50 protein-coding genes, 1 tRNA gene, 1 pseudogene and 1 riboswitch (1 of these 53 running past the window's edge) are annotated in these 54,259 nt (G+C 65.4%); of the genes and pseudogenes, 33 read left to right on the top strand and 19 right to left on the bottom strand.

Going from position 1 to position 54,259, the window contains the following annotated elements:
- The first annotated feature begins 154 nt into the window (after positions 1 to 154).
- The gene (locus tag AC07YR_RS18325; RefSeq protein WP_055802951.1) at positions 155 to 646 is read left to right on the top strand and encodes an SRPBCC domain-containing protein; all 492 of its coding nucleotides are present in this window, start codon (positions 155 to 157) and stop codon (positions 644 to 646) included.
- Positions 647 to 656: 10 nt separating this feature from the next.
- Positions 657 to 1,157 (top strand): GNAT family N-acetyltransferase, encoded by a 501-nt coding sequence (locus AC07YR_RS18320; protein ID WP_494734766.1) that lies wholly within the window; start codon positions 657 to 659, stop codon positions 1,155 to 1,157.
- A gap of 10 nt (positions 1,158 to 1,167) precedes the next feature.
- On the opposite strand, the gene AC07YR_RS18315 is transcribed toward AC07YR_RS18320, so the two are convergent.
- Both AC07YR_RS18315 and AC07YR_RS18310 read right to left on the bottom strand, forming a co-directional pair.
- On the bottom strand, positions 1,168 to 2,199 hold the full coding sequence (locus AC07YR_RS18315; protein ID WP_494734765.1) for a LacI family DNA-binding transcriptional regulator: 1,032 nt from the start codon (positions 2,197 to 2,199) through the stop codon (positions 1,168 to 1,170).
- A 45-nt stretch (positions 2,200 to 2,244) separates the two neighbouring features.
- Positions 2,245 to 3,999 (bottom strand): glycoside hydrolase family 13 protein, encoded by a 1,755-nt coding sequence (locus tag AC07YR_RS18310; protein ID WP_494734764.1) that lies wholly within the window; start codon positions 3,997 to 3,999, stop codon positions 2,245 to 2,247.
- 306 nt (positions 4,000 to 4,305) lie between these two features.
- On the opposite strand from AC07YR_RS18310, the gene AC07YR_RS18305 reads away from it, so the two are divergent.
- From AC07YR_RS18305 to AC07YR_RS18285, 5 genes are all read left to right on the top strand, one after another.
- Complete coding sequence (locus AC07YR_RS18305) at positions 4,306 to 5,604, top strand: sugar ABC transporter substrate-binding protein (protein ID WP_494734770.1); 1,299 nt, start codon at positions 4,306 to 4,308, stop codon at positions 5,602 to 5,604.
- A gap of 143 nt (positions 5,605 to 5,747) precedes the next feature.
- Complete coding sequence (locus AC07YR_RS18300; protein ID WP_494734763.1) at positions 5,748 to 7,403, top strand: ABC transporter permease subunit; 1,656 nt, start codon at positions 5,748 to 5,750, stop codon at positions 7,401 to 7,403.
- Positions 7,400 to 8,380: a sugar ABC transporter permease gene (locus AC07YR_RS18295; protein WP_436056710.1), complete on the top strand. Its 981-nt coding sequence runs from the start codon at positions 7,400 to 7,402 to the stop codon at positions 8,378 to 8,380. Before AC07YR_RS18300 ends, AC07YR_RS18295 begins: the two co-directional genes overlap by 4 nt.
- Positions 8,381 to 8,382: 2 nt before the next feature.
- Positions 8,383 to 10,428: a glycoside hydrolase family 13 protein gene (locus tag AC07YR_RS18290; RefSeq protein WP_494734762.1), complete on the top strand. Its 2,046-nt coding sequence runs from the start codon at positions 8,383 to 8,385 to the stop codon at positions 10,426 to 10,428.
- Positions 10,429 to 10,462: 34 nt separating this feature from the next.
- Positions 10,463 to 11,833 (top strand): FAD-binding oxidoreductase, encoded by a 1,371-nt coding sequence (locus AC07YR_RS18285; RefSeq protein WP_494734761.1) that lies wholly within the window; start codon positions 10,463 to 10,465, stop codon positions 11,831 to 11,833.
- Positions 11,834 to 11,846: 13 nt separating this feature from the next.
- Here AC07YR_RS18285 and AC07YR_RS18280 read toward each other — a convergent pair whose 3' ends face one another.
- The 4 genes from AC07YR_RS18280 to AC07YR_RS18265 form a co-directional block, all read right to left on the bottom strand.
- Positions 11,847 to 13,262: a DUF4032 domain-containing protein gene (locus AC07YR_RS18280; protein ID WP_055802922.1), complete on the bottom strand. Its 1,416-nt coding sequence runs from the start codon at positions 13,260 to 13,262 to the stop codon at positions 11,847 to 11,849.
- Positions 13,263 to 13,379: 117 nt separating this feature from the next.
- Positions 13,380 to 14,462, bottom strand: coding sequence for an ABC transporter ATP-binding protein (locus AC07YR_RS18275; protein ID WP_028271384.1), 1,083 nt, complete (start codon positions 14,460 to 14,462; stop codon positions 13,380 to 13,382).
- A gap of 257 nt (positions 14,463 to 14,719) precedes the next feature.
- A complete protein-coding gene (otsB, locus tag AC07YR_RS18270) occupies positions 14,720 to 15,538 on the bottom strand; it encodes a trehalose-phosphatase (RefSeq protein ID WP_055802924.1) in 819 nt (272 codons plus the stop codon).
- Positions 15,528 to 17,030 carry an alpha,alpha-trehalose-phosphate synthase (UDP-forming) gene (locus AC07YR_RS18265; RefSeq protein WP_436056713.1) on the bottom strand — a complete coding sequence of 501 codons (1,503 nt, stop codon included), beginning with the start codon at positions 17,028 to 17,030 and terminating at the stop codon, positions 15,528 to 15,530. The genes otsB and AC07YR_RS18265 overlap by 11 nt, the downstream gene beginning before the upstream one ends.
- A 180-nt stretch (positions 17,031 to 17,210) precedes the next feature.
- Between AC07YR_RS18265 and AC07YR_RS18260 the strand changes: the two genes are divergently transcribed.
- Both AC07YR_RS18260 and AC07YR_RS18255 read left to right on the top strand, forming a co-directional pair.
- Positions 17,211 to 18,101: a DsbA family protein gene (locus tag AC07YR_RS18260; RefSeq protein ID WP_494734760.1), complete on the top strand. Its 891-nt coding sequence runs from the start codon at positions 17,211 to 17,213 to the stop codon at positions 18,099 to 18,101.
- Between the two features lie 157 nt (positions 18,102 to 18,258).
- Positions 18,259 to 18,335: transfer RNA gene (locus tag AC07YR_RS18255), tRNA-Thr, on the top strand.
- A 214-nt stretch (positions 18,336 to 18,549) separates the two neighbouring features.
- Here the strand turns inward: AC07YR_RS18255 and AC07YR_RS18250 are convergent.
- Positions 18,550 to 18,984, bottom strand: a complete 435-nt coding sequence (locus AC07YR_RS18250; protein ID WP_494734759.1) for a hypothetical protein — start codon at positions 18,982 to 18,984, stop codon at positions 18,550 to 18,552.
- Between the two features lie 152 nt (positions 18,985 to 19,136).
- Between AC07YR_RS18250 and AC07YR_RS18245 the strand changes: the two genes are divergently transcribed.
- The 3 genes and pseudogenes from AC07YR_RS18245 (at position 19,137) to AC07YR_RS18235 (ending at position 21,159) form a co-directional block, all read left to right on the top strand.
- The gene (locus AC07YR_RS18245; protein ID WP_494734758.1) at positions 19,137 to 19,829 is read left to right on the top strand and encodes an ArsR/SmtB family transcription factor; all 693 of its coding nucleotides are present in this window, start codon (positions 19,137 to 19,139) and stop codon (positions 19,827 to 19,829) included.
- Positions 19,802 to 19,983: pseudogene (locus AC07YR_RS18240) on the top strand (integrase core domain-containing protein); the annotation flags it as partial. The gene AC07YR_RS18245 and the pseudogene AC07YR_RS18240, both read left to right, overlap by 28 nt.
- A gap of 705 nt (positions 19,984 to 20,688) precedes the next feature.
- Positions 20,689 to 21,159 carry a GyrI-like domain-containing protein gene (locus AC07YR_RS18235; RefSeq protein ID WP_494734757.1) on the top strand — a complete coding sequence of 157 codons (471 nt, stop codon included), beginning with the start codon at positions 20,689 to 20,691 and terminating at the stop codon, positions 21,157 to 21,159.
- Between the two features lie 37 nt (positions 21,160 to 21,196).
- On the opposite strand, the gene AC07YR_RS18230 is transcribed toward AC07YR_RS18235, so the two are convergent.
- A complete protein-coding gene (locus AC07YR_RS18230) occupies positions 21,197 to 21,547 on the bottom strand; it encodes a hypothetical protein (protein ID WP_494734769.1) in 351 nt (116 codons plus the stop codon).
- A 153-nt stretch (positions 21,548 to 21,700) separates the two neighbouring features.
- On the opposite strand from AC07YR_RS18230, the gene AC07YR_RS18225 reads away from it, so the two are divergent.
- From AC07YR_RS18225 to AC07YR_RS18215, 3 genes are all read left to right on the top strand, one after another.
- Positions 21,701 to 21,934, top strand: coding sequence for a hypothetical protein (locus AC07YR_RS18225; protein WP_494734756.1), 234 nt, complete (start codon positions 21,701 to 21,703; stop codon positions 21,932 to 21,934).
- Positions 21,935 to 22,090: 156 nt separating this feature from the next.
- Positions 22,091 to 22,393 carry a DUF4193 domain-containing protein gene (locus tag AC07YR_RS18220; protein WP_011690622.1) on the top strand — a complete coding sequence of 101 codons (303 nt, stop codon included), beginning with the start codon at positions 22,091 to 22,093 and terminating at the stop codon, positions 22,391 to 22,393.
- Positions 22,394 to 22,697: 304 nt separating this feature from the next.
- The gene (locus AC07YR_RS18215) at positions 22,698 to 23,240 is read left to right on the top strand and encodes an AMIN-like domain-containing (lipo)protein (protein ID WP_494734755.1); all 543 of its coding nucleotides are present in this window, start codon (positions 22,698 to 22,700) and stop codon (positions 23,238 to 23,240) included.
- Positions 23,241 to 23,303: 63 nt separating this feature from the next.
- On the opposite strand, the gene AC07YR_RS18210 is transcribed toward AC07YR_RS18215, so the two are convergent.
- Genes AC07YR_RS18210 through AC07YR_RS18200 form a run of 3 tightly spaced genes read right to left on the bottom strand, consistent with a single transcriptional unit; the run spans position 23,304 to position 26,979 of the window.
- The gene (locus AC07YR_RS18210; protein ID WP_494734754.1) at positions 23,304 to 24,893 is read right to left on the bottom strand and encodes an APC family permease; all 1,590 of its coding nucleotides are present in this window, start codon (positions 24,891 to 24,893) and stop codon (positions 23,304 to 23,306) included.
- A gap of 11 nt (positions 24,894 to 24,904) precedes the next feature.
- A complete protein-coding gene (locus tag AC07YR_RS18205; protein WP_494734753.1) occupies positions 24,905 to 25,948 on the bottom strand; it encodes an agmatine deiminase family protein in 1,044 nt (347 codons plus the stop codon).
- A complete protein-coding gene (locus AC07YR_RS18200; protein ID WP_494734752.1) occupies positions 25,945 to 26,979 on the bottom strand; it encodes a nitrilase-related carbon-nitrogen hydrolase in 1,035 nt (344 codons plus the stop codon). Before AC07YR_RS18200 ends, AC07YR_RS18205 begins: the two co-directional genes overlap by 4 nt.
- Before the next feature lie 192 nt (positions 26,980 to 27,171).
- On the opposite strand from AC07YR_RS18200, the gene AC07YR_RS18195 reads away from it, so the two are divergent.
- On the top strand, positions 27,172 to 27,651 hold the full coding sequence (locus AC07YR_RS18195) for a Dps family protein (protein ID WP_055802939.1): 480 nt from the start codon (positions 27,172 to 27,174) through the stop codon (positions 27,649 to 27,651).
- Between the two features lie 104 nt (positions 27,652 to 27,755).
- On the opposite strand, the gene AC07YR_RS18190 is transcribed toward AC07YR_RS18195, so the two are convergent.
- On the bottom strand, positions 27,756 to 29,366 hold the full coding sequence (locus tag AC07YR_RS18190; RefSeq protein ID WP_494734751.1) for an MFS transporter: 1,611 nt from the start codon (positions 29,364 to 29,366) through the stop codon (positions 27,756 to 27,758).
- Positions 29,367 to 29,435: 69 nt separating this feature from the next.
- On the opposite strand from AC07YR_RS18190, the gene AC07YR_RS18185 reads away from it, so the two are divergent.
- From AC07YR_RS18185 to AC07YR_RS18160, 6 genes are all read left to right on the top strand, one after another.
- On the top strand, positions 29,436 to 29,975 hold the full coding sequence (locus AC07YR_RS18185) for a TetR/AcrR family transcriptional regulator (RefSeq protein ID WP_055802942.1): 540 nt from the start codon (positions 29,436 to 29,438) through the stop codon (positions 29,973 to 29,975).
- Positions 29,976 to 30,123: 148 nt separating this feature from the next.
- A riboswitch (glycine riboswitch) is annotated at positions 30,124 to 30,222 on the top strand.
- A 204-nt stretch (positions 30,223 to 30,426) separates the two neighbouring features.
- A complete protein-coding gene (gcvP, locus tag AC07YR_RS18180; protein WP_494734750.1) occupies positions 30,427 to 33,285 on the top strand; it encodes an aminomethyl-transferring glycine dehydrogenase in 2,859 nt (952 codons plus the stop codon).
- Between the two features lie 11 nt (positions 33,286 to 33,296).
- A complete protein-coding gene (gene gcvT, locus AC07YR_RS18175; protein WP_494734749.1) occupies positions 33,297 to 34,457 on the top strand; it encodes a glycine cleavage system aminomethyltransferase GcvT in 1,161 nt (386 codons plus the stop codon).
- A gap of 282 nt (positions 34,458 to 34,739) precedes the next feature.
- On the top strand, positions 34,740 to 35,123 hold the full coding sequence (gene gcvH / locus AC07YR_RS18170; RefSeq protein ID WP_028271334.1) for a glycine cleavage system protein GcvH: 384 nt from the start codon (positions 34,740 to 34,742) through the stop codon (positions 35,121 to 35,123).
- Positions 35,120 to 36,451, top strand: a complete 1,332-nt coding sequence (glyA, locus tag AC07YR_RS18165) for a serine hydroxymethyltransferase (protein WP_436056726.1) — start codon at positions 35,120 to 35,122, stop codon at positions 36,449 to 36,451. Before gcvH ends, glyA begins: the two co-directional genes overlap by 4 nt.
- A gap of 159 nt (positions 36,452 to 36,610) precedes the next feature.
- Positions 36,611 to 38,023, top strand: a complete 1,413-nt coding sequence (locus AC07YR_RS18160; RefSeq protein WP_494734748.1) for an L-serine ammonia-lyase — start codon at positions 36,611 to 36,613, stop codon at positions 38,021 to 38,023.
- A gap of 32 nt (positions 38,024 to 38,055) precedes the next feature.
- Here the strand turns inward: AC07YR_RS18160 and AC07YR_RS18155 are convergent, their stop codons facing one another.
- Entirely contained in the window at positions 38,056 to 38,613 is a 558-nt protein-coding gene (locus AC07YR_RS18155; RefSeq protein WP_494734747.1) for a TspO/MBR family protein, read from the bottom strand.
- A 77-nt stretch (positions 38,614 to 38,690) separates the two neighbouring features.
- Here AC07YR_RS18155 and AC07YR_RS18150 point away from each other — a divergent pair, with 77 nt between their 5' ends.
- From AC07YR_RS18150 to AC07YR_RS18140, 3 genes are all read left to right on the top strand, one after another.
- A complete protein-coding gene (locus tag AC07YR_RS18150) occupies positions 38,691 to 39,512 on the top strand; it encodes a DNA/RNA non-specific endonuclease (RefSeq protein ID WP_494734746.1) in 822 nt (273 codons plus the stop codon).
- 119 nt (positions 39,513 to 39,631) lie between these two features.
- On the top strand, positions 39,632 to 40,705 hold the full coding sequence (locus AC07YR_RS18145; RefSeq protein WP_494734745.1) for a lipid II:glycine glycyltransferase FemX: 1,074 nt from the start codon (positions 39,632 to 39,634) through the stop codon (positions 40,703 to 40,705).
- A gap of 28 nt (positions 40,706 to 40,733) precedes the next feature.
- Positions 40,734 to 42,230 (top strand): threonine/serine exporter family protein, encoded by a 1,497-nt coding sequence (locus AC07YR_RS18140; RefSeq protein ID WP_055797576.1) that lies wholly within the window; start codon positions 40,734 to 40,736, stop codon positions 42,228 to 42,230.
- Positions 42,231 to 42,245: 15 nt separating this feature from the next.
- On the opposite strand, the gene AC07YR_RS18135 is transcribed toward AC07YR_RS18140, so the two are convergent.
- Both AC07YR_RS18135 and AC07YR_RS18130 read right to left on the bottom strand, forming a co-directional pair.
- Entirely contained in the window at positions 42,246 to 43,085 is an 840-nt protein-coding gene (locus AC07YR_RS18135) for a siderophore-interacting protein (protein WP_055797580.1), read from the bottom strand.
- 15 nt (positions 43,086 to 43,100) lie between these two features.
- Positions 43,101 to 43,868, bottom strand: coding sequence for a uracil-DNA glycosylase (locus AC07YR_RS18130; RefSeq protein WP_494734744.1), 768 nt, complete (start codon positions 43,866 to 43,868; stop codon positions 43,101 to 43,103).
- A gap of 316 nt (positions 43,869 to 44,184) precedes the next feature.
- Between AC07YR_RS18130 and AC07YR_RS18125 the strand changes: the two genes are divergently transcribed.
- The 6 genes from AC07YR_RS18125 (at position 44,185) to AC07YR_RS18100 (ending at position 49,870) form a co-directional block, all read left to right on the top strand.
- A complete protein-coding gene (locus AC07YR_RS18125) occupies positions 44,185 to 44,457 on the top strand; it encodes a DUF3263 domain-containing protein (protein WP_436059252.1) in 273 nt (90 codons plus the stop codon).
- A 47-nt stretch (positions 44,458 to 44,504) separates the two neighbouring features.
- On the top strand, positions 44,505 to 45,155 hold the full coding sequence (locus AC07YR_RS18120; RefSeq protein ID WP_494734743.1) for a LytR C-terminal domain-containing protein: 651 nt from the start codon (positions 44,505 to 44,507) through the stop codon (positions 45,153 to 45,155).
- 165 nt (positions 45,156 to 45,320) lie between these two features.
- Positions 45,321 to 45,524 carry a cold-shock protein gene (locus tag AC07YR_RS18115; protein WP_156037126.1) on the top strand — a complete coding sequence of 68 codons (204 nt, stop codon included), beginning with the start codon at positions 45,321 to 45,323 and terminating at the stop codon, positions 45,522 to 45,524.
- On the top strand, positions 45,524 to 46,819 hold the full coding sequence (locus AC07YR_RS18110) for an ABC transporter substrate-binding protein (RefSeq protein ID WP_494734742.1): 1,296 nt from the start codon (positions 45,524 to 45,526) through the stop codon (positions 46,817 to 46,819). Before AC07YR_RS18115 ends, AC07YR_RS18110 begins: the two co-directional genes overlap by 1 nt.
- 293 nt (positions 46,820 to 47,112) lie before the next feature.
- Complete coding sequence (gene groL / locus AC07YR_RS18105) at positions 47,113 to 48,741, top strand: chaperonin GroEL (RefSeq protein ID WP_028271321.1); 1,629 nt, start codon at positions 47,113 to 47,115, stop codon at positions 48,739 to 48,741.
- Between the two features lie 154 nt (positions 48,742 to 48,895).
- Entirely contained in the window at positions 48,896 to 49,870 is a 975-nt protein-coding gene (locus AC07YR_RS18100) for an RNase H family protein (RefSeq protein WP_494734741.1), read from the top strand.
- A gap of 40 nt (positions 49,871 to 49,910) precedes the next feature.
- Here the strand turns inward: AC07YR_RS18100 and AC07YR_RS18095 are convergent, their stop codons facing one another.
- The 3 genes from AC07YR_RS18095 to AC07YR_RS18085 all read right to left on the bottom strand — a co-directional run bounded on the left by AC07YR_RS18095 (position 49,911) and on the right by AC07YR_RS18085 (position 52,518).
- The gene (locus AC07YR_RS18095; RefSeq protein WP_436056733.1) at positions 49,911 to 50,198 is read right to left on the bottom strand and encodes a WXG100 family type VII secretion target; all 288 of its coding nucleotides are present in this window, start codon (positions 50,196 to 50,198) and stop codon (positions 49,911 to 49,913) included.
- Positions 50,199 to 50,314: 116 nt separating this feature from the next.
- Positions 50,315 to 51,805 carry a sensor histidine kinase gene (locus AC07YR_RS18090; protein ID WP_436056734.1) on the bottom strand — a complete coding sequence of 497 codons (1,491 nt, stop codon included), beginning with the start codon at positions 51,803 to 51,805 and terminating at the stop codon, positions 50,315 to 50,317.
- A 2-nt stretch (positions 51,806 to 51,807) separates the two neighbouring features.
- Positions 51,808 to 52,518: a response regulator transcription factor gene (locus AC07YR_RS18085; RefSeq protein WP_028271318.1), complete on the bottom strand. Its 711-nt coding sequence runs from the start codon at positions 52,516 to 52,518 to the stop codon at positions 51,808 to 51,810.
- Between the two features lie 243 nt (positions 52,519 to 52,761).
- Here AC07YR_RS18085 and AC07YR_RS18080 point away from each other — a divergent pair, with 243 nt between their 5' ends.
- Both AC07YR_RS18080 and AC07YR_RS18075 read left to right on the top strand, forming a co-directional pair.
- Positions 52,762 to 53,019 carry a hypothetical protein gene (locus AC07YR_RS18080; protein ID WP_055797594.1) on the top strand — a complete coding sequence of 86 codons (258 nt, stop codon included), beginning with the start codon at positions 52,762 to 52,764 and terminating at the stop codon, positions 53,017 to 53,019.
- 7 nt (positions 53,020 to 53,026) lie between these two features.
- The gene (locus AC07YR_RS18075) at positions 53,027 to 53,893 is read left to right on the top strand and encodes an FHA domain-containing protein (protein ID WP_494734740.1); all 867 of its coding nucleotides are present in this window, start codon (positions 53,027 to 53,029) and stop codon (positions 53,891 to 53,893) included.
- Between the two features lie 75 nt (positions 53,894 to 53,968).
- On the opposite strand, the gene AC07YR_RS18070 is transcribed toward AC07YR_RS18075, so the two are convergent.
- Positions 53,969 to 54,259 carry the 3' portion of a DNA repair helicase XPB gene (locus AC07YR_RS18070; protein WP_494734739.1) on the bottom strand. It continues 1,365 nt past the right edge of the window, so the window shows 291 of its 1,656 coding nt (coding positions 1,366-1,656); its start codon lies off the right edge, out of view; its stop codon occupies positions 53,969 to 53,971.

Genomic DNA, 54,259 nt, shown 5'->3' with positions numbered 1-54,259 from the left:
GCCCCAACCACACGGTTGGGGCTCTCCCGCATTTAAACCACCAAAACCCGCCTTCTGGCAGAGGCCGACAGGCTCCCGACCCGGAACCACAGCCCTCCCCCGGGCCCCTCCCGCAGAACCTGGGTGGGACAGGGTCCGGGTAAAGTTGTTGACCATGGACAACCTCTTTAGCCACGCTTCCCCGGCCGACGAAGCATCGGATCCCGTGGATGCCCTCGGCGCCATCGTGCACACCGTGGTGGTGCCCGGGCCGGTCTCCAAAGTGTTCATCGGGTTCACCGAACACACCCACCTATGGTGGCCCCTCGAGGATCACAGCGTGTTCGGCGCGGGCTCCTACGTTGAATTCGAAGAGAACCTGGTGTTGGAAACCGCCGACGATGGCCGCACCGCGGTCTGGGGCACCATAGACGACTGGCAGCCACCGCTGTCTTTCCACGCCAGCTGGCACCCCGGGACCACGGCGTTGTGGTCCACTGAGCTTCGCGTTGCGTTTAGGGCCGTGGAAGGGGGCACCGAGCTCCGGCTGGTGCACGACGGTTGGGAAGGCGCCGAAGACCCAGCCAGGGCTCGGGCGGAATACGATGCAGGTTGGCCGGGCGTACTTGCCCGCTTTGTTCGGTTCATGGGTGGTGCCGTTGGTTAGGGTCCGCCGCATGACCGAGGGCGAATGGCAGTCGCTACGGGCCGTACGGCTGGAGATGCTGTCAGACACGCCCACTGCGTATGTCGAATCGCTGGTGTCGGCCCAGGCGCAGACTGAAGGTCAATGGCGGAGCCGCGCCGCTGCGATGACTGCCCCGGGCAGTGTGACGTTCGTGGCTGGGGACGACTCAGGGGCCAACGGTTTTTGCGCGCTGATGCGTGTGGTGGTCAAACATCCCCAAGACATCGACCGGCCGCGTCAGGCCATGCTGATCAGTGTCTATGTGGCTGCGGCATACCGAGGCAGCGGGCTTGCCGACAAGCTTCTGCGCCATTCGGTTGAAGCTGCAGCTAGCGAGCTGGGTGCCGGGCTGTTGCAGCTCGGGGTGCACGAGGACAACACCCGTGCCCTTCGCTTCTATACACGCCACGGCTTTCATGACACTGGCCGCAGGGAAGCCTACGCACTGGATCCTGCCAAGAAGGAATTCGTCATGGAGCGGGAGTTGTAGGAGGAAGAACTTAGCGCTGTGGCGCTACATCTGCCGGTGGTACGGAGGTACTGGACCTGACCACGAACTTGGTGGGGAACTCAGTGTCCGTTGCGCCGCCGTCGGCAGCGTTCTCAAGCCCGGCGAGCAGCAGCCGGACCGCCAATGCCCCTTGGCCACGGGCGTCCTGGTCGATAGTGGTCAGCCCGAACACCTCACCAAGCTCATGGCCATCAATACCGATGACGGACAAGTCGTACGGAATCCGCAGGCCGAAGTCACGTGCGGCCAGGATGGTTCCGATGGCCATCTCATCCGACGCCGCGAACACCGCCGTGGGCCGTTCGGAAGCTCCGCCAAGCAGTTGCCGGGCACTCGCATAGGCCCCCTGGATGGTGAAGTCGGCGGAGACCTGCCATTCAGGGCGGACTGCAACGCCGGCAGACGCCATGGCTTTTTCAAAGCCGCCCTGTCGCGTGCCGGGGAGCCGGAAGTCCTGCTGATAGGAGGCGTCGCCGGTCATATGGGCGATCCGGGTGTGTCCCAGCCGGAGGAGGTGGTTGGTTGCGGCCTCGGCAATGCCGGAGTCGTTGATCCGAATGGTGGAGGCACCAGGCAACGGTCCGCCGATTCCCACGATCGGGCGATGGATGGCGAGCAGCTGCTGTATTTCAGCTTCACTGAGTTCGAGCGACACGGCGATGACCGCATCCACCCGCTTTCGCAGGAGAAAATCGTTCAGCACACTGTGCCGGCGGTCGGGCCCTTCACTGACGTTGTACAAGGTCAGGTCGTAGCCGGCATCGAGCAGTGTCGCGGACACTCCCTCCACCACCGAGGAGAAAAACCAGCGGTGGACCGAAGGAACAACCACTCCCACATTGTGGTTCCGGCCTGAAGCCAGGCTGGAGGCATGGTAGGACAACACGAAACCGAGCTCCGCCGCCGCTGTCTGCGCGCGTTCGCGGCTGCGGGGCGAGACGTTGCCTTTGCCGCTCAGCGCCCGCGACACGGTGGCGATGGATAGGCCCGCACGCTCAGCTACGTCCTTGATGCCGGGCATGTTCAGTTCTCCGTGTTCCTCACTGCTAATTCAACGACAGCCGGATCACCCAATTGGAAGGTTCAACCAGACCGTCTCACCCGAGCCTAGCTGATGACCGCCGTCGTACGTTTCCGGTGACGCCGAATGCTCAGCTGACTCCGGGGAGCTGCGCAGCAGCACACGCCCCGGCGGGAGGTCCATAGGGTCCCGTCCCGCGTTCATTACCACTAGCGTGGTGCCGTTGACGTAGGCAAGCGACGTATCGCTGCACCACCTTTCCAGCCAGGCCAGCGAGCCCCGGCCCAGGTCCAGCTGCCTCCGCATCGCCAACATCCGGCGGTAGAGGTTCAGATGCGACGTCGGCTGTGCAGTCTGCACGTCGCGTGCCAGTTCGGCGAAGCTTGCCGGCTGCGGCAGCCAAGGGTCCTGGCCGGACCCGAAACCGGTGTGCAGCTCCGCGGCGCGCCACGGAAGTGGCACCCTGCAGCCGTCGCGGCCCAGCCGCTCTCCACCGGTGCGCGCGAAGGTGGGGTCCTGGCGCTGGCTGTCCGGGATGTCGATGCCGTCCGGAAGGCCAAGTTCCTCGCCCTGATAGAGGTACGCCCCGCCGGGAAGCCCCAGCATGAACATGGAGGCAGCCGCCGCCCGCTTCCGGCCCAGCGCAAAGTCGGGCTGACGGTCAAAGGTGCCGATCCCGTCGCCGTCGCGCGGTGCCTGGCCGTCGTAGCCGAAACGGGTGGCGTGGCGGACGACGTCGTGGTTGGAGAGTACCCACGTGCTGGGAGCACCGACGGCGTCCAGCGCCACCAGCGAGTCCGTGATCACGCCGCGCAGACGGTGGACGTCAAGACCCGCATGGAGGTAGGGAAAATTGAACGCCTGATGCATTTCGTCCGGGCGGACCCAGTCGGCCAGACGTGGCAGCGGGTCCACGTTGGCTTCGGCGCACAGGATGCGGTCCGGACCGTACTCCGCCAGGATGCGGCGCCATGCCCGGTAGATGTCATGCAGGGCAGGCTGGCCGAACATTGGGGCATCGTGGCCAGGGTATCCGTCACAGCTGTTGCCATCTGCCCGGCCACCCCATTCGGGCAGCCCGGGAGCCTTCACCAGGGCATGTGCAACGTCCACGCGGAATCCGGCGACACCACGGTCCAGCCAGAAACGCAGCACCCGTTCGAACTCATCGTGGACTGCCTGGTTGTCCCAGTTGAAGTCCGGCTGGGAGGTGTCGAAGAGGTGCAGATACCACTGCCCGGGCCGGCCGTCCGGTTCAGCGATACGTGTCCAGGCCGGTCCGCCAAAGTGGGATTCCCAGTTGTTGGGAGGCTCTTCGCCAGAGGGTCCGCGGCCGTCCCGGAAGATGAACATGTCCCGCTCCGGACTGCCCGCGGGGGCGCCGAGGGCGGCTTGGAAAGCGGCGTGCTGGTCCGAACAGTGATTGGGAACGAGGTCCACGATCACGCGCAGGTTCAGGCGGGTTGCCTGCGCCATCATGGCGTCGAAGTCGGCCAGAGTGCCGAAGAGCGGATCCACGTCGCAGTAATCGCTGACGTCGTATCCGGCATCCTTCTGCGGTGAGCGGTAGAACGGCGACAGCCAGACGGCATCCACATCAAGCCGGGCCAGCTGGGGGAGTTCGGCGGTGATGCCAGCCAGATCGCCGATTCCGTCCCCGTTCAGGTCCCGGAAAGACCGCGGATAAACCTGATAAATCACCGCGGAGCGCCACCAGCCGGCAGCTTCATCTGCAGTGTGGACCAGGGTCAGCGGCCCGGCCGCTACGGCGGGGGCTTTGAGCATTGAGTCAACGGACATGCCGGTAATCGTAGAACGGAACAGCGCCAAATTGAAAACGCTTCCAATTGTGACGTGCGCCTCACTAGGCTTGGGAGTTCTTCCGCTTCAGTCCTTAATTGTTGGCGTGTTGGCGCGCCAGCTTGGGACCGCGGCTGGCGGCGCTCCATTTTGCCCAAACGGCTACTGCCGAGTAGGGTGACTTTCCAACATGGGTCATTCCGTGTACTTTGGAAGCGCTTGCAGCTGTGAGCCACATCACCGACGATGCCACAGGGCCCCAGGGGCCGACGCGTGGATGCAGGATTTTTTATGAAAGGGACACCAATGAAGGTGCAGAACACCCTCACGAGCGGGACCAGCCGCCGCGTCTTTACGGCAGGCGCGCTCTCCGTCGTGGCAGCCCTGGCGCTCAGCGCCTGCGGGGGCGCGGCCGCCACGTCGCCGGCCACCACCGCCGCCAAGCCGGATCTGAAATCCGCCGGCGCCGGCACCATCACCATGTGGGTCGACGCCGAACGGTCACCGGCACTCAAGGACATCACCGCCAAGTTCCAGGCCGATACCGGCATCGAAGTGAAGCTGGTTGTCAAAGACTTCGCCGCTGTCCGCGATGACTTCATCACCCAGGTCCCCACGGGCAAGGGTCCGGACCTGATCGTGGGCCCGCACGACTGGGTGGGCAAGTTCGTCCAGAACGGCGTGATCGCTCCGATCGAACTCGGCGACAAGTCCTCGGCCTTCCAGGACTCCTCCGTCAAAGCCATGACGTTCAACGGTTCCGTCTATGGCGTCCCGTACGCCATCGAGAACATTGCCCTGCTGCGCAACACCGACCTCGTGGCCGAGAGCGCGGCAACCCTGGATGAAGTGGTGGCGAACGGCAAGAAGGCCGTGGCGGACGGCAAAGCCAAGTTCCCGTTCCTCGTGGGCATGGATCCCAAACAGGGTGACCCGTACCACCTCTACCCGCTGCAGGCCTCCATGGGTTCGCAGGTCTTCGGCCAGGCAGCCGACGGCGGCTACGACCCCAAGCAGCTCCTGATCGGCGACGCGGCCGGCGTCGAGTTCGCCAAGAAGCTTGTGGCCTGGGGCGATACCGGTGAGAAGATCATCAACTCCAACATCACCGGAGACATCGCCAAGGAGAAATTCCTGGCCGGCGAATCACCGTACTTCCTGACAGGCCCCTGGAATGTTCCGGACGTCCAGAAGAAGGGCATCAAGTTTGCCGTGGACGCCCTGCCGACCGCCGGCGACAAGCCTGCCCAGCCGTTTATCGGCGTCAATGGCTTCTTCATCAGCGCCAAGAGCGCCAACGCCCTGGCCACCAACGAGTTCGTGACCAACTACCTCACCTCGGAAGCGGCCCAGGACTCCATGTACAAGGCCGGCGGCCGCCCGCCGGCCCTGAAGGCGTCCTTCGAGAAGGCTGCCAGCGACCCCGTCGTGGAAGCGTTCGGCAAGATCGGTGCCACCGGTGTTCCCATGCCGGCCATCCCGGAAATGAGTGCGGTCTGGGCCGACTGGGGAGCCACCGAACTGGCCCTCATCAAGGGCCAGGGCGATCCTGCTGCCGACTGGGCCAAGATGTCGGCCAGCATCAAGGCGAAAATCGCCGGCTGACCCCTTTCTGGTCTACTCCCGACAGCACCGGCCGGGCAGCTTCATGCTGCCCGGCCGGCTGCTGCAGCCCCCGCTTTGCTGCAGTGCCCTCGCTGCGCCCGCAATTTCCACGGCCCCGCTTCTCCCAAGGACCATAGACAGCCATGCCCAAAACCGATCTTTTCCAGGATTCCCCGCAGCCCCCGTCGCCAGCAGCTTCGCCAACCTGGGAGGGCAACACGCCAGACCAGCCGGGCGGGGCCCGTAGCAGCCGCTCCCGCCAGGATTCCACCAGGGGAATCGTGGCCAAGATCGTGCTCCTGGGCCTGGTGGACGCCCTGGCCGTCTATGTCCTGATGATGCTTTTCCTCAGCCAGTCCTGGGGTGCGCTGGCGGTCTCTTCCGCCGTCGTACTGGCCATTAACTGGATCTACCTCCGCAAGGGGGGACTGCCCGCCAAATACCTGGCGCCGGGCGTGCTGTTCCTGCTGGTGTTCCAGGTCTTCGTGGTGCTCTTCAGCGGCTACATCGCCTTCACCAACTACGGCGACGGGCACAACAGCACCAAGGATGACGCCATCTCGGCCATCCAGCTCACCGCCCAGAAACGCGTTCCGGACTCGCCGGCCTACAAGGCGGCGGTGCTCACCAAGGGCAACGACTTCTACCTGTTGTTCACCGATCCGGATGGCAAGGCCACGATCGGCAGCACCGGCACGCCCCTGCAGGAAGTGCCCGACGCCGGTACCGATTCCACGGGTAAGGCCAACTCCGTCGACGGCTACCAGACGCTGACCTTCCAGGAAATCGTCGCCAACCAGCAGGAGATCCTGGCCATCACCGTGCCCGTCTCGGACAATCCCGCTGACGGCACCCTGCGCACGGCAGACGGAAGCAACGCCTACGAGTTCAAGCCGGCGCTGACGTATGACGCCGCGGCCGATACCTTCACCGACACCGATACGGGGGCCGTCTACCGCGACAACGGCAGGGGCGCCTTCGCCGACGGCAGCGGCCAAACCCTCACCACGGGCTGGAAGATCGACGTCGGCATGGAAAACTTCGCCCGTGCCTTCACCGATCCCAGCCTCCGAGGACCTTTGCTGGGCGTCATCCTGTGGACGTTCACCTTCGCCGTCACGTCGGTGGCACTGACTTTTGCGCTGGGACTGTTCCTGGCCGTCACGTTCAACCGCGAGGACCTGCGCGGCAAGAAGGTGTACCGGATCCTGATGATCCTGCCCTATGCGTTCCCCGCGTTCCTGTCCGGCCTGGTCTGGTCCGGCATCCTCAACCCGCAGTTCGGCTGGCTCAACCAGACGCTTCTGGGCGGGGCCACGATCGGCTGGCTCACCGACCCTTTGCTTGCCAAGGTCAGTGTCCTGGTGGTCAACCTGTGGCTCGGATTCCCGTACATGTTCCTGGTCTGCACCGGTGCACTCCAGTCGCTGCCCACCGAACTCGACGAAGCTGCCCGGATGGACGGAGCCGGCCCGTGGCGGGTGTTCCGGTCCATCAAGCTGCCGCTCTTGCTGGTCTCCATTGCACCGCTGCTGATTTCCTCTTTCGCCTTCAATTTCAACAACTTCAATGTGATCTACATGCTCACCGGTGGCGGGCCGCGCTTCGCCGACACCGACCGGGACATTGGAGCCACTGACATCCTGATCACCCTCGTGTACAAGGTTGCCTTCGGGCAGGGCACCGGCCGTGACTACGGCCTCGCCAGCGCCCTGGCGATCATCATCTTCATCATCGTGGCCACTGTTTCGGCCATCAGCTTCAAGCAGACCAAAGCACTCGAGGACGTGAACTCATGAACGGGTCAACGGCACGCACCCGCACGACGGCGGCTCCCGCCCCAGGCTCCACCCTCACCGCAGCGGGCACCGCAGCCGGGACCACCGATGTCGATCAGCTGAGGCTGTTGCACCGGCGGCGCACGTTCGGTGTCTGGTTCAAGGACAAAGGGTGGCGTCATCTCGTAGGAATCGCAGTGACCATCTTCGCGATCTTCCCGCTGCTCTATGTACTGTCTGCCGCGTTCAACTCCACCGGTACCCTCGTGGGCTCGAATGCGCTTTTCAGCAAACTCGACCTCGGCAACTTCACCGCCTTGTTCAACGACCCGTCCCGGCCCTTCGGCCGCTGGTTCGTGAACACCATGGTGGTGGGTGTGGTGACTTCCGCGGCGACGGTGTTCCTGGGCGCCATGGCCGCCTACGCATTTTCCCGCATGCGCTTCAAGGGGCGCCGGATCGGGCTACTGAGCCTGCTGCTGCTCCAGATGTTCCCGCAACTGTTGGCCGTGGTGGCCATCTTCCTGTTGCTCAGCGGGATCTCCGAGGTCATTCCGGCCCTGGGCCTGGGCAGCCAGCTCGGCCTGATCATGGTGTACCTCGGCGGCGCCCTCGGGGTGAACACCTACCTCATGTACGGCTTCTTCAACACCGTTCCGCAGTCCCTGGACGAGGCGGCAAAGATTGACGGCGCCAGCCACGTGCAGATCTTCTTCGGCATCATCCTGCGCCTGGTCACGCCGATCCTCGCCGTGGTGGGGCTGCTTGCCTTCATCGGCATCTCCAGCGAATTCGTGATCGCCAGCGTAGTGCTGACGGACCCGGACAGCCAGACGCTCGCCGTCGGACTCTACTCCTTTGTCGCCCAGCAGCGCTCGGAGAACTGGGGGGTCTTCGCCGCCGGCGCCGTGCTCGCCGCCGTCCCGGTGATGGCACTGTTCCTGTTCCTGCAGCGCTACATCGTCAGCGGCCTCACCCAGGGCTCGGTCAAGGGCTGAGCATGGCGGCATTCCTCCAGCCCGGTCCGGTCCCACCCGGGCCCCTCCCGCACCACGACGGTTCGCCGCTGCATGCGCCCCGGCGCACTGCACTGGGCGATACTGCCCGGCTCCGCATGAGGGTCCCCGCAGCGTGGGGGCATGCCGCCCGGGTCTGGGTGCGGTCGGTCCAGGACGGCGAGCCGCGGTACGACGCCGCCCGCAGCCTGGGGGAGTCGGACGGCTGGACCTGGTGGGAAACGGAAATGACGGTCACCAACCCGGTGGCGCGGTACCGCTTCCTGCTGGAAGTCGCGGCCGGCGAGTACGACGGCGGGACGCCCGGCACCGGGACGCTCGGCACCGGAACAGCGGCCGGCAGCGCGGGGTACTGGAGCCTCAACGCGCAGGGACTGTTCCGCCGCGACGTCTCCGACTACGCGGACTTCCGGCTGACCTCGTTCCCCGCCGCTCCCCAGTGGCTGCGCCGGGGAACGATGTACCAGGTGTTTCCGGACCGCTTCGCGCGCTCCGCGGACGCCGACTCGCATCCGGCGCCTGACTGGGCCATCCCGTCCGGCTGGGACCGCACGCCCGTGGAGGGAACCGGGCCGGCCACGCCGTTCCAGTTCTACGGCGGCGACCTCACGGGGGTGGCCGAAAAGCTGGACCATATCCAGGGACTCGGCGCCGACATCATCTACCTGACGCCGTTCTTCCCGGCGCGTTCCAACCACCGTTACGACGCCTCCACCTTCAACGCGGTGGATCCGCTGCTCGGCGGGGAGAGCGCCCTCGTGAAACTGGTGGAAGCAGCACACGCCCGCGGCATCAAAGTGCTGGGCGACCTCACCGCCAACCATTCCGGCGATGCCCACGAGTGGTTCCGGCGGGCGCTGGCCGATCCGGCATCCGCTGAAACCGGCTACTACTATTTCACGGAGTCCAAGGAGCCGGGCACCAAGCCGGGCACCGGGGAGCAGGGCGTCCGGAACTACGAGGCCTGGTACGGTGTTGCGTCGCTGCCCAAGCTCAACTGGTCCTCCGAGGAGCTAAAACACAAGTTCGTCCTGGACGATGACTCCCCGGTGGCGCGCTGGCTCAGGCCCCCGTTCAACCTGGACGGCTGGCGGATCGACGTCGGCAACATGACCGGCAGGCTGGGCGCCACGGACCTCAACCGGGAGGTGGCGCGGCTTATCGCGGACCGGGTCCGGGATATCAACCCCGAAGCCGCGTTGCTGGCCGAAGCCACCAACGATGCCGCACCGGACTTCACCGGCGAACACTGGCACGGCGCTATGACCTACGCCAACTTCACCCGTCCGCTGTGGTCCTGGCTGGCAGGGGACGCCGCGCACGTCAATTTCTTCGGCACCCCCCTTGCCGGGCCCAACCGGATGGGTGCCGAGGATTTCCTCGCCACCCACCTGGACCTGGCGGCAGCCTTCAGCTGGGACCTCCGGCTCCAGAACATGAACGCCCTGAACAGCCACGACACCGCCCGTGCAGCCACGGTGATGATTGACGGCGGGCAGCTGCTCGGGGCCGTCATGATGTTCACCCTTCCGGGTGTTCCGGTGGTCTTCGCGGGAGACGAGTTCGGACTTAAAGGGCACAATGGCGAAGACGCCAGGACGCCGATGCCGTGGGACGACCCCCGCCGGGTCGAGGCGGACCTCCGCCCCGGCTATTCGTCCCTGGCATCCCTGCGCCGTGGGCAGCCGGCGCTCACGGAGGGCGGCATCCGCTGGCTGTATGCCGACGGCGACGCGCTCGCCTATGTACGGGAGACGGCGGAGAGTGCTGTCGTGGTGTTCGTGGCTCGCGCCGCCGCGAGGGCGGATCTCGCCGCCGGCGCACTGTCTCCGGCCCAGTTCGCCGCCCTCGCCGCCGATCCGGCCTTCAGCACAGGTGACGTCACCGCGTATACAGGTGCATGGGCTGCCGGAACCCGGATCAGCGCGGGCGAGGCCGCGGCGGCGGTCTGGGTGCTTCCCGGTACCCGGGCACCGGGAGCTGAAGCTGCTGCGGGCTCAGCAGCAGGGATGCAGGGTCCGCCCGTTTAGACTGGAGGCCGGATTCGACGGACCTGGAGGCCGCATGAGCAACATTGTTGACGAGCTCAAAACCATCCTGGAGCCCGGCAAGCTGGCCGTGGACGAAACGACCTTGGCCAGTTACGCCGTGGACCAGGCACCGGTTGTCGACTACCAGTTGCCGCTGGCCGTCGTCTGGGCCGAAACAGTCGCGGACGTCCAGGCTGTGGTCAGTGCCTGCGCCAAGCACAGTGCGCCCATTGTTGCCCGCGGGGCCGGCACCGGGGTTTCCGGCGGCGCCCACGCCAGCCCGGGGTGCATCGTGCTGAGCCTTGAACGCATGAACCGCATCCTCGCCCTGAGCCCGGACGACGAGACCGCCGTCGTCGAACCCGGCGTGATTAACGCGGCCCTCAACGACGCAGCAGCGGTGCACGGGCTGATGTATGCCCCGGATCCCGCGAGCTTCCGCACGTCCACTCTCGGCGGCAATGTTGCCACCAACGCCGGTGGCCTGCGCTGCGCCAAGTACGGCGTCACCCGCGATTCCGTGCTGGCCCTCGACGTTGTCTTGGCAGACGGTTCCCTCATTCACACCGGGCACCAGACGTTCAAGGGTGTTGCCGGCTACGACCTGACCGGGCTGTTCGTTGGCTCGGAAGGAACGCTCGGCATTGTGGTCGGGGCGACGCTGCGGCTGAAGTACCTTCCCCGTGAAGTGCACACCATTGCCGCGTTCTACCCGGACTTCCGCAGTGCCGCGGCGGGTGTCCTGGCCGTGGGGAAAGCGCGCGTGCAGCCCGCCATCATGGAGCTGCTCGACGGCGGTTCGCTGCGTCAGCTCGATGAGATCCATGGCTCGGACCTCAGCACCCGTGGAGCCTCGCTCCTGCTGATCCAGACGGACGGCTTCGGGGCGGCGGCGGAAGCCGATGTGGTCCGCGAGGTTCTTGCCGCCACCGGAGCCACAGTGACCACTGAGGCCAGCGCGGAAGCCGAACAGCTGGTGGAACTCCGGCGGAACAGCCGCGGCGTTGAAGTGGACGACGAATACCGGGTGGGGGAGGACGTGGCCGTGCCGCGCTCGCGGCTTGTGGACTACATCGGCGAACTTGAAGCCATGGCCGTGGCCCACGACGTGCAGCTCAAAGTGGTGGCCCACGCCGGCGACGGCAACCTGCACCCGACCTTCTGGGTGGACCGCGTGGACCACCAGGTGGACGCCGACGCCATGCAGCGGCTGGGCGAATGCCTGGACAGATCAATCACGGTGGCCCTGGCCATGGGCGGAACCATCACCGGCGAGCACGGGATCGGGCAGTACAAACTGCGGTGGCTTGGCCTGGAACAGCCGGAACCCGTCCGGGAATTGCAGCGCCGGATCAAACATCTCTTTGATCCGGCCGGCATCCTGAACCCCGGGAAAGCGATCTAGGGGGCCGGCGACGTTAGTCGTCGGAGTCGGGGTATTCGTCGATGTCCTCGTCGCCGTACCGGGACTGCTCGGTTTCCACTTCGAGGATCTTGAGCAGCTCGGTGTCCGGGTTGAGCATGATCGCTGCTTCGTCGCGGCGGTGCCGGAGGATGGAGTCGATGTAGGACTGCACGGCCTCCGCCAGCGGAATGTGCCGTTCCTGCTTCTCGGACATGTACCAGCGGTGTTCCAGCACTTCGTGGACGGCTTCGGCGGGTTCGAGCTTGCCGGAGAGGTCGCGGGGAATCGAACGGACAATGGGCTCGAAGATTTGGCTGACCCACAAGTGGGCGCTGTATTCCTCATCCATGGAGGGGTTGTTGTCCGCGCGGAACGAGTCCATGTCGTTGAGCAGGCGACGGGCCTGGTTCTCCTGGGCGTCCAGCCCGGTCAGCCGCAGCAGGCGGCGCTGGTGGTGGCCGGCGTCCACCACCTTGGGCTGGAGCTGGATGGTGGAGCCGTTCTGGGTGGTCTTGATCGCGTATTCCTCAACGTCGAACCCCAGCTCGTTGAGTTTCCGGATCCGGGCTGCCACGCGCCAGCGTTCGCCGATCTCGAAGGATTCCTTCTCGGTAAGCTCGGTCCAGAGCCTCCGGTAGCTGTCCATGATGAGTTCGCTGGTGGCCACCGGGTCCACTTTTTCTTCGATCAAACCGCCGTCCAGCAGGTCCATCAGCTCGCCGGCGATGTTGACCCGGGCGATCTCGAGATCGTACTCGCGCTGGCCGGTGGACAGGTCCGGGTACAGCTCGCCCGTCTCGGCGTCCACGAGGTAGGCAGCGAAAGCGCCGGCGTCGCGCCGGAAGAGCGTGTTGGAGAGCGAAACGTCGCCCCAGTAGAAGCCGATCAGGTGAAGGCGAACCATCAGCAGCGCCTGGGCATCGATCAGCCGGGTGAGGGTGTCCTTGCGGAGCATCTGTGAGAAAAGCGCGCGGTAGGGCATGGAGAACTTCAGGTGCCGCGTGACCAGCACCGGATTCAGCGGCCGGCCGTCCGGTGTGGTGCGGCCGGTGATAACGGCTACGGGCTCGACGCAGGGTACGTCCAGGCGCGCCAGCTTGCGGAGCATGTGGTACTCGTGGCGGGCCACGTGTTCGGACGTTTCCTTGATCGCGATCACCGAGCCGCCCAGGTGCGCGAAGCGCACGATGTGCCGGGATATGCCTCGGGGGAGAGCTGCGAGGTATTCCGCGGGCCAGTCCTCCAGGGCGATGTGCCAGGGCAGATCCAGGAGTTCGGGATCAGCGGAGGCGGCGGTGATGCTCAGGTTGCTCGAGACGTTGGAACTCTTGTCGTCGTTGGCGCTGGCCGCTTCAAACCGAGGTAGTTTGCCGATCTGGCCGTAGTCGGTGGGTTCGTCGTGCCATTGGGCGTTGCTTTCCTCGGTCATGTGCCAATTCTTCCGTACGTAGGGGCAGGCGGCCTAAACAAACGTCAGGAAACCGCGCTTAAATCACGACGGCGGCCCGTCCAGTGAGGAGGGGCCGCCGCCGTTCAGTGCTAAAGGCTAGTCGCCGAGGCGCAGGCCGGTCTTGGTGTCGAACAGGTGCACGTGTCCGGACTGCGGGCGAACGTAGATGGATTCGCCCTTCATCGGGGGACGGCGGCCGTCGACGCGTGCCACGATGTCGTGGCTCTTGCCGTCCAGCGTGGTGTGGCCGTAGACGTAGGCGTCGGCGCCGAGTTCTTCGACGACGTCAACCTCAACCTGAAGGCCTTCACCGGCGGCGACCTGCTCCAGGTCCTCCGGGCGTGAACCGAGGGTGACGGTGGCGCCGTGGGCTTCTTCGAGGATGTTGCGCGGTACCGGGTACACGGTTCCGCCGAACTGGACGCCGCCGTCGACGACGGGGAGTTCCAGCAGGTTCATGGCAGGGGAGCCGATGAAGCCGGCAACGAAGACGTTCTTGGGCTTGTCGTAGAGGTTGCGCGGGGTGTCAACCTGCATCAGCAGGCCGTCCTTCAGCACAGCCACGCGGTCACCCATGGTCATGGCCTCGACCTGGTCGTGGGTCACGTAGACGGTGGTGACGCCCAGGCGGCGGGTCAGGGATGCGATCTGCGTACGGGTCTGGACGCGGAGCTTGGCGTCGAGGTTTGAGAGCGGCTCATCCATGAGGAAGACCTGCGGGTTACGCACGATTGCGCGGCCCATGGCGACACGCTGGCGCTGACCGCCGGAGAGTGCCTTCGGCTTGCGGTCCAGGTACGGCTCGAGGTCAAGAAGCTTGGCTGCTTCGCGGACACGCTCGGCGCGCTCTTCCTTGCTGACGCCGGCGATCTTCAGCGCGAAGCCCATGTTGTCCGCAACGGTCATGTGCGGGTACAGGGCGTAGTTCTGGAAGACCATCGCGATGTCGCGGTCCTTCGGCGGAACGTCCGTGACGTCGCGGTCTCCAATGAGGATGCGGCCTGCGTTGACGTCCTCAAGACCTGCGAGCATGCGCAGGGAGGTGGACTTGCCGCAGCCGGAGGGTCCAACGAGGACCAGGAATTCGCCATCGGCGATGTCGATGTTGAGCTTATCGACGGCGGGCTTATCGGTGCCCGGGTACAGACGTGTTGCGTTATCAAAAGTAACTGTAGCCACAGTTATCAATCCCTTCACCGGCAGGTACGTGCCGGACGATCCGTTGTGAATGGTTCATGTTTATTCAGTTGTCCACGGTCTTTCAGCCGTGTACTCCCCGGCCGAAGCCGAGGAGTATCGCGTGACGCCGCACGGTGTCTGTGCGCCACGTCACAAACAGAGTATGTCAGATTTTATGCATTTGGGTGCAAATGTTACGGGCGTCACATGTGAGATTGGTGACGGTGTCCGTCCGGAGCGTGGATTTACGCGGGCGGCTACGCGGATTCCGCCAGGGCCAGGGTGCGTTCACGGAGCAGTGTTTCCAGCAGCTCGGCGATGTGCACGGGCGCCTCCACGCGGAACTGCGCCTGCGTGAAATCGAGCCCCACCTTCACGCCCACGTCGCCCGGATACAGCCGGCCCAAGGCGTCTTCATCGGTGGTGTCGTCTCCGGCGAACACCACCGCTGTGGCGTCGGTCGCCTGGCGCAGGAAGGCCATGCCCTCACCCTTGGAAGCGTGAACGACGGACGTCTCCAGCACGCGGTTGCCGTTCTTCAGGTGCACGTCCGGCCGGTCCTGCAGGGCTGCGCGGGCTGCGGCGACGGCGTCTTCGGCCACGTCGTCGGCGGCCAGGCGGGTGTGGAGCACGACGCCGGCCGGCTTGTCCTCCAGCAGGGTGCCCGGCGCCTGTTCCACGATCTCTTCAAGGACGCGGCGGACTTCTGCCAACAGCGTCAGCTGGTCCGGGTCCAGGGTGAGTTCGGAAGAACCCGGTCCCAGCCAGGCTTCGGCCCCGTGGCTGCCGATGAGGAGCGTCTCGGGCGGCGGCGAAGCGACCGCCCGGAGGCTGGCGAGGGCCCGGCCCGAGATGAGTGCCGTCGTCGTTCGCGGGAGGACCGCAAGGGCGGCGAAGGCGGCGGCGGACCGGGGGAGGGGACGGGCATCAGCCGCGTGGTCAACCAGCGGGGAGATTGTTCCGTCAAAATCCATGGCCACCAGGAGGTGCTCGGTGGCGGCCACCTTTTTGAGGGCCGCCAGGAGTTCCGGCTGAAGCGTGAGGGGCGTCTTGCCCGGGGCTGCATCAGGTGTCATCGCGGACCACTTTCTCTTTGAGCGCTGCAAGGAAGTCGGCTGACCAGTGATCGACGTCGTGGTCCAGGATCTGCTTGCGCATGGACCGCATCCGGCGGGCCGCCTCGGCGGGCTGCATGTTGACGGCCCGCATGATGGTGTCCTTGAGGCCGTCGATGTCGTGCGGGTTCATCAGTAAGGCCTGCTTGAGCTGGTCCGAGGCCCCGGCGAATTCGCTGAGCACCAGGGCGCCGTCGTTGTTGGTGCGGGCGGTCACGTATTCCTTGGCAACCAGGTTCATGCCGTCACGCAGTGCCGTGACCAGCATGACGTCGGCCGCCAGGTACAGTGCCACCATCTCATCGATGGGGTAGCTGTGGTGCAGGTAGCGCACTGCGGTGTTCTGCATGGTGTCATAGGTGCCGTTGATGTGGCCCACGGTGCCCTCCACCTCTTCGCGCAGCAGCCGGTATTGCTCCACCCGCTCCCGGCTGGGGCTTGCCACCTGGATCAGGGCCGCGTCCTCCACCGTGACCTTGCCGTCGGCCAGCAGTTCCTCGTAGGCCTTGAGCCGGTGCCGGATGCCCTTGGTGTAGTCGAGGCGGTCGACGCCGAGGAGGATGGTCTTCGGATTGCCGAGGTCCCGGCGGATCTGGTGGGCTCGCTCGATGATCTCCGGCTTGCGGGCCAGTTCGCTGATCTGCTTGACGTCGATGGAGATGGGGAACGCCTGCGCACGGGCAATGTGGGTTGTTGCCCCGTCCGGTCCCTTGACGTGCACCTGCTGCTGCTTGACGCTGGCACCGAGGAAGCGGCGGGCTGAACGCATGAAGTTGCCGGCATCGCTGGGGCGCTGGAAGCCCACCAGGTCGGCGCCGAGGAGGCCGTCAATAATGGCCCGGCGCCAGGGAAGCTGGGCGAAGATTTCCGGCGGAGGGAAAGGGATGTGGTTGAAGAACCCGATCTTGAGGTCCGGGCGCGCTTCGCGGAGCATCTTGGGGACCAGCTGCAGCTGGTAGTCCTGCACCCAGACCGTGGCCCCCTGGTCGGCGTGCCGCACGACGGCGTCAGCGAACCGCCGGTTGACCTTGCGGTATGAATCCCACCAGGTCCGGTGGAATTCCGGCGGCGCAATCACATCGTGATACAGCGGCCAGAGCGTGGCGTTGGAAAAGCCCTCATAGAAGAGCTCGACGTCGTCCGTGCTCAGCTGCACCGGGACCAGATCCATTCCCCCATGGCTGAAGGGCTTGACGGTCTCATCCGGGGCGCCATGCCAGCCCACCCACGCGCCGTCGGTCTTGGTCATCATCGGGGCCAGTGCGGTCACCAGGCCGCCGGGAGACCGGCGCCAGCCGTCCTCGCAACCCCTGTCCTCCGGTGCGCAGCGGTCAACCGGGAGCCGGTTGGACACCACCATGAAGTCGTACAGCGCGGCAGCCTCGTGGCCGCCGCCGCGCGCGGGTTTTCCTTCAGCGGTTGCTTCGGATTTGTCACGGTGCGTAGTGTGCATTGGTGCCCCTTGGGTTGCTAACGGCTCGAAGTCAACCCTAGTCGGCTGGAATCTTCCGTGCTATCCATCCGTTGGGCAGACGGACGGAAAGTTGAAGGCGCAAGCTCTCAGGTTTCTCCCCTAAACTGACAAAGTTGCCACTGATGTGGTCCGCACCTGGCCGATCGACCCGAGGAACTGATGAGCGCCGCAAACGAACCCCGCAAGTCCAAAGCAGAACGCACTGCCGAGGCCCGCGAGAAAGCCCGTGAAATCCGTGAGGCGCAGCTGAAGAAGGACAAGCGCAATAAACTCCTCATCGGCTGGGGCATTGTGGTGGCCGTCGTAGCCATCCTCGCAATCGTTGCACTGGTAGTCAGTTCCAACATCAGGAACAACGCTCCCGTGGCAGACGAAGGCCCCACTCCGGCCAACGGCAACATCCACGGCGGCGTGACGCTGCTGGCAAACTCCGAGGTAGTGAAGTCCGATCCCGCCGCGGTGAACGTGAAGGACGTCCCGTCTAAGCCGGAAACGCCGCCTGCAGAGGTGAAGGCACCCGGTGCTGAGGCGGAAGCCGGCAAGCCCGTGAAGGTGGTCGTCTATATCGACTTCATCTGCCCCGTCTGCAAGCGGTTTGAAACCACCTACAACGAACAGCTGACCAGCCTCCGCAACGAAGGCAAGATCTCGCTGGAGTACAGGCCGCTCGGTTTCCTGGACCTGCAGTCCACCACCAACTACTCCTCCCGCGCGGCCAACGCTGCGGCCTGCGTAGTCAACGAATCGCCCGAAAAGTACTCCGACTTCGTCAACGCTCTCTTCGCGAAGCAGCCCGCGGAAGGCAGTGCCGGCCTTTCGGATGACGATCTGAAGAAGATGGCCACGGACGTGGGCGCCAAGAGCATCGACACGTGTGTGGAAGAGAAGAAATACCGGCCCTACGTAAAGGTGGCCACGCAGGAGGCTGCTGCCATCGGTGTGACCGGCACTCCGACTGCCTTCGTGGACGGCAAGCAGTGGGGCAAGGGCGACTCCGCCAATACCGACCTGATCCCGTTCATCCAGGCCGCAATCGACGCCAAGGGCTAACAACCACCCTCGCGCATCAGGCCAGTGGCCCGGTTCCGAAACCATCCGGCACCGGGCCACTGCCGTTTTTACCAGCGGGGCGTCCTTGGGCTAACCTTATCTAGCACTGCATCCAGTGCCGCTCGTTGCGCCTGATCCGTCAGGCAGAAACAGGCACGCCTCCTTAGCTCAGTTGGCCAGAGCACCGCTCTTGTAAAGCGGGGGTCGTCGGTTCGAATCCGACAGGGGGCTCCACTGTGGCTTGACCTGCTGTTGTAGCGCCGCAGGGCAGGGGCCTTTTGCTTTTTCAGGTCGTGGACCACCCTTTACTCACCCGTATCGGCGGCGGACTTAACCCTGCGTCGGCGATTGCACTTCCGGGCTGGGCTGCATCGAAGGCGCTGAGCACCGCGGTCGTGTCGAAGTCCTCCTTAGATTCCCCGACGTACTGTTTCCGGATCATCGAGTGTCAGTGGCGTGTCATCGTGGAGCTTCGCATTCCGCTGTAGGCTGCCACGACCCCTACCAGGAAAATGAGAACGGCGAGGTAGATCAGGCCGAGGTGACCAAGCGTGGCCAGACCCCATGGGTAGTGCGCGGGGAGGGCAACGGCGAGTCCGACGACCGGGACTATAACGGCTGTGGCAAAGGCCCACCGTTCTCCGCGGCGCACTCCATACCAGGACAGGCCCGCGACGGCGAGCCCGGTAGCAGCGATGAAGCCGCTGACCGCGATGTGCAGATGGCTGATGTAGTGATACAGCTGAGGGCTGAACGCCTCGATTTCCGCCTTCCCCTTGTCCACTTGTTCGGGGCCGATGCCCAGCTCGAGGAAGGCGTCCGTGAAGTTGAGTACAAGGAAGATTACGGCGTAACCCACGAAGGCCAGCCCGGCCAGCGTCATGAGAGCGGCTCCTGTCCGGAGACGGGACTTTTCTCCTTTGGGAGCTTGGATGGTGGACACGGCCACCACCCCCTTTCTTAATTTAAGTAGGTACTTGAATAAGAATCCTCTGACGGTAGGCTTGTCAAGAGAACTCTTGAATAGGAGGGTGAGTGGGCAACCAGCAGGACAAGGATGCGCTCTTCGACGCCCTCGTCGAAGCTGCAAAGGCGTTGGGGAACGGCAGAAGGGCGCAGCTGATCGATATCCTTGGGCAAGGCGAACGGTCGGTTGACGAGCTGGCCGCAGAGATCCACCAGAGTATGGCCAACACATCCCAGCACTTGCAGCGCCTGCTGCGTGCCGGCATCGTCTACTCCCGACGGTCGGGGACGAGGATCTATTACTCGCTTGCCAGCCCCGCAGTGGAGCGGCTATGGCGAGCACTTCGGGAGGCGGCCGAAGCGCATTCGGGGGAGCTGGGCGATCTCGTCCGTGCCTATGTCGGCGACCGCGCCGACCTGAGCATGATCACGCGTGACGAGCTGCTGCTGCGGCTGCGGCAGGGCGACGTCGTTGTGCTGGACGTGCGGCCGCAGGCAGAGTACGAAGGCGGACATATCCCGGGGGCGCTTTCCGTGCCCTTCTCGGACGTTAAGTCTCGACTGCGCGAGGTTCCCCAGGGGAGCGAAATCGTCGCCTACTGCCGCGGACCATACTGCCTATACGCGGACGAGGCCGTGCGGCTGCTCACGGACGAAGGGCGCCTCGCCACAAGGCTTGAGGACGGCTTCCCCGAGTGGAAGGCGGCAGGGCTCCCGATAGAACAGTCGGCTACGGTCCGGAATGCACCGCCGCGGCCCTGATCCAGTGGTGCCACCGCCGACGTGGACACTGCGTTCATCGACCCGTGATCACCCTGGCAGAACGGCTTCACCGGATCCTTCAATGTCCAGTTCAGAAGGGAATACTCTCTCGGAAGAAATATGGACACCATTGCCGAAGCGAAATATTGGGCCAACGCGTCAGTGATGGTCGAAAACCGAGCCGTTTCGCCCAGCCGTCGTTGGCAAGGTCGGCAGCCGACCCGCGAGTTTCGGCGGCCTCAGTGCCCGTCCGTAGGCGAGGTCCTTGCCGTCCTTCAAACGGTGCTCGCATTCCTCCCCGAACAACCCCGCCAGGCGGCCATGTTTCGCGCCTATTGCTGGCTTCGTGTGAGGCCTACACTGTTGCATCCAGCGGTGCAATGCATGAAGGAGGACGTCATGGCGGTCATTGAACAGGTGCGTGAAGGGATGCATGTGGTAGCACCGGATGGGAAGAAGATCGGCAAGGTCGAGGACCTGAAAATGGGTGATCCGGAGGCGGTTACTTCGGACGGCCAGACAGACGCTGAAACAGGAGGCCTGGTTAGCACGGTGATCGACAATTTCGCGGCGACCTCCAGGCTGCCTCGCCACACCGCGGAGAGGCTGCTGCGGATCGGTTATGTAAAGGTTGACAGATCCGGTCTGTTCGCCGGGCACGCGTACCTCGCCTCGGATGAGCTTGACCGGGTTGAGGGCGACACGCTGTGGCTCAAAGAGGGCGTGCGCGCCGATCACTGAGCTGACCCGCGCGCTGCTGCGGATGCACTGGTGAAGAACGGCCCCCGTCCCGGCGCAGGGCCCCGCTCCGGGTCCTTCGACCCTTGGCTGTGGCGCTCGCTCCGCGGATGGTTGGCGTATGAGCCAAGAGAAAACCGGAGTCCGGCTGGTCCAGCGCCCCGAACAGCCCACCGCCGTCATCCGCGAAAAAGTGCCCATGAACGAACTGCTGGAGTTCTTCGGGCGCGCTTATGGCGCCGTTATGGCGGCGGTCCAACAGCAGGGCGTGCAGCTGGCCGGCCCGCCTTTTGGCCGGTACCTGAGCATGCCCACCGACTTCGTCGACGTCGAGGCAGGCTTTCCGGTGTCGACGCCAATCACTGCGTCCGCAGGAGTGGCGGCCGGAACCCTGCCGGCGTGCCAGGCTTTCGAAGCGACCCACACCGGTCCCTACGACACCTTGACCACTACGTACGACGCCATCCAGGAACGGATGACGGAAGAGGGGTTCACGCCGGCTGATTCAATGTGGGAGTACTACCTCAGCGACCCCGCCAAGGAGCCGGATCCTGCCACGTGGAGGACCCTGGTGGTGTGGCCCGTGGCTTGAGTCGTAGCGCCCGGGGTTACGTGCTGATTCCCAGCGCCTAATCCTCGGCATCGATCCTTTCGAGCAGGTCCTTGGCGGCGTTGGCGATTTCGTCGTGGTTGTGCTGGGCAGCCCGGCTTTCCAAGGAAACAACCGCACAACGGTGGACCTTCTTGAAATCCCCAAAAGGAAAACTCACGCTGCCCTTGGTTCCTTCCGACTCGTCCGGATCCAGGCCCAAGTGCCACTTGGAGAACTCAGGAAAGCCGTGCTTGTCGATATAGGCATTTTCCTCGTCCGCCGACGGAGCGTGCTCGCTCCAGTCGTCCCGGGTATCGCGGACAACTTTTCCGTCCTTCACCAGGCGGCGGGCGTGCTCCAGCGCCTTCTTGTTCAGTTTCGTGGCCATGTCATACCTCCGGAGGTCGCGGATGCTGTGCGTCAAGGCTAAATCCACGGTCCACGGGCCGCCAGCACCTACCCATCCGCGAATGCCGGAAAAGTAACGCCGCGGAGACTGCGGCGAAACGTGCCCACAACACGGGGCGCCTACGTTGGGGCTATGACATCACGCCTGTTCACCAGAATCGCTTCATGGTTCGAAGCCCGGACCTTGCCTGCTGCCTCCCCGTCGGGCGACGGCGCCTGGGAACAAGGTGCGTGGGAACAGGGCAATGCCGCGATCGCCGACGTCACCAGGTGGGGCTGGCTGCCGGCGCTCAGCGGAGTGTCCATTGCGGCCGATCATGCGGCGATCGCGCACCGGAAGAAGGCTGCCGCGGCAAGCGAGGGATAGCCGCTGGCCTGCCTGTCCGGGAAGCTTGGAACCGGCCGGTAACGGTCCGATTTGTCGGGTTGAACACACTTTTCTTCAACAACCGGCATAATGTCCTAAACTGCTTCACTGAGGTGCCTGAAATGGCGCTGCGCAGCAACGAAAGTGAACCACGCAATGGCTACCGATTACGACGCCCCACGCAAGACAGAAGAAGAGTCTCCCGCTGAATCACTGGAGGCCCTTCAGGCGTCCCGCGGCGGCGGAGCCCAGACCGCCGTCATCGACGTTGATGAGAACGACACGGCTGAGGGAATTGACCTTCCCGGGGCGGACCTTTCCGGCGAAGAACTCACGGTCACCGTTGTCCCCGAGCAGTCCGACGAATTCACCTGCTCCTCGTGCTTCCTCGTCCGTCACCGGTCCCAGGTTGCCCGCGAAAAGAACGGCATGAAGTACTGCCGCGACTGCGAAGGCTAGGCAGCTTCCAGCACCCGCCCCAATTTCAGAAGCACGGCATCGAGAGGCGGGGGGGGGGGGGGGGGGGGGGGGGGGGGGCGAGCCGTGAGGCCCGCCGGCGCCTCGTCGTTATCCGGCATTACGGAAGCGTGTCCAATGACCTTCCGGAAAGCCCCTGAGTGCCGCCAAATGCGCCGCTGAATAACCGTCCCGTAATCTGCACAACCGCAATTTAACAGTTGGGCGCCGAAGGGATTTCGGCCCTCGTTTTAGCCTGTCACGGCTCCTACGCTTGAGTTATCTCATCACTTCCGAGGTGGCTGAAATGAAGAAATTCCAAGTATGGCTGGCGGCGATCCTGATGGCTGCCGGGCTCGGCCTGGTGGCCCCGGCGCCGGCATCGGCGTCCTACTGCGGTCTGGTGTGGGGGTCGCTGGCGAAATCCGAAGCCACTATGGGAACCGGGAAGGTCACCAACGTGCGTACCGGGCAGCATTACTGCTTCGACCGCCTGGTGGTTGACCTCAACGGTCCGGTGAAGGGCTACACGGTGCGGTACGTCCCCACTGTGGTGCAGGACGGTTCGGGGTTGCCGGTTCCCCTGCGGGGGCGGGCATTCCTCCAGATCACCATCAATTCACCGGCATATGACGACGGCGGCAAGTCCACATACAGCCCGGCCGACAAGAAAGAACTGACCAACGTTGGCGGCTACCAGACCTTCCGGCAAGTGGCTTGGGCCGGAAGCTTCGAGGGCTACTCGACCATGGGTCTGGGCGTCCGCGGACGACTGCCGTTCAGGGTGTTCACCCTGGACGGACCCGGAGCGGGCTCCCGGTTCGTGGTTGACGTTGCCCACTACTGGTGACCTGCCCGCCCGCTGGGCCCTGGCACTGATGCCCCTGGTGGTTTGACCCTGGTGGTCCCGGAGTTACTCCGGGACCACCAGGGCAGGAGTGTCCTTGCGGATGGTTTCGCCGCGGAAGAACCCGGGACGCAGCCTGGCCATGATGAGCATGAACACGGCGCCCAGGGCGAGGATTCCCACACCGAGGACGAAGACCAGCCCCACGCCGAAGATCTCTGATCCGCTGCCGAACTCCGGCGCCCAGCTGTCCGCGGCCGTCTGTAGGAAGACCACCAGCAGCCCCAGTCCGCCCAGTAGCGGGCAGAGCAGCCGCAGGACGAAGTGGCGGACACTGCTGAAGACGCTGTTCCGGAAGTACCAGGCGCACGCGAATGCCGTCAGCCCGTAGTAGAAGCAGATCATCAGCCCCAGGGCCAGGATGGTGTCGTTCAGGACGTTTTCGCTGACCACGTGCATCACCGCATAGAACCCCGCCGAGAGGACGCCTGCGGCAACCGTGGCGAAGCCCGGCGTCGCAAACTTCTTGCTCATGTGGCTGAACGGTTTCGGCAGGGCGCCGTAGTGCGCCATGGCCAGCAGGCTTCGGGACGGCGAGGTGAAGGTGGACTGCAGGGACGCCGCCGAGCTGGACAGGACCGCCAAGGACATGAGGATGGCAAACGGGCCCATGATGGGGGACGCCAACGCGGTGAAAATGTTCGCGTGGTTCTCTTCGTTGTTCAGCCCGACGCCCTCGGTGCCCACGCCCGCGAACATCATGGTGGCGATAGTGACCAGCAGGTAGATGCCCAGGACAATGACGGCGGTGAGGGTGCCGGCGATGCCCGCGGTCTTCTTGCCGTTGGCCGTTTCCTCGTTCACAGTGAGGCAGACATCCCAGCCCCAGTACACAAAGATGGACAGCGAAATTCCGGCGGCAATCTGCCCGAACGTCTCGATCTTTGTGACGTCAAACCATTCCCAGCTGAACGGGATGGAGGTTTCCGAGGAAGACCAGTTGGCGAAGGCCATGGCCACGAACAGTCCCAGCACCAGCAGCTGGAACCCCACCAGGCCGTACTGGACGATCTTGGTGGTGTGCAGGCCGCGGTAGCTGACCCAGACAGCCAGGGCCACGAACACGAAGCAGGTGGCGACGTTCAAGGGCTTGTTGGCGGCGAGGTCGGCAAGCTCCGGTGCGCCCGTGAGCTGGGCGAGAAACAGGTAGAAGAAGTCCACTGCCACAGCTGCCAGGTTAGACAGCACGATGATGTTCGCGGCGAGGAGTCCCCACCCGCCCATCCAGCCCACCCACGGGCCGAAGGCCTTGGTAACCCATGTGAAGGTAGTGCCGCTGTCCGGCGAGTCGGCGTTGAGTTCCCTGTAGGCCAGGGACACCAGGATCATGGGGATGAAACCGATGAGGAAAATGACGGGCAGCTGCAGCCCGGCCTCGTTCACCGTGGGGCCAAGGGCGCTGGTGAGCGTATAGGCCGGTGCGATGGTGGAAATGCCAAGGACGACGACGGCGAGGAGGCCCAGCTGCCCGCCCTTCAGTCCCTTTCCGGTGATGCCGTGCGGGGTGCCGGGCGCGTCGGTGACGGACGCCGCTGTGCCGGCTGCTTCTGTGCCGGCGGCGCCGGCCTGGGAGCCCTGGCGGATGGTTTGGGTCATGTCCGGACCTTTCACGAAGTCAATACTTTAGGGGAAGCAGCAGGCTGCTGCTGGGTGATGCAGTGGATGCCTCCGCCCCTGGCGAACAGCTCGCGGGCGTCGATGCCCACGATCCGGCGGCCGGGGTAGGCATCGGCAAGGATCCGAAGTGCCTTTTCATCGTTGGGGTCGGCGAACGTGCAGGCAATCACGCCGCCGTTGACCACCAGGTGGTTGATGTAGCTGTAGTCCACGAAACCCTCGTGGTCCCTGAGGGTGGCGGGAGCGGGGACCTCGATGATGTTCCACTCGCGGCCTGCGGCGTCCCGGGTGGTGGACAGGAAACTGATGATTTCGCGGCTGACCTCGCAATCCGGATGCTCCGGGTCCTGCTGGGAATGGACCAGCAGAGTGCCGGGGGAGGGGATGGCGGCCACGATGTCCACATGGCCGCGGGTGCCGAACCGCTCCGAGTCCCTGGTCAGGCCGCGCGGAAGCCAGACGGCGTGGGTGGCCCCGATGGTCCGGGCCAGTTCTGCTTCCACCTCGGCGTTGGTGAGACCCGGGTTGCGGCCCGGATCCAGCTGCACGGTTTCGGTCAGCAGCACTGTCCCCTCGCCGTCCACGTGAATTCCGCCGCCTTCATTGACGAGACCGGAGGCGATGTGCCGCGCTCCGGAGCAGCCGGCCACCTCCGCGCCGATCAGCGAGTCCTTGTCCCAGCGGGCCCAGTCCTGCCCGCCCCAACCGTTGAAGACCCAGTCGACGGCGCCGAGGCGGCCGTCGTCGTCGAGGACGAAGGTGGGGCCGATGTCCCGCATCCACGCATCGTTGAGGTCTGCGGTGAGCACCTCGACGGCGGGGTCCAGGTAGCGGGCGGCAATCCCAACGTCGTCGGGCGCCACCACCACGGTGACCGGCTCAAATTCGACGGCGGCATTGGCGACCGCCGCCCAGACGGTCCGGGCGGCGTGCGCCTCTTCCGCGGTGTCGCCAAGGGTGTAGCCGCCCGTTGGGAAGGCCATCCAGATGCGTTCCTGCGGGGCCGTCTCGGCGGGCATGCGCCAGCTGCTCACGCGGTCACCTCCAGGTAGACGGGGGCCGGACCGCCGAGCGGCTGGTCACCCCGGACGGGTTCGGTGAGCCGTGCATAGGTGTCCGGGCGGCGGGTGGCCAGGAACGGGAACAGCGTCAGCCAGTCCCTGCGCTGGTCCAGGTCCAGGTCGGCGACGAGGACAGCGGATTCGTCGCGGGGCGCCTGGGCGAGGATCCGGCCGTAGGGGTCCGAGATGAACGAGGAACCGTAGAAGTTCAACGTGCCTTCGTTTCCCCAGCGGTTGGGGGCCACCATGAACAGGCCGTTGGCGATGCCGTTCCCCACAATGACCTGCTGCCAGAGCGGCTGGGTGTCAAAGTCCGGGTGGTCCGGTTCGGAGCCGATGGCCGTGGGGTAGACCAGGAGTTCGGCTCCGCCCAGGGAGTACAGCCGGGCGAGTTCCGGGAACCATTCGTCCCAGCAGGTGGGCATCCCCAGCCTGGCGCCACCGAGTTCGGCGGGGGAGTGGACCTCGTAGGCATCCGTGGACGCCGGGCCCTGACGGAAGAATTTGTCCTCGTAGTAGCCGGCGGTCACGGGGATGTGCAGTTTGTGCGTGCGGGCCAGCAGTTCGCCTTCGGGAGACACCAGGATCGCTGTGTTCAAGCCGAGGCCATCGTCGGTGCCCTCAGGATTGTCCGCGCGCTGGTACAGCGACGCATGGACGGAGATGCCGTGGCGGCGTGCGGCGTCGGCGGCGAAGCGGAACGTGGGCCCGGTCAGCAGGTCCTCAGCGAGGTCCGACGGGCGGGGACGCGCGGCCCAGGAGCGTGACGTGTCATTTTCCGGGAGCGTATCCGCCGGGTAACGGGAGAGCGTCAGTTCCGGCAGGAAGACAACGGTGGCCCCCAGCCGGGCCGCGCGCCGGATGCCCTCGTCCAGTTCTGCGCGAAGCCGCGCAGGGTCGGCGTGCCAGCGGTGCTGGACCACGCCGACCCGCAGTGCGGGGCGGGCGGAAGGCTGCGTCCGGGCCAGGGAAGCGGGTGGTTCAAGGCAGGTAATTTCAATCATGGCGAATACTCCAGTGAGACGACGGTCACTAAATGAATGACGTTCATTTAGTATCCACGTCACGCCGCCGCATGGCAAGGAAAAAATGAACAATCATCATTTTGTTAAGCCCGGGGAGAGAATCGGTGGCGCCGTTGTGGCGGCTGGGATAGTTTCGAACTACCCGAGAAACCGCTGAAACCAGGAGGATCAATGAAGGCATCACCGACGCTGACCAATAATCTGCAGGCTGTGCTCGCGGACCTGATTGAACTGCACATCCAGGGCAAGCAGGCCCACTGGAACATTGTGGGAACCAACTTCCGCGACCTCCACCTGCAACTGGATGAAATTATCGACGCTGCCCGGAACTTCGCCGACGACATGGCGGAGCGCATGCGTGCACTCCACGCCCTGCCGGACGGCCGCAGCGCCACCGTTGCGGAAACCACCAGCCTGGCGCAGTTCCCGCAGGGGCTCATCAACACCAAGGACGCCGTCGACCGCATCGTCGCGGCGCTCGAAGCGGCTGTGGGCACCATGCGCAAAGTCCATGATGAAGTGGACGAGGAAGATCCCACCACGGCTGACCTGCTTCATGAGTTCATTTCGAAGCTCGAGCAGTACGCCTGGATGGTGGGCGCGGAGAACATGAAGGCCTCGGCCAGCGTGACCACTCCCGACAGCAAGTAAGCCCCACTCCTAGTCACCAGAAAGCCCGGCGCCGGATGATCTCCGGCGCGGGGCTTTCTGCTGCCGCGGAGTGGTGCCGCCTGCACGCGGCGGGGCGGGCCGCGCTACGCCGCTTTCGGCACTCCGCGGAGTACGACGGCGACCAGGACTGCCGCCCCCGCCATCAGCACCAGCCCGATGGACGCCGTCACGTGGACTCCCGACTCAAACGCAATCCGGGCGGCGGACGTCAGGGCATCTGCCAGCGGTCCGGGGAGCGACTGCGCGAGCTCCATGGACCCGGCGAGGGTCTCCCGGGCATGGGTGATCCCCTCTGCTGCACCTCCCGCGCCGGACGCTGCGAGTCCCTCCGGCAGGACCAGGTTCCGCTGGTACGACGCGGTCAGGATCGAGCCGAGCACGGCCGTGCCAAGCAGCGAGCCAATCTCGTAGCCGGTCTCTGAGATAGCGGCAGCCGCCCCTGATTTCTCCGGTGGTACGGACCCCAGGATCATGTCGTTGGAGATCGTTTCGGCTGCCCCCACGCCCAGGGCCAGGACCAGAAGGGCGCCCAACAGGAGGGCCGGACCGCCTGAGTGGTCGCCGAACGCCACCATGAAGTAGCCGGTGGCGCTCAGGCAAAGGCCGCCGGCCACCACGAAACCGGGCCGGACTTTCCGCACCAGCGGCACCACCAGCAGGCCGGCAACCACGGTGGCAACCAGGGCCGGGATCATGGCGATTCCGGCCTCCGTAGGCCGCTGGCCCTCCAGCAACTGGAGGTGCTGGGCCAGGAACAGGATGAAGCCGTTGAACGAAAATAGGGCCAGGACGTTGGCGGTGATGGCCGTGCTGAAAATCCTGTTTCCGAAGAGGCTCATGTCCAGCAGCGGGCTGCGCAACGTCTTTTGGCGCCGGACGAAGGCGCAGCCAATGAGGAGCCCGAAGCCAATGGCCGCGGCTGACGCGGGGCCGAAACCTTCCGTAGCCAATGACTTGATGCCGTAGACCAGAGGAACCATCGTCAGCAGCGAGAGGGCGATGCTGGCACCATCCACCGTTCCGGGCCGGGGATCCCTGGACTCGGGAATGAGGACAGGGCCGAGTGCGAGGATAGGCAGCATGATGGGCACTGCCACCAGCAGGATCGCTCCCCACCAGTAGTGCTCCACGAGCCAGCCGCCGAAGATCGGTCCCAGTGCGGCGCCGCCGGAGAACCCTGCCGCCCAGATGGCGATCGCCAGCCGGCGCCGGTTGGCGTCCGGAAAGATGTTGCGGATCAGGGACAAGGTGGAAGGCATAAGCATCGCCCCGAAAAATCCCAAGGCCGCGCGGCCGGCGATCAACCATTCCGCGCTGGGGGCGAACGCAGTGGCTGCGGACACCGCGGCAAAGCCGGTGCTGCCGATCAGCAGGAGCCGGCGGCGGCCGATCCTGTCACCGAAACTCCCCATCGCAACCAGGAGGCCGGCCAGGACTAGCGGGTAGGCATCGACAATCCACAGCAGCTGAACACCGGTGGGCTCGAGGCTGCGGGCGATGGCGGGCAACGCGAAGGTCAGCGCAGTGTTGTCCACTGCCACCAGCAATACCGGGAACATCAGCAGCGCCAGGGCCAGCCAGTCGCGCCCCGGCTTCGGGCCGGGTGTCCGGCTGCCGGCAGCGGCAGGGGGCCCGGCCGGACGCGCTGTGAGGTGCCGGGTTGCCGGCGTCGAGGTTGAAGATGAGTTTCCCATGGCAATAACTGTACCGTCTGGACGGTATAGTTAAGAAATGAGCCCGGGCCACCGGGCATGATAGGAACCATGGCCAGAAAACCCGTCGCACGCGAAGCCGTGCTCGACGCCTTTGAATCCCTCCTGATCGAGGTGGGCGAGCGTGCCGCCACGCTGGATGCCGTCGCCAGGCGGGCCGGTGTTTCCAAGGGGGGACTGCTGTACCACTTCCCTAACAAGGAGGCGATGATTTCGGCCCTTCTTGAGCGCATGGACGTGCTGGTTGCACTGGATTTGGGCGCCATGGCGAAGGCTCCGGAGGGAGCGGCGGTCTACTTCATCAGGTCCTCGCTCTGGGCTGATACTCCGCTGGACCGGGTCTTTGTGGCTGCCACGCGGCTCGCCGAAGTGGCGCACAAGGAAACACTGCACCGTTTTGCGGCTGTCCAGGGGAGCTGGCTGGAGCTGCTGGCCGGGGACGTCGGCCCGGCCATGGCAAAGGCCGTGCTGTACATGGGTGACGGCCTCTATTTCAACGCCATGCTGGCCAGCGGTCCCGGTGCCGCCCCGCCCGAAATGAGCGGCGACGTCGACAGCCTGCTGGCCGCCGTCGAGCGGCTCCGGGGTTGACTGCAATGGTGTCCGCGGTCCGCCGCCCGGCAGAGTCGCAACCGGAGCCGTAACGCGGCGTCGGGCTGGGGGGCGGAGTTTGCAGACTGGACTTGCACGTAGGACAATTGCAGCTGTGACTGTTGTCACCGCTAACTAAATATGCCTTTGATCTGCGGCGGGAGAGTTCTGCAAGTAGGTACAAGCAGGCGCCGTAGGAGCAAATCCTCCCCAGGAATCTCTCAGGCCCATGTACCGCCGCGGCAAGGCAACTCTGGAAAGCAGCAGGCTGTCCGTTTGTGCCCCAACCCAGTTGGAGGCAACAACGCCGGACACGCCCTGCTCACCGACGGTGCAAGCGGAGCTGTGCGAAAGCACGGCAACGCGGAAACTCTCAGGTCCAATACAGAGCGGGGAGGAACCCGGACCACTGCGGCGTACCCTGCGCCGCCATTAGTAATGGAGTTCCTTCGTGACGGTTAGTTCAGCCTCCACCACCTTCGTCGATCGGCACATTGGCGCCCGCCGCCAGGCCGACATCGACACCATGCTCAAGTCTGTCGGCTACGACACCGTCGACTCACTGGTAGACACCGCGGTTCCCAACGACATCCGCCAGGACGTCGCCCTCCGCCTTCAGGACGCCCTCAGTGAGGTTGAAGTCCTCGGCGAGCTGCGCAAGCTGGCTGCCAAGAACAAGACGGCCGTGCAGATGATCGGCCAGGGCTACTACGACACCGTGACCCCGCCGGTGATCCGCCGCAACGTCCTGGAATCCCCGGCCTGGTACACCGCCTACACCCCGTACCAGCCGGAAATCTCCCAGGGCCGCCTCGAGGCGCTCCTGAACTTCCAGACCATGGTTCAGGACCTCGTGGGACTGCCCATCGCGAACGCCTCCCTGCTGGACGAAGCCACCGCTGTTGCCGAAGCCGTGCTGATGATGCGCCGCGCCAACAAGAACAAGACCGCCCACGACGGTAAGACCGTCCTCGACGCCGATGTCCTGCCCCAGACCATCGCCATCGTCAAGGGCCGCGCCGAGGCACTCGGCTTCGAGGTTGAGGTTGCGGACCTGTCCCAGGGCCTGCCCGACGGCGACATCAACGGCATCGTGCTGCAGCAGCCGGGCGTTTCCGGCCGGGTGTTCGACCACTCCGCCGTCATCGCCGCCGCCAAGGAACGCGGGGCCCTGGTCACCGTTGCGGCCGACCTGCTCTCGCTGACGCTGATCACGCCTCCGGGCGAGCAGGGCGCGGACATCGCCGTCGGCTCCACGCAGCGACTCGGCGTCCCGCTGTTCTTCGGTGGCCCGCACGCTGCCTACATGGCGGTCCAAAAGGGTCTCGAACGCTCCATGCCCGGCCGCCTGGTGGGCGTGTCCAAGGACAACGCCGGCACCCCGGCATACCGCCTGGCCCTGCAGACCCGCGAGCAGCACATCCGCCGCGAAAAGGCCACGTCCAATATCTGCACCGCGCAGGCACTGCTGGCCATCGTCTCCTCGATGTACGCCGTCTACCACGGCCCCGACGGCCTGAAAGCCATCGCCGAGGCAGTCCACAACAGCGCCCGCACCCTGGCAGCGTCCCTGCAGGGTGCCGGCCTCGAGGTCCTGCACGGCAGCTTCTTCGACACCGTCACCGTCCGCGTCCCGGGCAAGGCCGTTGAAATCGTTGCCGCGGCGGAGGCCAAGGGCATCAACCTGCGCGGCATCGACGCCGACACGGTGGGCATCTCTACTGACGAAACCACGACGCCGGAAATCGTCGCCGCCGTTGCCGCCGTCTTCGGCGCCGAGGTTGCCGGCACCGACGCCGACGCAGGCTTCGCCCTCGAGCCCGCCGTCGAACGTTCCTCGGACTACCTGCAGCACCCGGTCTTCAACACCCACCGCTCCGAAACCCAACTGCTTCGCTACATCCGCAAGCTTTCGGACCGCGACCTCGCACTGGACCGCACCATGATCCCGCTGGGTTCCTGCACCATGAAGCTGAACGCCACCGCCGAGATGGAAGCCATTTCCTGGCCGGAGTTCGCCTCCATCCACCCGTTCGCCCCGGATTCCCAGACCGAGGGCTGGCGTGAACTGATCGAGGGCCTGGAAGCGGACCTCGCCGAGATCACCGGCTACGACCAGGTCTCCATTCAGCCGAACGCCGGCTCGCAGGGCGAACTCGCGGGCCTGCTCGCGATCCGCGGTTACCACCTGTCACGGGGCGATGACCAGCGCAACGTCTGCCTGATCCCGGCGTCGGCGCACGGCACCAACGCCGCGTCGGCCGTCCTGGCCGGCATGAAGGTTGTTGTCGTGGCCACCGCTGCAGACGGCACGATCGACCACGCCGACTTCCAGGCGAAGATCGAAACCCACAAGGACGTCCTGTCCGCGATCATGATCACCTACCCGTCCACCCACGGCGTATACGACGCCGACGTGCGCGAAATCTGCGACTCGGTGCACGCGGCCGGCGGCCAGGTCTACGTTGACGGCGCCAACCTGAACGCGCTGGTGGGCCTGGCCCAGCCTGGCAAGTTCGGCGGCGACGTGTCCCACCTGAACCTGCACAAGACCTTCTGCATCCCGCACGGCGGCGGCGGCCCCGGCGTCGGCCCGGTGGCAGCCAAGGCACACCTGGCGCCGTTCATGCCGGGCGATGCCAACAAGGCCGCACACGAAGCCGGCCACGGAGTTGCGATCTCCGCTTCGCGCTTCGGCTCTGCCGGTGTGTTGCCCATTTCCTGGGCCTACGTGAAGCTCATGGGTGGCTCCGGCCTGACCGAGGCCACCAAGTCCGCGCTGCTGGCGGCGAACTACATCGCCTCCCGCCTGAACGAGTTCTTCCCGGTGCTGTACACCGGCGAAGGCGGACTCGTGGCGCACGAGTGCATCCTGGACCTGCGCGCCCTGACGGCCAAGACCGGCGTCACCGCGGAAGACGTGGCCAAGCGCCTCATCGACTTCGGCTTCCACGCCCCCACACTGGCGTTCCCGGTTGCCGGCACGCTCATGGTGGAGCCCACCGAGTCCGAGGACCTGGTGGAGATCGACCGCTTCATCGACGCGATGATCACCATCCGCCAGGAAATCGACCAAGTGGCCAACGGAGACTTCACCGTGGAGAACTCCCCGCTGCGCAACGCACCGCACACCGCGGCCGCCGTCGTCTCCTCCGACTGGAACCGCGAGTACCCGCGCGAGCAGGCCGCCTTCCCGATCCACCACCTCAAGCAGGACAAGTACTTCCCGCCGGTAGGCCGGATCGACGGCGCCGCCGGTGACCGTAACCTGATCTGCTCCTGCCCTCCCATCGAAGACTTCGAAAACTAAGGATTCCCCCGATGACTGAGAATTACACCGCGCTCTACGAGGAGCACAAGAAACTGGGCGCGTCCTTCACCGATTTCGGTGGCTGGCAGATGCCCCTGAAGTACTCCTCCGAACTGGCCGAGCACCACGCCGTCCGCAACGCCGCCGGCCTGTTCGACCTCTCCCACATGGGCGAAGTCTGGGTGACCGGCCCGGACGCCGCAGCGTTCCTGGACTACGCCCTGGTCGGAAAGATCTCCGCCATGTCCGTGGGCAAGGCCAAGTACTCGCTGATCTGCCAGGAGGACGGCGGCATCATCGACGACCTGATCACGTACCGGCGTCCTGCAGTTGCGGATGCCGCAGGAAACAGCACGGACAAGTTCCTGGTAGTGCCCAACGCCGGCAACGCCGTGGTGGTTGCCGCAGCACTCGCCGAACGGGCAGCGAACTTCGACGTCGTCGTCCAGGACGCCTCCGCGGCGACCTCGCTGATCGCCGTCCAGGGGCCCAAGGCCGAAGCCATCCTGCTCCGCCTGGTCCCGGCGGCACAGCACGACCTGGTCACCGGCCTGAAGTACTACGCCGCCGTGGAAGTTCCCTTCCTGGTGGCCGGCAGCAGCAAGGACCTCCTGCTGGCGCGCACCGGGTACACCGGTGAAGACGGCTTCGAGATCTTCGTGGACAACGACGACGCAGCCGCCCTGTGGCAGGCCATCGAAGCCGTCGCCGAGGAAGGCGAGCTGGTTCCCGCCGGACTGGCATGCCGCGACTCGCTGCGCCTGGAAGCCGGCATGCCGCTCTACGGCAACGAGCTCTCCCGCGAAGGCAACCCCTACGCAGCAGGCCTCGGCCCGGTTGTTTCGCTCGCCAAGGAAAGCGACTTCGTGGGCCGTGCGGCACTGGAAGCACTCAAGGCCGGCGGTGCCGGCTCCACGAGCGGGCGCAAGCTCGTGGGGCTTAAGGGTCTTGGCCGGCGTGCCGGCCGCGGCCACTACCCGGTCCTCAAGGACGGCAACGTGGTTGGCGAAGTGACCTCAGGCCAGCCGAGCCCCACCCTTGGTTACCCTGTAGCGCTTGCCTATGTCGACGTCGAGCACTCCGAGGTGGGCACCGCCCTGGACATCGACCTCCGCGGCAAGGCAGAGCCTTTCGAAGTCGTCGCACTGCCTTTCTACAAGCGCCAAAAGTAGCCCATAGGCTGGCCCCGTCGGGGCCTGCCCGGCTCTGTTTGGCCCCGTCGGGGCTGACATCCTCCGCGTGCTCGGTCGCGTAGACGCCCGCTGGGCGGACGTGACGCTCCCTTAGACGCACGCTTCCGGATGCCAGCCCCGAAGGGGGCCGGCAACCGTCGTGCCCCCAGGCGGCAAGCTCGATCATTGGGGGTTGAGCTTGTCGAGACCCGGCAGCACGCGGAGGAATTCGGTCACCCGCCTCCCCACCAGACCACAAAAGTAACGAGATTAAGGAACACCATGGCAAAAGTAGCCGCTGAACTGCAGTACTCCGACGAACACGAGTGGGTTGCCCGCGAGGCCGGCAACCTTGTGTCCATCGGCATTTCCGCCGTGGCCACGGACGCCCTCGGCGACATCGTGTACGTAGACCTGCCCGAGGTCGGCTCCACCGTGACCGCAGGGGAGACCTGCGGCGAGGTCGAGTCCACCAAGTCCGTCTCGGACCTGTACTCCCCGGTCACCGGCGAGGTCACGGAAACCAACTCCGCCGTCGTCGACGACCCCGCGCTGATCAACAGCGACCCGTACGGTGCCGGCTGGCTCTTCAAGGTCGCCGCCGACTCCGACGGCCCGCTGCTTTCCGCAGAGGAATACGCTGCCAAGAACGGCGGCGAACTGTGAGCGGCGCAACCGCGGGCGCAGGCACTGTCGCGTTCGAGCAGGTAGTTTCCCCGTCCCTGGACGCGGACCTGTCCTCGCTGGACCCGGAGATCGCGGCGAAGATCGACGACGAGCTGGGCCGCCAGCGTACCGGCCTGGAAATGATCGCCTCGGAGAACCACACCGCCAAGGCCGTCATGCAGGCGCAGGGCTCCGTGCTCACCAACAAGTACGCCGAGGGCTACCCGGGCAAGCGCTACTACGGCGGCTGCGAGCACGTTGACGTCGTCGAGCAGCTGGCCATCGACCGGGTGAAGGCCCTGTTCGGTGCCGAGTACGCGAACGTGCAGCCGCACTCCGGTGCGCAGGCCAACGCCTCGGTGATGCATGCGCTGATCAAGCCGGGCGACACCATCATGGGCCTGAACCTGGCACACGGCGGGCACCTGACCCACGGCATGCGGATCAACTTCTCCGGCCGCCTGTACAACGTCATCCCGTACCAGGTCCGCGAAGAGGACCACCGGATCGACATGGCCGAGGTGGAGCGCCTGGCGCAGGAGCACAAGCCGCAGCTGATCGTCGCGGGCTGGTCCGCCTACGCCCGGCAGCTGGACTTTGCCGAGTTCCGCCGGATCGCCGACTCCGTGGGCGCCTACCTGATGGTGGACATGGCGCACTTCGCCGGGCTCGTTGCCGCCGGACTGCACCCGTCACCGGTACCGCACGCGCACGTCACCACGTCCACCACGCACAAGACCCTCGCCGGTCCGCGCGGCGGCATCATCCTCTCCAACGACGCCGACATCGCCAAGAAGATCAACTCGGCAGTGTTCCCCGGCCAGCAGGGCGGCCCGCTGGAGCACGTCATTGCCGGCAAGGCCGTGGCGTTCAAGATCGCAGCGTCCCCGGAGTTCAAGGAACGCCAGGAGCGCGTCCTTGCCGGTGCCCGGATCCTGGCTGACCGCCTGGTCCAGCCGGACGTCACCGCCAAGGGGATTAACGTGATCTCCGGCGGCACCGACGTGCACCTGGTCCTCGTGGACCTGCGCAACTGCGAACTCGACGGCCAGCAGGCAGAGGACCGCCTCGCGGAAATCGACATCACCGTCAACCGCAACGCCGTGCCGTTCGATCCGAGGCCGCCGATGGTCACCTCGGGACTGCGCATCGGCACCCCGGCCCTCGCGACCCGTGGCTTCGGCGAAGCAGCATTCGCCGAGGTGGCGGACATCATCGCGGAGGCCCTCATCGCCGACGCCGGCGCGGACCTTTCCGGTCTGCGCTCACGGGTGGAGGCCCTCGCCGCCGCCCACCCGCTCTACCCCTCGGTTGCGAACCTCGCCTAGAGGCCGTATTACAGAAGTAGAGATCACGACGCCGGGCGGCCGCCATAAGCTGCCGCCCGTCGTCGTGTATCCGGCAGCGCGCCGCCGACCGGTTGGTGCGCGGCCTTCCGGCAGGACCATCTGCCGGACCACTGTTAGACCTAGTTAGGAACCCCGGCCATGGCTGTTGGTGTCTTTGATCTTTTTTCCATCGGGATTGGGCCGTCGAGTTCGCATACGGTGGGTCCGATGCGTGCTGCGGCGGTGTTCGCGGAGGAGTTGCGGGCGTCCGGCGACCTTGAGAGGGTGGCGGGGTTGCGGGTGGATCTGTATGGGTCGCTCGCGGCGACTGGTCACGGTCATGGGACGATGACGGCGATCCTGCTGGGGTTGGAGGGTTTTCATCCGGAGAAGATCCTGCCGGCGGAGGTGGAGGAGCGGCTGGCTGCGATCGCGGAGTCCGGGAAGCTGCAGCTGGCCGGGTCGGTGCAGCTCCCGTATGGGGTGAAGGACATGGTGTTGCGGCCGTTGACGGTCCTGCCGCGGCACACGAACGGGATGACGTTTACGGTCACGGACGGCGCCGGTGAGGTGCTGCGTGCGGCGACGTTTTTCTCGGTGGGCGGCGGTTTCATTGTCCGTGAGGGCGGGGAGGACGCGGCGCAGCAGGAGCTGGAGGAGTCCAGGAAGGAACTGCCGTTGCCGTTCCGTACTGCGGCGGAGCTGCTGGGCCGGTGCCAGTCCAAGGGCTTGTCGATCGGGGAGATCATGTTCGTGAATGAACGCGCGTCCCGGTCGGAGGAGGAGATCCGGGCGGGCCTGCTGCACATTTATGCGGTGATGGAGGAGTGCGTGGCGGTGTCGTTGAAGCGTGAGGGTTTGTTGCCGGGCGGGTTGAAGGTCCGCCGCCGGGCCCCGGACTGGCATGAGCGGTTGCTGAAGGAGACCCGGGATCATGATCCGGAGTACCGGGATCCGAAGTACTGGCAGGAGTGGGTGAACCTGATCGCGCTGGCGGTGAACGAGGAGAACGCCTCGGGCGGGAGGGTGGTGACGGCGCCGACGAACGGGGCGGCCGGGATCATCCCGGCGGTGCTGTATTACGCGCTGCATTTCGCGCCGGGCATGGATCGGGCCACGCAGGCGGACCGGGATGATGTGGTGGTGAAGTTCCTGCTGGCCGCGGCCGCGGTCGGGGTGCTGTACAAGGAGCAGGCCTCGATTTCCGGTGCGGAGGTGGGCTGCCAGGGCGAGGTGGGTTCGGCGTCCTCGATGGCCGCTGCGGGCCTGGCTGAGGTGATGGGCGGTACCCCGGCGCAGGTGGAGAACGCGGCGGAGATCGCGATGGAGCACAACCTGGGGCTGACGTGTGATCCGATCGGCGGTTTGGTGCAGATCCCGTGCATTGAGCGGAACGCGATCGCGGCCGCGAAGGCGATCAACGCCGCGAAGATGGCGCTCTGGGGCGACGGGACGCACCGGGTGTCCCTGGACGAGGTCATCGTGACCATGCGCGAGACCGGCCGGGACATGTCCTCCAAATACAAGGAAACCGCGATGGGCGGCCTCGCCGTCAACGTCGTCGAATGCTGAAGCCGTAGTCCGGTGGGCAAACCTGTCGAGAGCTAGTTGTGCAGGGCCGCCCACCAGTTAAGGCTCGTGGCGAAAACCAGCCAGGAGATATAAGGCAACAGCAGTAAGCCTGCGGTCCTGCTGATGGGGCCGAAGTACAGGACCGTCACTGTTACAGCGATGACCAGGGCGATGATGATGGCGAGCCCCAGCCAGAGCGCCGCTGTACCCACCACCGGATAGAGGCCGAAGAACACCGGCGTCCACGACAGATTGAGCCCCAGCTGGATTCCGTAAGCCGCCAGGGCGGGTCCGGTGCGCTGACCGTGGCGCCGCCAGACAAGCCATGCGGCAACGGCCATGGCGGTGTAGAGCAGCGTCCAGACGGGGCCGAACACCCAGTTGGGCGGTGACCACGGGGCCTTGTCAGCTGTGGCATACCAGCTCTCCACGTTGTTCAGGGTGGCAAAGGCGCCCAACCAGGCGACCAGGGCGGAAGCCCCAAGGAAGACGGCCAGCCCCAGCAGTTGCGCACGGTTACTGGGGCGCCCGGCTCCGGCTGCCGGCCCGCCGCCGGGCCTTCGTGTGGGCTGTTCGTAAGGTGCCTGCATGCTCCAACCCTTGCCAGTACGGCATTCCTAGTCAAGCTGGTCTGTTCACCCGTAGGGAGCAGTGCCACTATGGAGCTATGACTGGGGGATATGACCGGGACTTTTTGCGGGCACGCCTTGAGCTGCCCAGTCCGCCGGCAGCAACGGTTTTGCTTGACTACATTCACTTTTCCGTCCGGCTGCGCCCGTCACGGAAGCTGGCCGCCGTCGTCGGCGTGAACATCCACGGACGCGAGCTGGTCCCGCTGGCCCGCGAAGGAACCTGGCATTTCGATCCCAGGGTCCCGAAGGAACAGCAGGCGGGTCCGGACGTCTACAAGAACAACGCCTTCGACCGGGGGCATCTGGTCCGGCGGCTGGATCCGGTGTGGGGCGATCCGGCAACGGCCAAGGCCGCCAACCAGGACACTTTCGCCTTCACCAATGCCGCGCCCCAGGTTGATGACTTCAACCAGGGCAAGGAACTCTGGGTGGGGCTGGAGAACCACGTCCTTGACCACGCGGACCTCAACGACGCCAAGCTCAGCGTGTTCACCGGGCCTGTCCTGGCAGACGACGACCTGCCGTACAGGGGCGTCCAGATACCGCGGAAGTTCTGGAAGGTCGCAGCCTGGACCACGGACGCAAAGCTCGCGGCGGCGGGATTCGTGCTGGACCAGTCCCCGCTGCTGGGGAAGGTGGACCTCAAGAAGGCCATCCGTGAACGTCTCCTTGCCGATGAACCGCCGCCGCTGGGCCCGTTCCGGACCTTCCAGGTCCCGATTGCCCAAATCGCTGAATTGACCGGACTGAGCCTGTCCCGGCTGGAAAATGCGGACCGGCTGGTCAAAAGCCAACGCTCCCTGGGCAAGGAACCCCTGGCCGTGCGTCTCGAGTCCCTGGAACAGATCCGGCTCTGAGCGCGGATGCCGCGACGCGGTGACCGGTCAGCGTCCTCCTAGGGAGGGCCGATAGACTTGTGGCTTGCATGCCCGGCATGCGACCGAAGCACAGACCGCAAAGATTGGACACCGCGCACTTGCGAGAATTTACTGCCCGCTTTGCCTCCGCCGAGGAGGTCGCCAACTGGGACAAGCACGTCACTGCGAACCCGAACGGCGGAAACCTGCTTCAGTCCGAGGCTTTCGCCGAGGTCAAACAGCACTTTGGCTGGAAGCCCCTCCACCTCGTCTACGAAACCGCGGACTACACGAGCTACAACCTGGTGCTGGAGAAGTCCTTCCCGGTCCTGGGCAAGCTCTGGTACCTCATTAAGGGACCGGACGTCGCAGCAGTCGAGGATATCCCGGGCATCGCCGCCGCGAACGCCGAATTCGTGAAACGCGCAAAGCTGGGCGTCTTTGCCATCAAGATCGAGCCGGACATCATCCTTTCCGAGGACGCAAAGCGGGTGATTGAGGGCGCAGGACTGGTCAAGACGCACAACCTGCAGCCCAACGACTCCACCGCTCTGCTGGACATCGCACCGGAGGAAAACCAACTGCTGCGGAACCTGCACTCCAGGGGACGCAACGCTGTCCGCAGGGCGATCCGCGAGGGAGTGGAAGTCCGCAACGTGGAGCCCACGGAGGAGAACTTCCGGGCCATGTACGCGCTGATGACCACCACGGTGGAAGCGAAGTCGCAGGTCAGGGTCCGCGAGTATGAGTATTACCGGCAGTTCTGGACCAACTTCATCAGCCGCGGCCAGGGCCGGCTCCTGTTCGTCTACGAGGACGGGGTGCCCTCGGTGGGCGCCTTTGTGATCAACTACGGACGCAAAGGGACGTACAAGGACGGCGGCTCACTCCAGAAGCGCAGCCAGTACGGCGACTCCCACCTGGTGCAGTGGACCGCCATCAACCAGGTCAAGGAACTCGGCTGCACCGAGTACGACTTCTGCGGCACCCCGCCGAGCGACAAACTCAAGGACACCTCCAACCCGTTCCACGGACTGGGGTTGTTCAAGACCAGTTTCAGCAAAACGGTCACCGACTTCGTGGGCTGCTATGACCAGGTCCTCAGCCCGCTGAAGTACAAGGCCTGGATGGCCGCCGGCGAACGCGTGGCGCGCCAGCTGTACACCAGGCGAACCGGCCAGCAGTTCTACTAAGCCTTGTGAAGCCCCAGAGGAGGCCGCAATGACCAAAGCACCCGACGGTCGCCGCAGGCCGCCCACGGCGGCGCTGCCCCCGACCCAACCACTCACCGCATCCCAGGTGCGGCAGAACGCTGCCGCCAAGCGCATGCTGCGCAGGCTGGTGCAGGGCGAAAATCCGCCCACCGCGCCCATGAGCATCGTGGACAGGCTCGCGGGAAGTCCCTATGCCAACCCCATGATCCAGGTGGGGGGAGTGGACACCTCCGCCCGCAAGACCATTGACTTCGCGCTCCACCTGGCCGAGTCAATGTTCCGGTACGGCGCCGGCGCCCTGGAAGTGGAAACCAGCATCATTGCCATCACTGCTGCCCTGGGCCTGAAGCATATCGAAGTGGACATCACTAACCAGTCGGTGGCCATCAACTACGCACCCAAGGACCAGACCCCCATTTCGTTGCTCCGGGTGGTGCGGTCGTGGACCAACAACTACGCGGGCCTGGCCCAGGTGCACCAGCTGGTCACGGACATCGTGGCCGGCGGCGTCGGCCGTGATGAGGCAGTCCGCCGGCTGGATGAAATCATCCGAAGCTCCAAGCCGTTTCCGCGCTGGATGGTCACCGTTGCCTTCGCGGTGTTCGCCGCGGTTTTCGTCGGTGTGCTGGGCGGCGGCCCGGGCGCTTCGGCCGTGGCGTTCGGCTCGAACATCCTGGTGAGCCTGCTCGCCCGGCAGTTGGGCCGCTGGCGGGTTCCGGACTTCTTCACCACGGCGTCATGCGCTTTCCTGGTCACGTTCATCGCCCTGCTGCTGTGGCGGTTCGGCAGTCCAGTGGGAATCCAGATCGCGCCCGCGATCGTGGTGGTAGGCGGAATCCTGCTGCTCTTGCCCACCGGCCGCCTCGTTTCGTCCGTACAGGACGCCATCAACGGCTTCCCGGTGACGGCGGCGGGCCGGTTCCTGTCCACCATGCTGACCTTCGGCGCGCTGGTGTCCGGCATCTCCGTCGCTTTCGTGCTGGGCACGAAGATGGGTATGGAGGAAATCGACGTCACGGAAACATTCCCGCCGGCGTATCCGTTGTGGGCGCTCATCATCCTGGTGGCAGTAGCTGTTGTGGCCATTGGCATCACGGAACAGACCGCCTGGAAGCTGCTGCTGCCCACCGCGGCGGTGGGCGTTGTTGGCCATCTCGTGCTGCTCGGCGCCGACCTGATCGGCATGGGGGCCAGGTTTTCCCCGGCCGTGGCCGCGGTGGTCATCGGCCTCCTGGCCAGGGTGGTCGCCTTGAAGATGGGTGCGCCACAGCTGGTGGTGGCCGTCCCAGCGGCCCTCATCCTTTTGCCTGGCCTGACTATATTCCGGTCCATGTATGTTTTGACCATTGAAGAGTCGCAGATTCTGATGGGCGCAGGGGGGATGCTGAACGCCGGGGCGATCGTGCTGGGAGTGGCCGCCGGAATCGTCCTCGGCGACACCTTGGCCCGCCCGCTCACGCGGAGCCTGGCCAGTAACGAACGCCGCCGAGCCCGGCGCCGCTAACCGGGGAAGGCTTCCCTAGATCTGGCCGATCGGGAGCTTTTTCTCGGCCTGGAAGTCGTCCTCCACGCGTCCCGTGGCCCAGTAGCCCGAAAGCGATACCTGCGCCCGTTCGAGGCCGCGCTCACGGAAGAAGACTTCGCGAAGGGACTTCATGTTGCCCCGCTCACCGTGGGCGAAGACCTGCACCCTGCCTTCCGGCCACTCGGCATCGCGCACAGCGCTGACCAGGAGCCCGCTGCCGCCGGCAGGCGTGCCGTTGCGCGGCAGCCACTGGATCTGCAGGCCGGCCGGGGCGGTGATGGGCTGCATCTCTGCGTCGCTGTCCACTTCCAGGAACGCGAGTCCGCGCGCCTCAGGCGGAAGCGACTCAATCGCGGCGGCGATGGCCGGAAGGGCCGCCTCGTCGCCGGCGAAAAGGTGCCAGTCGGCCGCCGGGTCCGGGTTGTAGCCGCCCCCCGGCCCGGTGAGTACCAGGCTGTCGCCGGGCCGGGCATTGGCCGCCCAGGGGCCGGCCAGGCCTTCGTCACCGTGAATCACGAAGTCGATGGCCAGTTCACGGGCTGCCACGTCCACCCAGCGGACGGTGTAGGTCCGCGTGTGCGGCCATTGTTCGCGGGGCATCGACTCACGGATGGCCCACAGGTCAAGGGGGATCGGGTACTCAACGCCGGGCTGCGGGAAGGCGATCTTCACGTAACGGTCTACGTAATCGTTGTTCACATAGCTGGAAAAGCCTTCGCCGCCGGCCACGATCCGCACCATGTGCGGCGAGAGTTCCTCGCGCCGGAGGACCGTAAGGTTCGTCTGGGGGCGCGATTTTCGGCTGGCTGACGTGGCGGCAGGGAGGGAAGTCATGGAAGTAAGCCTAGGCTAAGAGACCGGCGGGAGCTCCCAGTCGACGGGCTCCGATCCCTGCGAACGGAGCAGCTCGTTGGCCTTGCTGAACGGGCGGGACCCAAAGAATCCGCGCGCGGCCGACAACGGGCTGGGATGGGCGCTGGCAAGCACGGGAGCATCCCCAAGCAAGGGGCGGACGCCCTCGGCATCCTTGCCCCACAGCACAGCCACGAGGGGCGCCCGGCTGCCATCAGCAGCGCGGCGCCCGGCGACGGCGGCGATTGCCGCCGTCGTAATCGGTTCCCAGCCTTTACCCCGGTGGGACCCGGCCGCTCCGGCACGGACTGTCAGGACACGGTTCAGGAGAAGGACGCCCTGGTCCGCCCAGCGCGTGAGGTCCCCGTGGACGCGGGCGGGAAGGCCGAGGTCGGATTCCAGTTCCTTATAGATGTTCGCAAGACTCCGCGGAATGGGCCGGGTGTGCCCCTCCACTGCGAAGGACAAACCGATGGGGTGGCCGGGGGTCGGGTACGGATCCTGACCCACGATGAGGACCTTGACGCCCGCCAGCGGCTGTTGGAAGGCGCGCAGCACGTTCGACGGCGACGGCAGCACCTGGTGCCCGTCGGCCACTTCAGTAGCGAGGTACTCCAGGACGCTGCGCAACCCGGCCTCGACCGGCGCCAGCGCTGCCGCCCAGTCCGCGGCCATCAGGCGGTCCAGCGGCAACTGCGCCATCTCAGCGAAACCCAAAGCCTCCACGGCAGGCTCCAGCTCGAACAAAGCTTCAGAATCAAACACGAGTCCATTCTCGCAGTGCTGCCCGGAGCAGAGGCGGCGGACGACACTCACCCAGGATCCCGGCGGCAGATTTTCTGTAGGCTCCGTTGTTGCGTGAGGAACGAGCGCAGGAGCCGGGAAAATCAGTCGCCGGAGTCAAAGGCCCCGCCTCCGCGCCGCCACGTCACACTGCGTAAATGACAGGCGTGTTATTCGCCCGTACCATGGAAAAAGACTTTGACCGGATCAAGTGAAGGAGTTTGCCGTGGCCGAACCCGTGCACGACGACGTCTCACTTGCGGCCGCCGGCAGCCCAGGCGCGGCAGCGAACGGCTTCGTGCCCGCTCCGCAGCAGGGCTCACGGCTGAGCGAGCGGGACCAGCAGATGCTGGCCCTCGAGCGGCAGTGGTGGAAGTACGCAGGGGCCAAGGAGCAGGCCATTCGTGAGCTGTTCGACCTCTCGGCCACGCACTACTACCAGATCCTCAACACGCTGATTGATACCGAGGACGCCCTGGCCCACGACCCCATGCTCGTGAAGAGATTGCGTAGACTACGTACGTCACGCCAACGGGCGCGCACGGCGCGCCGTTTGGGCTCTGACGCATAACAGTCGGGGCTGGGCAATCAGCAAACCACCAAGGACATCGTTTTACCATGACCAAATACGCTCGGGATGAATTCGACAGGGTCCCGGAGGCCTCTTCACGACAGGGTGTCCACCGGGTCGCCTCCGATGCTCCCCGGCGCCGTCTGGGACCCATCCTGGCCGTCGGCGTTGTGGCGCTCGCCATCGGCCTGGTTGCCTTCCTGTTCCTGCCCAAGCTGGGATTCGTTCCCACCGGCACCCCGCTGCTGGCGGCAGGGTCCGCCTTGGAGAGCCCCTCGGCTTCCCCTTCCACCGAGGCGTCGCAAACCTCCCAATCCCCGAGCGCCGAGCCTAGCGCGGAGCCAAGCGCGACCCCCTCCGCCAGCGAGTCGCTCGCGAACAGCGGCACTTCCTCCGCAGTGCCCTCCGCCGACGCGCAGGCTGTTGACAAGACCCAGGCCGTGGCCGTCTACAACGGGACCACCACAGCCGGGCTGGCCGGCCGCGTCAGCGCCACCGTGGCCGGGGACGGGTGGGCTTTGGGACCGGTTGGTAACTGGGGCGGAATGCCCCAGAAGTCGTCTGTGATCTACTACAGCGGGGCTGAGCAAAAAGCGAACGCCGAGGCGCTCGGCGAGCTTCTGAACATCACCACACTGGTGGACTCCGCCGAGTTCCAGATGCCGCTGGTCGTGGTCCTCGGACCCGGTTTCCAGTAAGGAATTTCGGTTACGCCTGAATAACTATTAGGGGCTCGCAGGACGGGGTCCTGCCCCCGGCAAACGGCTATGGCTAAAGTGATTCCGGGCGCCGCGTTTGGATGCGGACCGTACCGATGGCGCACAGTGACGTGGGCCGAACAGAAGCAACCGAAAGTGGGCACCATGGCATTGGGAACCGTCAAATGGTTCAACGCCGAAAAAGGCTACGGCTTCATCACCGTTGACGACTCCGGAGACGATGTCTTCGTCCACTGGTCGGCCATCGAGGGTGAGGGCTACCGCGCCCTGGATGAAGGGCAGCGGGTGCAGTTCGAAGTCGGCGAAGGCGAGAAGGGTCCCCAGGCAGAGAACGTCCGGCCGGCCTGATGCTGCCCGCGGCAGTGCATGGCCCAGGCATTCCTCCCCGCTCCGGTCGGGCGCGGCCGCGGCTGGTTTCGGCGGCGGTCCTTGCCGCAGCAACGGCGTTCGCCTTGGCCGGCTGCTCCGGCCAGAGCGGCAACGTACGGGTTGATACGGTCGACGCCAATGGCGACGGCACACTGCGCATAGGCCTGATCCTGGACAACACCGGAAAACAGTCCTTCCTGAACTCCTCCCAGCTGGCCGCCGCAAAACTTGCGGTCCAGGAGATTAACGCCGCAGGGGGCCACAAGGGGCGGCCGGTGGAACTGCTTCCCGAAAAAATCAGTGAGGACACCTCCTCGCAGGCCAAGGAACTCGTGGCGGCCAAGGCGGACGTGGTCATCGGTCCCACTGACTCGAGCCGCGCCCCGGGGGCAATCGATGTCCTGTCGCGGGCCAAAGTGGCCATTATCTCGCCGGCGAACGCCGCGCACGGGCTCACGCGGTACAGGAGTGGCGGATACTACTTCCGCACTTCGGCAGCCGACGTGGCCCAGGCGCCAGTGCTGGTCAAGCTGGCCAAGGACAGCGGCGCCCGGACAATAGCGGTCCTTCACGAGGACGGCCTTTACGGCAAGGACGTCTCCGTGGCCGTCGCCGCCGCAGCGAAGGCAGCAGGCATCGGCACGGTGGCGGAGGCGGGATTCACGGCCGGCCAGGCACAGCAGGCGGCCGCAGCCGCCAAGGCCGCCGGCCCGGACGCCGTCATCCTCGTGGCCCGCGCCGGCGCCCAGGGCGCAATAGCGGAACTCAACAACGCGGGTCTCGCGGGCAACAAACTGATCCTCAGTGACGGCGCCATCAACCAGTACGGCTCCGCCCTGGGGTCAAAGGCTCTTGATGGTGCCCGCGGAATTCTGCCGGGAGTCTTCCCCTCGGCGCACTTCCAGGGGGAACTTGTGGCGGTTGATCCCGGCCTCAAGGACATGACGTTCGCCGCGGAAACCTACGACGCCGTCAACCTGGCCGCCATCGCGGCTGCCGCGGCGCAGGACGACGCCGGCTCCTCCATCGCTGCCAAGCTGATTGCGGTCTCCGGGCAGCAGGACGCGGGCACGGTTGAACCGTGCAGGAGCTACAAAGAATGTGCCGACGCACTCAAGGCCGGTAAGCCTGCGGATTACGACGGCGAATCCGGGCGGATCGGCTTCGATGCCACCGGGGACGTCACCAGCGCCAACTACATGGTGTTCACCTACGCCGCAGATAACAGGGCCCGGATGAGCGGAAGCGAAACCGCCGCCCGTGCCGGCGGCTGATCGCTCCTAGCGTAGCGGGGGCTGCAGCAGGGCCTTTCTGCGCAATACCTGCTTGCACTCTCCCCGGGGGAGTGCTAATTATTGACTTAGCACTCCCACGGACTGACTGCTAATTCGACGCCCGGTTCCGGCCGGCCGCGGACAGCGGGAAGGACAAGGAGCGAAAGAAATACCTTGCTGGGGTGAGATCCCATCCGCGCGGCATACAGAGGCCGCCGGTGAAGGGTCGTCCGTCGCGGGCACCGCAGTGAAGGTTCATTCTTAACGACTGTCCCGAAAGGACTACTGCCGTTATGGCCAAGATCATTGCATTTGATGAAGAGGCACGCCGCGGTCTTGAGCGGGGCCTGAATATCCTCGCCGACGCCGTCAAGGTCACCCTCGGCCCGCGTGGACGCAACGTCGTCCTCGAAAAGAAGTGGGGCGCCCCCACGATCACCAACGATGGTGTTTCCATCGCCAAGGAGATCGAGCTGGACGATCCTTACGAAAAAATCGGCGCCGAGCTGGTCAAGGAAGTTGCCAAGAAGACGGATGACGTCGCTGGCGACGGCACCACCACGGCCACCGTGCTCGCACAGGCCCTGGTCAAGGAAGGCCTGCGCAACGTCGCGGCCGGCGCTGACCCGCTGTCCCTGAAGCGCGGCATCGAGAAGGCTGTTGAAGCCGTCACCACCGAGCTGCTCGCTTCCGCCAAGGAAATCGAAACCAAGGAAGAGATCGCCGCCACGGCTTCCATCTCTGCAGGTGACGACGAAATCGGCGCGCTGATCGCTGAAGCACTGGACAAGGTCGGCAAGGAAGGTGTTATCACCGTCGAGGAGTCCAACACCTTCGGCCTCGAGCTTGAGCTCACCGAAGGCATGCGCTTCGACAAGGGCTACATCTCCGCTTACTTCGTCACCGACGCTGAGCGCCAGGAAACGGTCCTCGAGGATCCGTACATCCTGATCGTCAACTCCAAGATCTCCAACGTCAAGGAACTGGTTGCTGTCCTCGAAAAGGTCATGCAGTCTTCCAAGCCGCTGCTGATCATTGCCGAAGACATCGAGGGCGAGGCCCTGGCCACCCTGATCGTCAACAAGATCCGTGGCACCTTCAAGTCCGTAGCCGTCAAGGCTCCGGGTTTCGGCGACCGCCGCAAGGCGCAGCTCGCGGACATCGCCATCCTCACCGGTGGCCAGGTCATCTCCGAGGAAGTCGGCCTCAAGCTTGAGACCGCCGGCCTCGAACTCCTGGGCAAGGCACGCAAGGTTGTTGTCACCAAGGACGAGACCACCATCGTCGAAGGTGCCGGCGACGCCGACCAGATCGCCGGCCGCGTTTCCCAGATCCGCGCCGAGATCGAGAACTCCGATTCGGACTACGACCGCGAGAAGCTGCAGGAACGCCTGGCCAAGCTGGCCGGCGGCGTTGCAGTCATCAAGGCCGGTGCCGCGACCGAAGTTGAGCTCAAGGAACGCAAGCACCGCATTGAGGACGCTGTCCGCAACGCGAAGGCTGCCGTTGAAGAAGGCATCGTTGCCGGTGGTGGCGTTGCCCTCATCCAGGCCGGCGCCAAGGCATTCGCCAACCTGCAGCTCGAAGGCGACGAAGCAACGGGCGCCAACATCGTCCGCGTTGCCATCGACGCACCGTTGAAGCAGATCGCCTTCAACGCCGGCCTGGAGCCGGGCGTTGTTGTCGACAAGGTCCGCGGCCTGCCCGCCGGTCACGGCCTGAACGCCGCAACCGGACAGTACGTTGACCTGCTGGCTGCCGGCATCAACGACCCCGTCAAGGTAACGCGCTCTGCCCTGCAGAACGCTGCTTCCATCGCGGGCCTCTTCCTCACCACCGAGGCCGTTGTGGCCGACAAGCCGGAGAAGAACGCTCCGGCCATGGGTGGCGGCGACGAGATGGGCGGCATGGGCGGTTTCTAACCTGCCCAACCGCGCCTAGCGCACCTGAGTGCGGCCCCCTCATGTCGAGGGGGCCGCACTTTTGCGTTCGGAGGAACATTGGCGAAGGCCCCGCCCGCCGTGGCGGTGAATCGCCGGAAACCACAATGTCTGGCGGGTCTGGCAGGATAGTGCGGTGACGATTACTGCAGCAGCCGACGGTTCGGCTTTAGGAAACCCCGGTCCGGCCGGATGGGCCTGGTACGTGAACGATGACTGCTGGCGTGCCGGCGGCTGGCCGCACGGCACGAATAACCAGGGCGAGCTGATGGCCGTGCTGGATCTTTTCCGTTGCACCGCGCACCTCCCCGAGGAGGAGCTGCATATTCTTTGCGACAGCCAGTACGTCATCAACTCGGTCACCAAGTGGATGCCCGGCTGGAAGCGCAAGGGCTGGCGGAAGGCTGACGGCAAGCCGGTCCTGAACGTGGAGATCCTGCGGGAAATCGACCAGGCGCTGAACGGACGCAAGTACCGCTTTGAATGGGTCCGCGGCCACGCCGGGCACGATCTCAACGAGGCCGCCGACGATCGCGCGCGGGCTGCGGCAACCTCCTATCAGCAGGGCATCGCAGTGCGGTCGGGGCCGGGGTTTGTCCGCGCCGGTCTTGGCAGCGAAGGAGGCGCCTCCACGCAGGCCGCGCCCAGGGTGCCGCAGCGACAGGAATCCCTCACCCGGGCCGGAAGCCGCAATCAGCAGGAGCTTTTCACCGAGCCGGACCTTTTCAGTGAGCTGGAGTCGGATCCGTTCGCGCAGCCCGGGCCGGAAGCAGCTCCCGAAGCCGTCGTCGAGGCACTGGAGCGGGAACTGCTCAGCCCCGACACGCGTGCCGACATCGGGCGGACCGGGGTGCTGCTGCATCCGGAGTTTACGGAAATCGGCAGCTCAGGCCGGTTCTGGACACGGGATGCCATGATGATGGCTCTCGAGGAGAGCCCTGGCGCTGCTGCTGACCTTGAGATCATCGGCGCTGACCGGGTAGGACCCCAGGCGGTCCTTCTGACCTACCGAAGCAAGGACCGGGCGGGATCGTCGCTTCGCAGTTCGCTCTGGGTCCTGGACGGCACCCAGTGGCGCCTGCGCTTCCACCAGGGAACCCCGGAGGCCTAACCCGGATCAGCTGAACGGCTGCTTAATCTGAACGGCTGCTTCAGCTGAAGCGTTGCGTATTGCCCTGCTCCGCCTGGGCGTACGTGGCGGCCGCTGAAGTCAGGGCCATGTTGATCGAGGCGAGCGAGGCTTCCACCTTGCCCTGCGTGATGGTCCACTCGGTGATCAGCGCCTGGAAGTTGGAGGCCGCCGATCCGCGCCACGTGCCCTGCAGCTCGTCCAGCCCCCGCTTCATGGCCTGGACGTCCGCGCTGATGCGGTCAACCGTGGCCTTCACGTTGGCTGATTTGAGCTGGAGCAGCTCGGTATCTACAGAAATGATGCTCATGGTCATTGCCCTTCGAAGCTGTTCGCAAGCTTGGTCAAGCTTGCGGACGGTCCTGGGTGTTAGGACCGCTACGTCGAGCCTAGGAAGCGGGCGGAAAGCCGCGCCACATCCGCAGCCTATATGTGGACAACCTCGCCGGCTTCGCCGCCGTCGTTCTTAATGCCTGGATAGTCTGCGGCCTCGTCCCGGAACGGAAGACTGACCACCATGGTGGCGCCCCCGCCGTCTGTGGGGATCATGCGGACAGACCCCGAGTGCGAGCCCACGATGGCAGCAACGATGGCCAGGCCGAGGCCGCTGCCGCCCGTTTCCCGGGTCCGCGAGGTGTCCGCCCGGTAGAAGCGCTCAAAAATCCGCGACGCCTCGTCCTCCGGGATCCCGGCGCCGTGGTCGCGCACCTCGATGACGGAAAACCGTTGGCCCGCCTCGCCGGTGCGTACTCCTACGGCGAGCTCGATGGGCGTCCCGGGCGGGGTGTAGCGCAAGGCGTTTCCCATCAGGTTGCCCACCACCTGGCGCAGCTTTGCCTCGTCACCCAGCATCGGGGCGGGGGACGGCGGTCCGCCGTCGAGGCCTGTCAGTGAAATCGACCGGTCCCGGTCGCTGGCCTGGGTGTCCACGACGGCGTCGTTGGCGAGAAGCAGCAGATCCACAGGCTTCTGCTGCAGGGGGCGCTGCTCGTCCAGCCGGGCGAGCAGCAGAAGGTCCTCCACCATGGAGCCCATCCGCTTGGCCTCGCTCTCTATCCGACCCATGGCCGTGGCCACGTCCTCCTCCTTGGTGAGGGCGCCCTGGCGGTAGAGCTCGGAGAACCCCCGGATCGTCACCAGCGGGGTGCGGAGTTCGTGGGAAGCGTCAGCGGCAAAGCGGCGCATCCGCTCTTCCGAAGCCAGCCTGGCCGCGAAGGCGGATTCAATATGGCTGAGCATCGCGTTCAGGGAGCCGCCCAGCCGGCCCACTTCCGTGGCCGGATTCTCCACATCGACGCGGCGGGAAAGATCACCGGCCGCGATGGCCGCCGCGGTCCTTTCCACACGGGCCAGGGGACGGAAGGACCTGGACACTGTCCAGGTGGCAATGAAGAAGGCCAATACCAGGGTCAGGAAGCCTACTCCGATGACCACCAGTGACGCATGTTCCACGACCGAGTCCACCGGGGCCAGCGGCAGGCCGATGATGACGACGGCGTTGCGCTGGTTGCCGTCAACTACAGGCAGTGCCACGACGCGCCAGTTCCGCCCGTCAGTGCCGCGCACTTGGAACGGGGCGAGGTCGAGCCTGTTGGCTTCGGCCGGGGAGAGGCTTTCGATGTCCGGGTGCGAGTCTTTGTTGCCGCCGAACGGGAACGGTTCCTGGTCCTGCCGCAGGAGCATGAGGGAGTAGTCGGTGGGGATGTTCGGGTTCTGTTGCAGCAGCTGGTTGAAGGACTGCTGCTGCTTTACCGAATTGACGGCGACTTTGAGCTTGTCGTCCACCTGGCCCTGCAGGTAGCTGTGCAGGAGTGTCAGTGTTCCGGAACCGGTCACGGCGAGTGCCACCAGCATGAGCGCCATCATGATGGCCACCAGCTGGGAACGCAGCGAAGCCGACTTCCAACGGTGCAGCAAGGTCAGCGCTTTTCGGCTGTCCGAAGTACGTAGCCCACTCCGCGCTTGGTCTGGATGAGCGCCGGGGCGTCGGGGTCGATGTCCACTTTGCGCCGCAGGTAGGAGATATAGGACTCCACGATGGACGCGTCTCCGTTGAAGTCGTATTCCCAGACGTGGTCCAGGATCTGGGACTTGGACAGGACCCGGTTAGGATTCAGCATCAGGTAGCGCAGGAGCTTGAACTCCGTGGGGGAGAGCTCAATGACCGTGCCGCCGCGGCGCACCTCGTGGGCGTCGTCGTCGAGCTCGAGGTCGTCCACGCGGATGACGGCGTCGTCGTCAAGCAGCGGCTGGGTGCGCCGCAGCACGGCGCGGATCCGGGCCACTACCTCGTCCAGGCTAAAGGGCTTGGTGACGTAGTCGTCGCCGCCGACGGTGAGCCCGGTGACCTTGTCCTCGGTGTCGTCCTTGGCCGTGAGGAACAGGACGGGGAAGTGCTTGCCTGAGGCGCGCAGCCTGCGGGTCACTGTGAAGCCGTCCATGTCCGGGAGCATGACGTCGAGCACCGCGAGGTCGGGGGCGTGGAGCTCGGCGGCGGCGAGGGCGTCGCGTCCGTTGCCGGCCGAGACGACCTCGAAGCCTGCGAACCTCAAGGAGGTGGAGAGCAGCTCGCGGATGTTTGGTTCATCATCGACGACGAGCAACTTGGCTTCGGGACCGTTCTTTTTCATACCTCCCATGATGCTCCCAGAATCTGGGAGTTTTCTGAATGAATGTTGAGTGTCCCATGTGTGGAACCCGGCACTAGGCTGCCGCTGGCGGCCGCGGACTACGGGGAACCCTTTTTGCGGGTAATTCGTTCGGGCCGCGGAGGGTTTCCCCTGCTACCGGCCAGTACTAGAGTGGGCCCACTGAGTCCATGAGGATTCGGGACCAATCGTTCATGCGGCACCCAATGAAGGGGAACTACCACCATGACGGAAATACATGCGCCCGAGAGTACCCGTACGGCTGACCGCAGTATCCGCGACTGGGCTGACCTCGCTGAGGAAATGTGGTCCTACTTGACCGGCAAGGGCGCCGCGATCAACTACAACTTCATCGACATGACGGTCGAGGTTCCGCGCGACATCGGCCCGGACGCCCCGCGTGCCACCTGGAAGCTCAACGGCAGCCTCCGGGTGACCACCAGCGACAACGACGCCTCGGGGTCAGACGAGAACCGGAGCTGATCCGGACGTGAACGGATTCCGCCTCGACATGGATCTGGACTTCTCCTATACCGATGAGTCCGGAACCATAACGCGGGGAACAGCGGAGGCCGGCGGCAGCCAAGTGCGGATTGCCGTGGACAGCCTTGAGTCGTTCAGTTCCGGCGGCATGCCGTCGCTGGATGACATCCGGCCACTGGCCAAGACCCTCGCGGACCGGGGGCTTTCAGTGGTGATTGACGGCCCGGACGGTCACATTGTGAGCCTCGGAGCCGTCGCAAGCCCGGCATCGCAGCGGCTCATTACGCGCTCACCCCACATCAAGTTGGGGAAGCTCGGCGCGCTGGCACCACTCATGAAACGCGGGCGGCGCTCGCCGCGATTCTCGCTGCTGCCCCCGCAGACTCCGCTGCCGCTGATGCCGACAGTCAGGCGGAGCATCGTCCGCCGTGCCACCACCACCCACCACAGCCGGGGGAGCGGCCGGCCCAGGCTCATCTTCGTCCAGGACTCGGCCACGTGGAACGGACAGGTGCCGCGTGAATACACCCTGAGCAGGGAAATAGTCAGGATCGGCAGTGACGGGTCCTCAGACGTCCAGCTGGACGGACTGGACGGCCTCCATGCGGAAATAGTCCACAACGCTGACGACGAGTACGTACTTGTGCCGCACGGGAAGGTGACGGGAAGTGTCGCATCCACGGGTGAGTCCGTGCTTCGAACGGGCGCCCGGATCCAGATGGGTCAGTGGTGCCTGGCCTATTTCCGGGAGGAGTTCGCGGACCACGGACGTCCGTTCGGCGGCCGCAGCGGCGGCGAACTCGCCTATCAGGCACCGCAGCTTGACCCGCGGACAGGAACCACGGAACGGGACGGATCGTGGGGGATCAGCTGACTACCGGCGGCGGGCGGACGTTTGGCCTGGGATTCAGCGGGAACGGGATCCTGCGGGGAGCCGGCGGCCGCCGGATCAGGTGGCCGAAGGATTCCGTCCCACGTCCTTGGCGTCCATGATCCGGTAGGCATAGCCCTGCTCGGCCAGGAACCGCTGGCGCTTCGCCGCGAAATCCTGGTCGAGCGTGTCCCGCGCCACCAGTGAGTAGAACCGCGCTGCGCGGCCGTCCTGCTTGGGGCGCAGCAGCCGGCCCAGTCGCTGGGCTTCCTCCTGCCGGGAACCGAACGAGCCGGACACCTGGATGGCCACCGAAGCTTCCGGAAGGTCGATGGAGAAGTTCGCAACCTTGGAAACCACCAAGGTCTG

The sequence above is a fragment of the Arthrobacter sp. GW460-12-1-14-TSB2 genome (assembly GCF_059423525.1).
This window is presented reverse-complemented; position numbering and strand designations above follow the sequence as displayed.

Excerpts from the sequence above, each read along its gene's own strand:
- AC07YR_RS18325 (WP_055802951.1), top strand. The coding sequence starts at position 155 with ATGGACAACCTCTTTAGCCACGCTTCCCCGGCCGACGAAGCATCGGAT.
- AC07YR_RS18320 (WP_494734766.1), top strand. The coding sequence starts at position 657 with ATGACCGAGGGCGAATGGCAGTCGCTACGGGCCGTACGGCTGGAGATG.
- AC07YR_RS18315 (WP_494734765.1), bottom strand. The coding sequence starts at position 2,199 with ATGCCCGGCATCAAGGACGTAGCTGAGCGTGCGGGCCTATCCATCGCC.
- AC07YR_RS18310 (WP_494734764.1), bottom strand. The coding sequence starts at position 3,999 with ATGTCCGTTGACTCAATGCTCAAAGCCCCCGCCGTAGCGGCCGGGCCG.
- AC07YR_RS18305 (WP_494734770.1), top strand. The coding sequence starts at position 4,306 with ATGAAGGTGCAGAACACCCTCACGAGCGGGACCAGCCGCCGCGTCTTT.
- AC07YR_RS18300 (WP_494734763.1), top strand. The coding sequence starts at position 5,748 with ATGCCCAAAACCGATCTTTTCCAGGATTCCCCGCAGCCCCCGTCGCCA.
- AC07YR_RS18295 (WP_436056710.1), top strand. The coding sequence starts at position 7,400 with ATGAACGGGTCAACGGCACGCACCCGCACGACGGCGGCTCCCGCCCCA.
- AC07YR_RS18290 (WP_494734762.1), top strand. The coding sequence starts at position 8,383 with ATGGCGGCATTCCTCCAGCCCGGTCCGGTCCCACCCGGGCCCCTCCCG.
- AC07YR_RS18285 (WP_494734761.1), top strand. The coding sequence starts at position 10,463 with ATGAGCAACATTGTTGACGAGCTCAAAACCATCCTGGAGCCCGGCAAG.
- AC07YR_RS18280 (WP_055802922.1), bottom strand. The coding sequence starts at position 13,262 with ATGACCGAGGAAAGCAACGCCCAATGGCACGACGAACCCACCGACTAC.
- otsB (WP_055802924.1), bottom strand. The coding sequence starts at position 15,538 with ATGACACCTGATGCAGCCCCGGGCAAGACGCCCCTCACGCTTCAGCCG.
- AC07YR_RS18265 (WP_436056713.1), bottom strand. The coding sequence starts at position 17,030 with ATGCACACTACGCACCGTGACAAATCCGAAGCAACCGCTGAAGGAAAA.
- AC07YR_RS18260 (WP_494734760.1), top strand. The coding sequence starts at position 17,211 with ATGAGCGCCGCAAACGAACCCCGCAAGTCCAAAGCAGAACGCACTGCC.
- AC07YR_RS18250 (WP_494734759.1), bottom strand. The coding sequence starts at position 18,984 with ATGACGCTGGCCGGGCTGGCCTTCGTGGGTTACGCCGTAATCTTCCTT.
- AC07YR_RS18235 (WP_494734757.1), top strand. The coding sequence starts at position 20,689 with ATGAGCCAAGAGAAAACCGGAGTCCGGCTGGTCCAGCGCCCCGAACAG.
- AC07YR_RS18230 (WP_494734769.1), bottom strand. The coding sequence starts at position 21,547 with ATGGCCACGAAACTGAACAAGAAGGCGCTGGAGCACGCCCGCCGCCTG.
- AC07YR_RS18225 (WP_494734756.1), top strand. The coding sequence starts at position 21,701 with ATGACATCACGCCTGTTCACCAGAATCGCTTCATGGTTCGAAGCCCGG.
- AC07YR_RS18220 (WP_011690622.1), top strand. The coding sequence starts at position 22,091 with ATGGCTACCGATTACGACGCCCCACGCAAGACAGAAGAAGAGTCTCCC.
- AC07YR_RS18215 (WP_494734755.1), top strand. The coding sequence starts at position 22,698 with ATGAAGAAATTCCAAGTATGGCTGGCGGCGATCCTGATGGCTGCCGGG.
- AC07YR_RS18210 (WP_494734754.1), bottom strand. The coding sequence starts at position 24,893 with ATGACCCAAACCATCCGCCAGGGCTCCCAGGCCGGCGCCGCCGGCACA.
- AC07YR_RS18200 (WP_494734752.1), bottom strand. The coding sequence starts at position 26,979 with ATGATTGAAATTACCTGCCTTGAACCACCCGCTTCCCTGGCCCGGACG.
- AC07YR_RS18195 (WP_055802939.1), top strand. The coding sequence starts at position 27,172 with ATGAAGGCATCACCGACGCTGACCAATAATCTGCAGGCTGTGCTCGCG.
- AC07YR_RS18190 (WP_494734751.1), bottom strand. The coding sequence starts at position 29,366 with ATGGGAAACTCATCTTCAACCTCGACGCCGGCAACCCGGCACCTCACA.
- AC07YR_RS18185 (WP_055802942.1), top strand. The coding sequence starts at position 29,436 with ATGGCCAGAAAACCCGTCGCACGCGAAGCCGTGCTCGACGCCTTTGAA.
- gcvT (WP_494734749.1), top strand. The coding sequence starts at position 33,297 with ATGACTGAGAATTACACCGCGCTCTACGAGGAGCACAAGAAACTGGGC.
- gcvH (WP_028271334.1), top strand. The coding sequence starts at position 34,740 with ATGGCAAAAGTAGCCGCTGAACTGCAGTACTCCGACGAACACGAGTGG.
- AC07YR_RS18160 (WP_494734748.1), top strand. The coding sequence starts at position 36,611 with ATGGCTGTTGGTGTCTTTGATCTTTTTTCCATCGGGATTGGGCCGTCG.
- AC07YR_RS18155 (WP_494734747.1), bottom strand. The coding sequence starts at position 38,613 with ATGCAGGCACCTTACGAACAGCCCACACGAAGGCCCGGCGGCGGGCCG.
- AC07YR_RS18150 (WP_494734746.1), top strand. The coding sequence starts at position 38,691 with ATGACTGGGGGATATGACCGGGACTTTTTGCGGGCACGCCTTGAGCTG.
- AC07YR_RS18140 (WP_055797576.1), top strand. The coding sequence starts at position 40,734 with ATGACCAAAGCACCCGACGGTCGCCGCAGGCCGCCCACGGCGGCGCTG.
- AC07YR_RS18135 (WP_055797580.1), bottom strand. The coding sequence starts at position 43,085 with ATGACTTCCCTCCCTGCCGCCACGTCAGCCAGCCGAAAATCGCGCCCC.
- AC07YR_RS18120 (WP_494734743.1), top strand. The coding sequence starts at position 44,505 with ATGACCAAATACGCTCGGGATGAATTCGACAGGGTCCCGGAGGCCTCT.
- AC07YR_RS18115 (WP_156037126.1), top strand. The coding sequence starts at position 45,321 with ATGGCATTGGGAACCGTCAAATGGTTCAACGCCGAAAAAGGCTACGGC.
- AC07YR_RS18110 (WP_494734742.1), top strand. The coding sequence starts at position 45,524 with ATGCTGCCCGCGGCAGTGCATGGCCCAGGCATTCCTCCCCGCTCCGGT.
- groL (WP_028271321.1), top strand. The coding sequence starts at position 47,113 with ATGGCCAAGATCATTGCATTTGATGAAGAGGCACGCCGCGGTCTTGAG.
- AC07YR_RS18095 (WP_436056733.1), bottom strand. The coding sequence starts at position 50,198 with ATGAGCATCATTTCTGTAGATACCGAGCTGCTCCAGCTCAAATCAGCC.
- AC07YR_RS18085 (WP_028271318.1), bottom strand. The coding sequence starts at position 52,518 with ATGAAAAAGAACGGTCCCGAAGCCAAGTTGCTCGTCGTCGATGATGAA.
- AC07YR_RS18080 (WP_055797594.1), top strand. The coding sequence starts at position 52,762 with ATGACGGAAATACATGCGCCCGAGAGTACCCGTACGGCTGACCGCAGT.